This is a genomic window from Streptomyces sp. CRN 30, assembly GCF_034105845.1.
Window position 1 is genome coordinate 1 of record NZ_JAVRHI010000003.1, and the last position, 57,174, is coordinate 57,174.

Genomic DNA, 57,174 nt, shown 5'->3' on the forward strand with positions numbered 1-57,174 from the left:
CGCGTGGACCTGCGGGACGACGTTCTCGCCGTCGACCTCGATCACCGCGTCGGCCGGGGCGCGCAGCGCGGTGTGCAGCACCGCGCGGTCCTCGGTCACGTTGATCCGCTCGCCCCGGAACATGGCGTCCCGCAGCCCGAACACGTCGGTCGCGGCGGCCAGGTCGCGCAGCAGGCGGAGGGTCTCGTCGGTGACGAGGTGCTTGGAGTAGTCGACGTACAGATCGCCCACGCGGAGGGTGTAGCCGGTGCCGCGCCCCGGGTCGGTGGCGAACAGCTCGCGCATGTGCGTCTCGCCCAGCTCCTCGCGGTGCTTGGCCAGCGCGGTCCATTCGGGCGTCTGGTTGAGCCTGGTACGGCCGTCAGCGTTCATACCGCCCAACCTAATGGAGCGGATGCGGACGCGGCCGGTGGGCCGGCCGGTCGCGAACGGCCCCGGCCGGGCACCTTGTGGGTACCCGGCCGGTTCCAACTCCTAGATCTCGCCCCGCAGTTTGGCGAGCGCCTCGGCGAGGATCGCCTCGCCGTCGGCGTCACTGCGGCGCTCGCGCACATACGCCAGATGCGTCTTGTAGGGCTCGGTGCGCGGAGGGTCCGGCGGGTTGTCCCGGTCCTGTCCGGCCGGGAAGCCGCAGCGCGGACAGTCCCAGGTGTCCGGCACCTGCGCGTCGCTGGCGAAGCTCGGCTGTGTCTCGTGCCCGTTGGAACACCAGAAGGAGATGCGCAGGCGCGGGGCGGACTCGCCGCGCTCGGCCTCGCCCATCGGCCCCGCTCCGACCCGGCTTCCCCGGATCGCGTTGCCACTTGCCACGGTCGTAACTCCCTGCGTGATGGTGCCGCAAAGCGAGTCGGCGTTTCGCTTCGCTGCGAGCGCCTCAGTCTACGTAAGGCCCAACGCGCGTCCAGTGATGGGAGTTACCCGCCCCCCAACAAGACGCAAGCCCCATGATAGGCCGCACACAGAGGCGCGTACCGAACATGGGGCGTTACGTGAAGAACTGCGAAGTGCGTGGCGCGGTCCGGTCCGTATCAGCTGCTCGTCATCAGCTGTCCGTCTCCGTCAGCTGTTCGTCTCCGTCAGCTGTTCGTCTTCATGAGAAGGGCGAGCACGATGATGCACGCGAACCACAGCACACCGATCACCACGGTGATCCGGTCGAGGTTGCGCTCGGCGACCGAGGAGCCGCCGACGGACGACTGCATGCCGCCACCGAACATGTCGGACAGACCGCCGCCCTTGCCCTTGTGCATCAGCACCAGCAGCATCAGCAGCAGGCTGAAGACGATCAGGGCGATCGAGAACCCCAAAACCACGGCTGGACCAACTTCCTCGGAAACGGATGAACGACGCGGGGCCCGGCCTGGTGCCGGACCCCGCCAGGGTACGACGGATCGCCGCTAGCGCCTACTCACTGCCCGGCGCCCGGCGTCCGCTCACTGGTCGCGAAAACGGACGATCTTGACGAACTCGTCCGCGTCCAGCGAGGCACCGCCGACCAGGGCGCCGTCGATGTCGGCCTGCGCCATGATCTCGGCGACGTTGCCCGACTTCACGGAGCCGCCGTACTGGATGCGGACCTTGTCGGCCAGCTCCTGGGAGTACAGCTCGGCGATCTTGCCACGGATGGCCGCGCAGACCTCCTGCGCGTCCTCGGCGCCGCAGACCTTGCCGGTGCCGATGGCCCACACGGGCTCGTAGGCGATCACGACGGTCTCGGCCTGCTCGGCCGGGAGGTCCTTCAGACCGCCCTCGACCTGGGCGAGGGTGTGGGAGACGTGGTTGCCCGCGTCGCGGACCTCCAGCTCCTCGCCGACGCACAGAATCGGGGTGAGGCCGTTCTTGTACGCGGCCTTGACCTTGGCGTTGACCAGCTCGTCGGTCTCGGCGTGGTACTGCCGGCGCTCCGAGTGGCCGACCGCCACGTAGGCGCACTTCAGCTTGGCCAGCATCGGGCCGGAGATCTCGCCGGTGTAGGCACCGCCGTCGTGGGCGGAGATGTCCTGGGCGCCGTACTTGATCTTCAGCTTGTCGCCGTCGACCAGGGTCTGCACCGAGCGCAGGTCGGTGAAGGGCGGCAGGACCGCGACCTCGACGGCGTCGTAGTCCTTGTCGGCCAGGGCGAAGGCGAGCTTCTGGACGTGGGCGATGGCCTCCAGGTGGTTGAGGTTCATCTTCCAGTTGCCCGCCATCAGCGGCGTGCGGGTACTGCTCATCGAGGGTCAGTCCTCCAGTGCGGCGAGACCGGGAAGCGTCTTGCCCTCAAGGTATTCGAGGGAGGCGCCGCCACCGGTCGAGATGTGGCCGAATGCCTTTTCGTCGAAGCCGAGCGTACGGACGGCCGCGGCGGAGTCGCCGCCGCCGACCACGGTGAAGCCCGGGGCGTCGACGAGCGCCTGGGCGACCGCTTTGGTGCCCTCGGCGTAGTCGGGGTGCTCGAAGACGCCCATGGGGCCGTTCCAGAAGACGGTTCCGGCGTCGGCGAGCTTCGAGGCGTACAGCTTGCGGGTCTCCGGACCGATGTCCAGGCCCTCCTGGTCGGCGGGGATCGCGTCCGCGGCGACGGTCGAGGGGTTGGCCGGGGCCTTGGTCTTGAGGTCCGGGAACTCTCCGGCCACCAGCACGTCGACGGGGAGCACCAGCTCCACGCCGTTCTTCTCGGCGCGCTCGATGTACTCCTTGACCGCCGGGATCTGGTCCTCCTGGAGGAGGGAGATGCCGACCTCGTGGCCCTGGGCCTTGAGGAAGGTGTAGGCCATGCCGCCGCCGATGAGGAGGCGGTCGGCCTTGCCGAGGAGCTGGTCGATGACGGCGAGTTTGTCGGAGACCTTGGCGCCGCCGAGCGCGACGACGTAGGGGCGCTTGACGTCGTCGGTGAGCTTCTTCAGGACGCCGACCTCGGTGGCGATGAGGTAGCCGGCGTAGTGCGGCAGCCGCTTCGGCAGGTCGAAGACGGAGGCGTGCTTGCGGTGCACCGCGCCGAAGCCGTCACCCACGTAGACGTCGGCGAGGCCGGCCAGCCTGTCGGCGAAGGCGGCGCGCTCGGCGTCGTCCTTGGAGGTCTCGCCGGCGTTGAAGCGCAGGTTCTCGATGACCGCGACCTGACCGTCCGCGAGGCCGCTCACGGTGGTCTCGGCGGCGGTGCCGACCGTGTCCTCGGCGAAGGCGACGTCGGTGCCGAGCAGCTCACCGAGGCGGGCGGCGGCGGGCGCCAGGGAGAAGGCCGGGTCCGGCGCGCCCTTGGGGCGGCCCAGGTGCGAGGCGACGACGACGCGCGCGCCCGCCTCGGCCAGGGCCTTGACGGTGGGCAGCACCGCGCGGATGCGGCCGTCGTCGGTGATGGTGGTGCCGTCCAGCGGGACGTTCAGGTCGGCGCGGACGAAGACGCGCTTGCCCGCGACGCCTTCGGAGAGCAGTTCGTCGATCGTCTTCATGCAGCAACTCCTGGGGCTGTTGATCGCTCGTGATCCTACGAGGGCCGGTCGTACCCGCGAGAGCCGGTCGTACCGGACGCGCCGCAGGGCTCGGACGGCGTGCGCGCCGTCCGAGCCCTGCTAGCGCACCGAGATGCCTGCTTCGGCGATCAGAGCTGGTTGCCGACGAAGACCGTGAGGTCGACGAGGCGGTTGGAGTAGCCCCACTCGTTGTCGTACCAGCCGAGGATCTTCACCGTGTTGCCCTCCTGGACCATGGTCAGGGAGGCGTCGAAGGTGCAGGACGACGGGTCGCTGACGATGTCCGAGGAGACGATCTCGTCCTCGGTGTAGGTCAGGTAGCCCTTGAGGTCGCCGTCGTCGGCGGCCTTCTTGAACGCGGCGTTGACCTCGTCCTTGGTGACCTCGCGCTGGAGAGTGACGACCAGGTCGGTGGCGGAGCCGGTCGGGACCGGGACGCGCATGGCGATGCCGTCCAGCTTGCCCTTGAGCTGCGGGAGGACCAGCGCGGTGGCCTTGGCGGCACCGGTGGTGGTCGGGATGATGTTCTCGGCGGCGGCACGGGCGCGGCGCAGGTCCTTGTGCGGGAAGTCAAGGATGCGCTGGTCGTTCGTGTACGCGTGCACCGTCGTCATCAGACCCTTGACGATGCCGAAGTTCTCGTCGAGGACCTTGGCCATCGGCGCCACACAGTTGGTGGTGCAGGAGGCGTTGGAGATGACGTGGTGGTTCGCCGGGTCGTACTTGTCCTGGTTGACGCCCATCACGATGGTGATGTCCTCGTCCTTGGCCGGAGCCGAGATGAGGACCTTCTTGGCGCCGCCGGCGATGTGCTTCTCGGCGTCGGCCTTCTTGGTGAAGATGCCGGTGGACTCGACGACGACGTCGACGCCCAGCTCGCCCCACGGGATGTCGGCGGGGTTGCGCTCGGAGAGCACCTTGATGGTGTGGCCGTCGACGGTGATGGTGTCGGCGGTGTGCGACACCTCGGCCTTGAGGCGGCCGAGGATGGTGTCGTACTTGAGCAGGTGCGCGGTGGTCGCGGTGTCACCCAGGTCGTTGACAGCCACGATCTCGATGTCAGCACCCTGCTCCAGCAGCGCGCGGAAGTAGTTACGACCGATGCGGCCAAAGCCGTTGATGCCTACGCGGATCGTCACGAACCGATCTCCTCGTTGGTACGTCGGCGGCTCGACGCCGACGAGCTGTATGGGATGTCCCCGACCGCCTCCGACCCTACCTCTCCGACGCCTCCGGGGTGACATCGAGAGGGCCGTACACGGGACGGCGTCCCGTACCCACCGGTAGGGGTACGGGACGCCATCTGAGCGGGGGACCGATCACCTGATTTCGTTACAGAGCCACGGCCCGCGTCTCAACCTGCTTTGTTCTGGTTCGTCACCCCTCCGGGGCGTCTTCCGTGTCACCCCTCCAGGGCGCTCAGTGCCTTGCCGAGGAGTTCCGCGCGGTCGGCCGCCTCGGTCAGGTGCTCCAGTCCGAAGCCCAGCAGCACGGTGTCGTCGGTGGTGACGGCGCCGTAGGTCTGGAAGAGCGTGCCGGTGCGCGTCCAGTCCCGCAGGACGGCCGGGCTGCCCGGGGGCGGTCCGGGGACCGACCAGGCGCCCAGCGACGTCTCGAAGCCCTCGGTCTCGGTCGCCGTGCCGCCGACGACGAGGGAGGCCTCGTCGGCCAGGACGCCGCGGCCGCCGGAGCCCGGGTCGGTGACGTAGCTGATGGACACCTCGACGTTCTTCCCGGCGTAGGCACTCAGGTCGAAGGAGACCTGCCGCCAGCCGCCGGAGGAGCCGGTGAGGCTGTTCCACGCCCCGGAGGTGCCGGTCGCGGCGCAGCCGTCGTCGGTGAGGGTGAGGTAGTGCTCCAGCCAGGGGTGCTCGGCGATGTAGTAGCCGGCGCCGCACTCCGCCGGTACCGCGGTGCCGCTGGCGCCGCCGGCCTCGGGGAGCGTGGTCCAGTCGTCGCCGCCCGCTGTGCGGGCCTCGACGATCACGTTGTCGTACCCCTCCTCGGTGTCCCACAGCAGCTGGGTGCGGAGTGCGGGCGCCTGCGCGGCGGTGGTGCCGGTGAGGTCGACGGTTCGGGTGAGGCGCTTCCAGCCGTCGTCGGTGTGGACGGCCGCGACCATCCACTCGCCCGCGTACGGCCCGTACGGGTTGACCGTCCCGGCGAACTGTCCCGCGCCCTCGCTCGCGAACTGCGGGTACGTCTCGACCGGCAGCTCGTCCGAGGTGACGCTGTAGGTGCCGGCCCGGTCCAGCGGGTTGCCGGGCGCGGCGCCGAGCGGGCCGCCGGTGCCGTCGAGGTCGCCGGAGCCGGTGAAGGCGGTGGCGCCGGAGGTGGCGGTGCGGGTGTAGGCACCCAGGTAGTACTGGCTGAAGTCGTTCGACAGGTTGCCGCCGCCGAGGTCGACGCTGCCGCCGGCCTGTTCGCCGGCCTCGACCAGCTTGCCGCCCTCGTTGAGGTGGGCGCGGAGCTGGAGCTGGGTGGCGTTGCCGGGGGTGGCGGCGCCGGTGTAGTGGACGACCGTGCCGAAGTGGGAGAGGACGCCGAGCGCGTCGGGCGCGCCCTGTGCGGCGACGTCCCAGACGACGGCCCGTTCGCCGTTGGCCTTGAGCGCGTCTACGTACGTCTGGGCCTGGGTGGCGGTCGCGCCCTCCTCGGCGACGACGAGGACGTCCGCCTTGGGCCGTTCGGCGATCGTGTAGGTGAAGTGCTCGCTGGAGACGGCCTCGCCCTGCTTGGTCTCGCCGGTGAACCAGACCTCGACGGTGTCGCCGGGCCCGCCGTCCTTCACCTTCGCCCGGTACTCGTCGAAGTAGAGGTTGTCCTCACCGCCGTAGGTCTCGCCGCCCTTCCAGGGCTTGAGCGCCATGTCGAGGGTGCGGCCGCCGTTGACGCGGTACTTCAGTTCCTTGTCGCGCACCGACTTGCGGGCGACGACCGCGACTTCCTGGTCGGCGCCGCGGGAGTACGACGTGGTGAACGTCTTCGGGGTGAAGTCCGCGGCCTCCAGACCGACCGAGGAGACGGGCCGGTCGGGCTTGGGGGCGCTCTCGGCGACGGAGAGCGCGAAGGGGACGTTCTTCTCGAACTCCTGCTGGATCAGCCTCTCGTCGTCGGGGAAGTTGAAGACCGACTGGCAGTCGCTCGCGTTCCACTCGTCGGCGGGGTCGATGTTCGACGCGGTCTGGCAGGTCGACATCTCGGGGGTGAACATCGCCATGCCGTTGACGTTCGCGGCGTGGCCGTCCGCCTCGCCGTTGGTGGTGTACAGCTCCGAGGAGACCTGCGGGCGGTAGCCGGGGATCGCGGAGTTGTCCGGCGTCCCGGCGAGCGCCCGGTAGAGGACGTCGTCGGGGGTGTCGGTGGCCACCTGCCAGCCGACGCCGTAGAGCAGCAGTTCGGCGGCGGAGTGGTAGTTGATGCCGTACGTGAAGCCGATCCGCTTCTCGAAGGCGTCAAGGGCCTGGGTCTCGGGCTCGGAGCCGGGGCTCGCGCCGCGGTAGGTCTGGCTGGTGGGGTTGGGGGACGAACCCTCGTCGTCGTAGCCCCACTTGTAGGAGAAGTTGCGGTTGAGGTCGACGCCGTCGCCGGTGGAGATGGCGCCGTCGCCGTTGACGTCGCGGAGGTTCTTGCGCCACAGGCGGTTGTCGGCGGACTCGAAGGTGTAGTCGTAGCCGTCGGGGTTGGCCGACAGCAGGAACCACAGCTCGGTGGAGTCGACGATCTTCTTGACGCGCTGGTCGGTCTTGTAGCTGTCCAGGTAGTGGTGCATCAGCCGCCGGGTCATCTCCGGGGTGATCCATTCACGGGCGTGCTGGTTGGACGCGTACAGCACCGACGGCTTGGACCCGTCCTTCGACGTCTTCGCGCCCTTGGTGAGCTTCAGCGCGAGGATGTCCTGGCCCTTGACGGTCTTGCCGATGGAGACGACCTTCGTGAGGCCGGGGTTCTCCTGGGCGGTCCGCAGGATCTCCTCCTGCAGCCCGCCGCTGCCGCTGTACGGGCGGAACACCCCGTCGGCGGCGGCCTCGACGCGCTTCTCGGCACGGTCGGAGAGGGTGTGCTCGGTGAGGTCGACGCCCTGGTCCTCCAGGTCTTCGGCCTGTCGTTCGGTGAGGTACACCTCGACGGAGCCGGTGCCCTTGTCGGGGATCTGCTCGCCGAGTTCGTGACCGTCCTGGCCGGCCGCCAGCAGCAGGGGGACCTGCTGCTGGGTGATCTCGGCGCGGAAGACCTTCACTTCCTGCGGGTCCGGGGCAGTGGCGCCGGGTTGCGCCTGGGCGATGGGTGCGAAGCTGGCTCCGCCGATCAGGAGCGTGCCGACAGCGAGGATCGATCTCGCTCTGTGTCGTCCGGTTCCTCCGGGTCTTCCGGGTCCTTCGGATCGTCCGGATCGTCCGTGTCTCATGAACCCCCCTAGCGGTGGTCCGCCACAGCGGCGAACAGGTTGCCAGGCTCATGACAGACCATGATCGAGTCAAGAGCGGCATCACGACACGTATCGCCCCTCCTGTACGGAGGGGGGTTGTGTGTGGCGGGTGGGGTGGGGTGGGGGGGGCGGATGGAGGGTGTCGGGTGGGGGGTGTCGGGTGGGGGCTTGGGTGGAGGTTGTCCGTGGCTGAGCGCGCCGTTCCCCGCGCCCCTTTCGGGGCGGTCACCGTGCCGCCGGTGAGGGGCGCGGGGAACTGCGCGACCGGCCACGACGAACCCGCAGCCGAGGAGATCACCCCACGGAGAAGGTCAACCCATTAGAAGGTCACCCCACGAAAAGGTCACCCCACGAAATGGTCGGCCAGATCCTGGTCATGCTCGTGGTCGTGCTCGTCCGACAGATTCGCCTCCGTGCCCGGAATACCGAGATCCGACGCCCGCTTGTCGGCCATGGCCAGCAACCGCCGGATACGGCCGGCCACCGCGTCCTTGGTCAGCGGCGGATCGGCCAGAGCGCCCAGCTCCTCCAGCGAGGCCTGCTTGTGCTCCATCCGCAGCCGCCCGGCGGCGGCGAGGTGCTCGGGAACGTCGTCGGCGAGGATCTCCAGCGCACGCTGGACCCGCGCCCCGGCGGCGACCGCGGCCCGCGCGGAGCGCCGCAGGTTCGCGTCGTCGAAGTTGGCCAGCCGGTTGGCCGTGGCACGGACCTCCCGCCGCATCCGCCGCTCCTCCCACGCCAGCACCGAGTCGTGCGCGCCGAGCCGCGTCAGCAGCGCCCCGATCGCGTCGCCGTCGCGGACCACGACCCGGTCCACGCCGCGCACCTCGCGGGCCTTGGCGGCGATCGACAGCCGGCGGGCGGCGCCGACGAGGGCGAGCGCGGCCTCCGGGCCGGGGCAGGTCACCTCCAGGGAGGACGAACGGCCGGGCTCGGTCAGTGAACCGTGCGCCAGGAACGCCCCGCGCCAGGCGGCCTCCGCGTCGCAGGTGGCCCCCGAGACCACCTGCGGGGGGAGCCCCCGGATCGGACGGCCGCGGCCGTCGACCAGACCCGTCTGACGGGCCAGCTGGTCACCGCCCGCGACCACCCGCACGACGTACCGAGAGCCCCGGCGCAGCCCGCCCGGAGCCATCACGATCAGTTCCGAACTGTGGCCGAAGATCTCCAGAATGTCCCGCTTGAGCCGTCGCGCCGCCATCGCGGTGTCCAGCTCCGCCTCGATCACAATGCGCCCGCTCACCAGGTGGAGGCCGCCGGCGAACCGCAGGACGGCGGAGACCTCCGCCTTCCTGCAGCAGGTACGGGTGACGGGAAGATGGGAGATCTCATTCTTCACCGCTGCCGTCATCGCCATGGGCCGATCCTTCCATGCATCCGAAAAATACGGTCGTACGCGGCGGCCAGCAGCTCCGGGTCGTGCCTCGGGGTCCCGTCGGTCCGGGCGACCGGAGCCAGTTCGACCGCGGCGCCGAACCGTTTCGCGGCTTCGGTGAGCGAGTCACGGTCGGGCACGGCGGCCTCGTCGGCCAGCACCACGTCCAGGGCGAGTTTAGGGGCGTGTCGTCCCAAAACCTCCAAATGACGCTGCGGGGAGAAGCCCTCTGTTTCTCCGGGCTGCGGAGCGAGGTTCAGCGAGAGCACCCGGCGGGCCTTCGTCTGCGTGAGCGCGTCCAGCAGATCCGGCACGAGCAGGTGCGGGATGACCGACGAGAACCAGGAGCCGGGGCCGAGCACCACCCAGTCGGCGTCGAGCACCGCCTCGACCGCCTCGGGAACGGCCGGCGGGTCGGCCGGCACCAGGTGCACCGACTGCACCTCGCCGGGCGTCAGCGCCACCGTCGCCTGTCCGCGGACGGTGTCCACGTCCTCGGGCCGGTCCGGGTCGTGCCCCCTGACCAGGGCCTGGAGCTCCAGCGGCACCGCGGACATCGGCAGCACCCGCCCGTGCGCGCCGAGCAGCTTGCCGACCAGGTCGAGGGCCTGGACGTGATCACCGAGCTGCTCCCACAGGGCGACGATCAGCAGATTGCCGACCGCGTGTTCGTGCAGCTCACCCTTGGACTGGAAACGGTGCTGGATGACGCGGGCCCAGGTCTGCCCCCAGTCGTCGTCGCCGCAGAGCGCGGCCAGTGCCTTGCGCAGGTCGCCGGGCGGCAGCACGCCCAGCTCGTCACGGAGCCTGCCGCTGGACCCGCCGTCGTCGGCCACCGTCACGACGGCTGTGAGGGCACCGGTGATCCGGCGCAGCGCGGCGAGCGACGCGGAGAGGCCCATGCCCCCGCCGAGCGCGACGACCCTGGGCTGGGCGCCTCGACGGCGCGGCTTGCCGCCGCGGGCCTCGACCGGACGACCGGCACGGCCCTCTACGGGGCGGCTGCCGCGTCCCTCGGGCACCGCCCGGCCGAGTCTGCCGAGCCGGCTCAGCCGCGGAGTACGTCCTGTCATTCCCGTCCCATGTCCCTGTGCACGACCACCGTCTCCACACCCTCGGCGGCGAGCCGGGCGGCGAGCTTCTCCGACATGGCGACGGAGCGGTGCTTGCCGCCGGTGCAGCCGACGGCGATGGTCACATAGCGCTTGCCCTCACGACGGTAGCCCGCGGCGACGAGCTGGAGCAGCTCGGCGTAGCGGTCGAGGAACTCCTTGGCCCCCGGCTGGTTCAGTACGTACGCCGACACCTCCTCGTTGAGGCCGGTGAACGGACGCAGCTCCGGGACCCAGTGCGGGTTGGGCAGGAACCGCATGTCCGCCACCAGGTCGGCGTCGACCGGCAGCCCGTACTTGAAGCCGAACGACATGACGGTGGCGCGCAGTTCCGGCTCCTCGTCGCCGGCGAACTGGGCGTCCATCTTGGCGCGCAGCTCGTGCACGTTGAGGCTGGAGGTGTCGATCACCAGGTCGGCGTCGCCGCGCAGTTCGCGCAGCAGTTCGCGCTCGGCGGCGATGCCGTCGACGATGCGTCCGTCGCCCTGGAGGGGGTGCGGGCGGCGCACCGACTCGAAGCGCCGCACCAGGGCCTCGTCCGAGGACTCCAGGAAGACGATGCGCCGGGTGACGCCGCGGGCGTCGAGGTCGGCCAGCGACTCGCGCAGGTTGTCGAAGAAGCGGCGTCCGCGGACGTCGACCACGACCGCGATCCGGGCGACGTTGCCCTGCGAGCGGGCGCCCAGCTCGACCATGGTGGGGATCAGCGCGGGCGGGAGGTTGTCCACGACGAACCAGCCGAGGTCCTCCAGACACTTGGCCGCCGTCGACCGCCCCGCTCCGGACATACCGGAGATGATCACCAGCTCGGGGATGGCCGCTTCGGGGACCCCGGTCGGCTCGCTGCCCGTACTCACCTGTGCTCCGTCTTCCTGGCGTGTGTCCCGCCGGTCATCCTCGCCGGTGTTCTTGTGCGCGAGCTGGCTCTGCGCTGGGTGTTCTTCCTGGCTCGGGTCCTGCTCGGTCATGTCTCCTGCCCCCGTCGTTCGTTCGGGGAACCCGCGGACACGGGCTCCCCCGGGACGTCCGCCCTCGCCTCGGCCGCCCCGGCCGCCTCGGCCGCCCCGGACGTCTGAGCTGTCTCCGCCGCCCCGGACGTTTCTGTCGTTCCGGCCGTCTCTGTCGTCCCGGCTGTGTCCGGGGGCTCGGCTGTGTCCGGGGTCCCGGCTGTCTCTGCCGTCCCGGCTGTGTCCGGGGTCTCGGCTGTGTCCGGGATCTCGGCCGTCTTCGCCGTCCCGGCTGTCTCTGTCGTCCCGGCCGTCCCCGGAGCCTCGGCTGTCTCAGGGGTCCCGGCCGTCTCCGGGGTCTCGGGCGCCACGTCCTCGTCATCCATGATCTCTCCGGTCGCCGTGTTCACGGCCGGTGCGCCCGGGGCCGCGCCGGCGAGTACCGCGGCGACGGTCTCGGCCGTCTTGCGGCCTATGCCGGGCACCTCGCAGATCTGTTCGATGGTGGCGGACCGCAGCTTCTTCACGGAACCGAAGTGTTTGACCAGGGCCTGCTTGCGGGTCTCGCCGAGACCGGGCACGTCGTCCAGGGGGCCGGCACGGAAGCGCTTGGCACGCTTGGCGCGCTGGTAGGTGATCGCGAAGCGGTGGGCCTCGTCGCGGACCCGCTGGAGCAGGTAGAGGCCCTCGCTGGTGCGCGGCAGCACGACCGGGTCGTCGTCGCCGGGCAGCCAGACCTCCTCCAGCCGCTTGGCCAGGCCGCACACGGCGATGTCGTCGATGCCCAACTCGTCGAGGGCCCGCTGGGCGGCCGCGACCTGGGGCTGCCCGCCGTCGACGACGACGAGCTGCGGCGGATAGGCGAAGCGCTTGGGACGGCCGTCGTCGTCCTTGAGTCCCGGCCCGGCGGCGTCCACCGGAGTGCCGTCGGCGAAGATCTCACCGCCGGGAGCGGGCGCGGTCCCGGACGGACCGCCGGGCACCGGTCCGCCGGCGACAGCCTGCCCGTCGCCGGATGCCTCCGCCCACTCCCCCGTCCTCTCCTTCTCGGAGAGGTAGCGCCGGAAGCGGCGGGTGATCACCTCATGCATGGAACGGACGTCGTCCTGTCCACGGAAACCCTTGATCTGGAAGCGGCGGTATTCGCTCTTACGGGCGAGTCCGTCCTCGAAGACGACCATGGAGGCCACGACGTCGTCGCCCTGGAGGTGGGAGATGTCGTAGCACTCGACGCGCAGCGGCGCGCTGTCCAGCCCGAGAGCGTCGGCGATCTCCTCCAGGGCCCGTGAGCGCGTGGTCAGGTCGGAGGCCCGCTTCGTCTTGTGCAGGACGAGTGCCTGCTGGGCGTTGCGCTGCACCGTCTCCATCAGGGCCCGCTTGTCGCCGCGCTGCGGGATGCGCAGGGAGACCCCGGAGCCGCGCCGGTCGGTCAGCCACTGCTGCACCGGGTCCAGCGGATCGGGCAGCGCCGGGACCAGCACCTCCTTGGGGACGGCGTCGCCGGTCTCCTCGCCGTACAGCTGCTGCAGGGCGTGCTCGACGAGGGCGCCGGTGGTGATCTCCTCGACCTTGTCCGTCACCCAGCCACGCTGGCCGCGCACGCGTCCGCCGCGTACGTGGAAGATCTGGACGGCCGCCTCCAGCTCGTCCTCGGCGACGGCGATCAGGTCGGCGTCGGTCGCGTCGGCGAGCACGACCGCGTTCTTCTCCATGGCCTTCTTCAGGGCGCCGATGTCGTCGCGCAGCCGGGCCGCCCGCTCGTACTCCATCTCGTCGGCCGCCTCGGCCATCTGCCGCTCCAGGCGCCGCAGATAGGTGCCCGTGCGGCCGGCCATGAAGTCGCAGAACTCGTCAGCCAGGTCCCAGTGGTCGTCGGGGGTGATCCGGCCGACGCAGGGCGCGGAGCACTTGCCGATGTAGCCGAGGAGGCAGGGACGGCCGGTGCGGGCGGCGTTCTTGAAGACGCCCGCCGAACAGGTGCGGACCGGGAAGACGCGCAGCATGAGGTCGACCGTGTCGCGGATCGCCCACGCGTGCGCGTAGGGGCCGAAGTAGCGCACGCCCTTCTTCTTGTGGCCACGCATCACCTGCACGCGCGGGAACTCCTCGTTCATCGTCACGGCGAGGTAGGGGTAGCTCTTGTCGTCGCGGTACTTGACGTTGAACCGGGGGTCGTACTCCTTGATCCAGGAGTACTCCAGCTGGAGCGCCTCGACCTCCGTGGACACCACCGTCCACTCCACGGACGCGGCCGTGGTGACCATGGAGCGGGTGCGCGGGTGCAGGTTCGCCAGATCCTGGAAGTAGTTCGCCAGGCGCTGGCGCAGGCTTTTCGCCTTTCCGACGTAGATCACCCGGCGGTGCTCGTCTCGGAACCTGTACACCCCGGGAGAGTCCGGGATCTGTCCCGGACTGGGGCGGTAGCTGGAGGGGTCGGCCATGACTCACACCCTACTGGCGGGGACCGACAGACCGTCGGGCCTGTGGACAACGGTCGCGGGGCCTGTGGACGACGCCGGCGTGCGCCACGAAACGGCGGCTGCCGGGCCACCGGCGGCGGGAGCCGGGCCACGGGCGGCGAGGGAGGGGCCACGGGCAGCGGGGACCAGGCCCACGGGCGGCGAGGGCCGGAGTTCGGCCGTCGTCCGGCCGAAGGTGTTGTCGGAGCTGGGCCGAGACGCTTCAATGCGGGGGAACTCCGGACCCCGCCGCGCGGCGCACGAATGCGCGGGGCCCGCGCCGCACCGGGGGCACCCCCTGGCCGATGCGTGCCGGAACGGCCCCGGCGGCCGTGGTGAACCGTCACAGAGAGGCTTCTGCATGCCGCACGCCACACAGCACGCGGACGTCGCCGCGGAGCTCGACTCCGTCCTGCGCGGTGGGCCCTTCCACGTCGCGCTGCGTGCCGCGATCGCCGCCCGCGGACTGCCGCTGCAACGGGTGCAGCACCACCTCTCGCGGCACGGCGTGCGGGTGGGCGTCACCAGCCTGAGCTACTGGCAGCAGGGCGCCCGGCGTCCGCAGCGCCCGGAGTCGCTGCGCGCGGTCCGGGCCCTGGAGGAGATACTCCAGCTGCCCGCGGAGTCGCTGCTGAGGCTCCTCGCCGGGGACGACGGACCGGCGTCGGCGCAGCGCGCGGCGGCCCGCGCGTACCACGCGTGTGCGGTGGCCTCCGGTGTGGTGGACCGGTTCCTGGCCGAGCTGGGCCATCCGCCGGGCGGCGGGCTGGACACCGTCGGGCACCACGAACGGGTCCGGATCGGCCCGCGCCGCGAGCTGTCGGGCCGCGAGGAGCACCTCATCGTGCGGGCCCGCCGCGACGGCGTCGACCGCTTCGTCGCCGTCCACCACGGCGACCCGGGGTGCGCTCCGGAACGTATGGCCGTGCACGCGCTGGAGAACTGCCGCACCGGCCGGGTCCGCCGGCACCACGACACGGGAGTGCTGGTGGCGGAGCTGCTGTTCGACGTGCGGCTGCGGGCCGGTGACACCTGCCTCTTCCGCTACGCCGTCGAGGACGGCACGGCGCAGGGGTCCGGCGAGTACGTACGGACGTTCGACTCGACGGGCGGGCAGTACGCGCTCCAGGTGCGGTTCGATCCGGCGGCGCTCCCCGCGCGGTGCCACCGTTTCACCCAGCCGTCGGCGACGGGCCCCCGCGGCGGACGCCGTGAACTGGCCCTCAGCGGTCGCCACCACTCCGTGCACCTGGTGGAGCCCCGGGTGCGGCCCGGAGTGGTGGGGATCGGATGGGAGTGGGGCTGAGCGCCCCCCTCGACGGGGCCGGCGTCGGCCGCGTATGCCGTTCGCCGTGTCGGCCGCGCACCCCGTACGCCCCGCCAGTCGCGCACCCCGTACGCCCCACCGGCCGGGTGCCCTGCCCGCTCCGGCTACGCCCCAGGGCCCGCCACGAGCCGCCCGCCGCTGGCCTTCACCCGCAGTTCCTCCAGCGGCACGGTGGCCGGGGCGTGCAGCACCTCGCCGGTCCGGGGATCGAACTCGCTGCCGTGGCACGGGCAGACCAGCCGGTCCTCCTCCAGCCGGTCGATGGCGCACCCCGCGTGCGTGCAGACCGTGCTGTACGCCTTCAGCGCGCCGTCCTCGTCCCGGCCGACCACCACGTTGTGGTCCCGGTACAGCTTGACGCTCCCCGGGGCCACCTCCTTCTCGGCGCCGAGGTCGACAGGCGCGGTCGGGGCCGCCGCGACGCCGCTCTCCCCGCCGGGCCCGCAGGCGGCCGCGCCGAGTCCGGTGACGGACACGGCGGCCGCCGAGTACAGGACGGTGCGACGGCTCGGGACGGGGCGGCCGGACATGGCTGTCTCCACTGTTCGGATGCGGGGTTCCGGTCCGGGTGAGGACCGGGCACGTCGACGATAGCGAGCGCGACGGCGCGCCCCGTGACCGGGTCCAAGCGTGCAGCGACCGCTGCCCTCAAGGGACGTAAGCGTTTACGTGCCCCGCCGGATGGGATACGGTCCGGCCAGCAGCCGCTGGGGAGGAAACACGCCATGACGACGATGGCCGACGTCGCGCGGAGCGCGGGCGTGTCCGTGGCGACCGTCTCGCACGTCCTCAACGACACCCGGCCGGTCCTGCCGCGCACCCGCCAGGCCGTCCTGAACGCCATCGAGGAACTGGGATACGCCCCCAACGCCCTCGCGCGGTCCCTGGTGACCGCGCGCACCCGCACGCTCGGGCTCGCCGTCTCGGCGATCAGCAACCCGTACTTCACCGAGATCCTCCAGGGCGTCGAGGCCGCCGCCGTCGAACAGGGGTACGGCCTGCTCATCTCCGACCCCCGCGACGACCCGGGCCACGAACGGCAGGTCGTCCAGCTCCTGCACGAACGCCGCGTGGACGGGGTGATCGTCGCCCCCTCCGCCGACCCGCACGCCCTCGTCGCCCATCTGCGGCGCCACCGCGTACCGACCGTGTTCCTGGACCGGACCGTCGACGTCCCGGCCGACGCCGCACCCCACTTCGACCAGGTCTGCGCCGACGGCACGGAACCGACGGCGGAGCTGGTCCGGCACCTCGCCGGGCTCGGCCACCGGCGGATCGGACTGGTGGCCGGCCGCCCCGGGTTCAGCACCACCCGGGAGCGGATCACCGGATACCGGAACGGCCTCCTGGCCGCCGGACTGCCGTACGACGAACGGCTCGTGGCGCACGGCGACTCCGAGTCGGCCGGCGCCGAACGGGCCACCGCGGACCTGCTCGCCCTCGCCGCTCCCCCGACCGCGCTGGTCACCGCCAACAACGCGATGACGATCGGCACGCTGCGCGCCCTGCGCGACCGCCGCCTGTCCGTGCCCGGCGACGTCGCGCTGTGCTGCTTCGACGACTTCGCCTGGGCTGACCTGTTCGAGCCGCGGCTCACCGCCGTCGCCCAGCCCGCCCGGGAACTCGGCGTCCGGTCCGTCCGGCTGCTCCTGGAGCGCCTGGCGGACCCGGAGCGGCCCGCGAGGACCGTACGGCTGCCGTGCACGCTCGCGCACCGCACCTCCTGCGGCTGCCCCGACCCGACCGAGGACGCCCCGCCCGGGGCAACGGAAAGGACCACCACGTGATCGTCGTCGCAGGCGAGGCACTGATCGACCTGGTACCGCAGGGCACCGGCGCACTGGCCGCCCTGACACCGGCGCTCGGCGGCGGCCCGTACAACACCGCCGTGGCCCTCGGCCGCCTCGGCTCCCCCACCGCCTTCTGCTCCCGGGTCTCCCGTGACGCGTTCGGCGAGGCGCTCCTGGACCGGCTGCGCGGGACGGGCGTGGACGTGTCCGCGGTGCAGCGCGGCCCGGAGCCGACGACTCTCGCCGTCGCCACGCTCGACGCCCACGGGTCGGCCGCCTACACCTTCTATGTGGAGGGCACGGCGGACCGCCTCTTCGCCGCGCCCGCCGCGCTGCCCCCGGACACCCGGGCCGTGTCCTTCGGAACCTGCTCGCTGGTGCTGGAGCCGGGGGCGAGCGCCTACGAGGAACTGATGCGGGACGCGGCGTCACGGGGCCTGTTCACGGCCCTGGACCCGAACATCCGGGCGGGCCTCATCCCCGACCCGGACGCCTACCGGGCACGGTTCAAGAGCTGGCTGCCCTCGGTGTCGCTGCTCAAGCTGTCCGAGGAGGACGCCCGGTGGCTGGGCGGCACGCCCCGGGAGTGGCTGGCGGCGGGTCCCGTGGCGGTCGTGGTCACCCGGGGCGGCGACGGACTGACCGTGTTCACACGCGACGGGGGCGAGTACGCGGTGCCGGGCGAACGGGTCGACGTCGTCGACACCATCGGCGCGGGCGACACCGTGAACGCGGCGCTGCTGCACGGGCTCGCGGCCCGCGACGCGCTCGCTCCGGAGGCGTCGGCCGCGCTGGGTCCGGACGACTGGACGGAACTGCTCCGGTTCGCGGCCCGCGCCGCGGCGGTCACCTGCTCGCGAGCGGGCGCGGAGCCGCCGTACGCGCGCGAGCTGGCGGACTGACGGCGGCCCGGCCCTGGTCACACGGCCGACGGGGCACGGGCCGCAACTCGGCCCGTGCCCCGTCGGCTCGGCTGTTCAGCTATTCAGCTGCTCGGCTGCCTGCGGATGTGCTCCGCGCTCAGGCCTTCTTCGTCGCCGCCTTCTTCGTCGCCGCCTTCTTCGTGGCTGACGCCTTCTTGGCGGCGGTCTTCGTCGCCTTGGCCGCCGTGGACTTGGCTGGGGCCGCCTTGGCGGTCCCGGCGGTCCTGGCCGTCGCGGTCTTCTTGGCCGCCGTACCCGCCGCGACCGTCTTGGCCGCCGCCTTGCGCGGCGTCCTGGCCTTGGCCTTGGCCGGAGTGTCGGCGTCGCTGATCCGGTCCGCGCCGAGGATGTCCCGCAGGAACTTGCCGGTGTGGCTGGTCGGCACGCTCGCGACCTGCTCCGGCGTGCCCTCGGCGACCACGATGCCGCCGCCCGCGCCGCCCTCGGGGCCCATGTCGACGACCCAGTCGGCGGTCTTGATCACGTCGAGGTTGTGCTCGATGACGATGACCGTGTTGCCCTTGTCGACCAGGCCGGACAGGACGGTCAGCAACTTGCTGATGTCCTCGAAGTGCAGACCGGTGGTCGGCTCGTCCAGTACGTAGACCGTGCGGCCGGTGGAGCGGCGCTGCAGCTCGCTGGCGAGCTTGACCCGCTGGGCCTCACCGCCGGAGAGCGTGGTCGCGGACTGGCCGAGCCGGACGTAGCCGAGGCCGACGTCCTTCAGGGTCCTCATGTGCCGGGCGATCGCGGGGACCGCCTCGAAGAAGTCGGTGGCCTCCTCGATCGGCATGTTCAGCACGTCGGCGATGGACTTGCCCTTGTAGTGGACCTCCAGGGTCTCCCGGTTGTACCGGGCACCGTGGCAGACCTCGCACGGGACGTAGACGTCGGGGAGGAAGTTCATCTCGATCTTGATCGTGCCGTCGCCCGCGCAGTTCTCGCAGCGGCCGCCCTTGACGTTGAAGGAGAAGCGGCCGGGCATGTAGCCCCGGACCTTCGCCTCGGTGGTCTCGGCGAACAGCTTGCGGATGTGGTCGAAGACACCGGTGTACGTGGCCGGGTTCGACCGCGGGGTGCGGCCGATGGGCGACTGGTCGACGTGGACGACCTTGTCGACGAGGTCGTCGCCGTCCACGCGCGTGTGGCGCCCGGGAACGTTCCGCGCACCGTTCAGCTCGCGGGCCAGGTGGGTGTACAGGATGTCGTTGACCAGGGTCGACTTGCCGGAGCCGGAGACACCGGTGACGGCCGTGAAGACGCCCAGCGGGAAGGAGACGTCGATGTCCCGCAGGTTGTTCTCGCGGGCACCGTGCACGGTGAGCTGCCGTGAGGTGTCGCGCGGACGCCTGGTGTCGGGCAGCGGGATGGCCTTCTTGCCGGAGAGGTAGAGGCCGGTCTGCGACTCGGCGTTGTCCAGCAGCTCCTTCACCGAGCCGCTGTGCACCACCTTGCCGCCGTGCTCACCGGCGCCGGGGCCGATGTCGACGATCCAGTCGGCGACCTTGATGGTGTCCTCGTCGTGCTCGACGACGATGAGCGTGTTGCCCATGTCGCGGAGGCGGACCAGGGTCTCGATCAACCGGTGGTTGTCCCGCTGGTGCAGGCCGATGGACGGCTCGTCGAGCACGTACAGCACGCCGACGAGGCCGGAGCCGATCTGGGTGGCCAGACGGATGCGCTGGGCCTCGCCGCCGGAGAGGGTGCCCGCCGCGCGGTTCAGCGAGAGGTAGTCGAGGCCGACGTCGACCAGGAAGCGCAGCCGCTCGTTGACCTCCTTGAGGACGCGCTCGGCGATCTTCTTGTCGCGGTCGTTGAGGGTCAGCTCGCCCAGGAAGTCCGCGCAGTCGCTGATGGACATCGCGGAGACCTCGGCGATGGACCTGCCCATGACCGTGACGGCGAGGATCAGCGGCTTGAGGCGCGTGCCCTCACAGGTCGGGCAGGGCACCTCGCGCATGTAGCCCTCGAAGCGCTCGCGGCTGGAGTCGCTCTCGGCCTCGCTGTGCCGGCGCTTCACGAAGGGGATGGCGCCCTCGAACGCCGTGGTGTAGCGGCGCTCGCGGCCGTACCGGTTGCGGTAGCGGACCTCGACCTGGGTCTTGTGGCCGTACAGCAGGGCCTTCTTCGCGCGCTGCGGCAGCCCGGCGAAGGGAATGTCCGTACGGAAGCCCAGCGCGTCGGCGAGGGCACCGATCAGGCGGGCGAAGTAGTCCTTGGTGTGCCCGTGCGACCAGGGGTTGATGGCCCCTTCGTCCAGGGACTTGTCAGGGTCCGGGACGATCAGCTCCGGGTCGACCTCCATGCGCGTGCCGATGCCGGTGCAGTCGGGGCAGGCGCCGAAGGGCGAGTTGAAGGAGAAGGAGCGGGGCTCCAGCTCCTCGAAGGACAGGTCGTCGTGCGCGCAGTACAGGTGCTCCGAGTACATGCGCTCGCGCTCGGGGTCGTCCTCGGGGAGGTCGACGAAGTCGAGCACGACCATGCCGCCGGAGAGGCCGAGCGCGGTCTCCACGGAGTCGGTCAGCCGCCGCTTGGCGGACTCCTTGACCGTGAGGCGGTCGATGACCACCTCGATGGTGTGCTTCTCCTGCTTCTTCAGCGTGGGCGGGCTGGAGAGCTGGACGGTCTCGCCGTCCACACGCGCGCGGGAGTAGCCCTTGGTCTGGAGGTCGGCGAAGAGGTCGACGAACTCTCCCTTGCGCTCGCGCACCAGCGGCGACAGCACCTGGAAGCGGCTGCCCTCGGGCAGTTCGAGCACCCGGTCGACGATGGCCTGGGGCGACTGGCGCGAGATCGGCCGGCCGCACTCGGGACAGTGCGGCTTGCCGATGCGCGCGAAGAGCAGGCGCAGGTAGTCGTAGACCTCGGTGATGGTGCCGACCGTGGAGCGCGGGTTGCGGGAGGTCGACTTCTGGTCGATGGAGACCGCCGGGGAGAGGCCCTCGATGAAGTCGACATCCGGCTTGTCCATCTGGCCGAGGAACTGCCGGGCGTACGACGAGAGCGACTCCACGTAGCGCCGCTGGCCCTCGGCGAAGATCGTGTCGAAGGCCAGGGAGGACTTGCCCGACCCGGACAGGCCCGTGAAGACGATGAGCGAGTCACGCGGCAGGTCGAGCGAGACGTTCTTCAGGTTGTGCTCGCGCGCGCCACGGACGATGAGACGGTCGGCCACGCCGGTCCGCACCTTTCTTGAGAGAAGTGACAGGGGCGAGGCCCCCGTCTTTCTCAGACTAGGGGGAGCCACTGACAACGCCGGTCGGATTCACGGGTTGTCAACAAACCCCGACTGTCCAGCATGCCCGACGCCATGCACGACCTTATAGCACGCACATTCGATTTGCGGGTTTCGCTCGCCACCTTCACCCGAAGGTGTGACGCGGACTAAGGTCAGCAGCATGATGGATCACGCTCATGACCTGGCGTCTGTACGTGACGCTACCGATCGGCTGCTCACCGCTGTCGGGAAACTGGACAACGCGAGCGTGACGGAGCAGTCACGACTGCCCGGCTGGACGCGGGGCCACATCCTCGCCCACCTCGCCCGCAACGCGGACGCCCTCGTGAACGTTTTCGAGGGTCGCCCCATGTACGCCAGTGCCGAGGCGCGCGAGGCAGACATCGAGCGGGACGCGCCCCGCCCCCTCGACGTGCAGCTCGCCGACGTACGCGAGAGCTCGGCCGGCTTCCAGCGGGCGGCAGCCGTGCCGGCCGACTGGTCCCGCACCGTCGCGCTGCGCGGCGGGGTGACCGACCTCGCCTCCTCCGTGCCCTTCCGGCGCTGGATCGAGGTGGAGCTGCACCACGTCGACCTGGGGATCGGGTACGAGCTGGAGGATCTGCCCGCCGAATTCGCCGATCGGGAGATCGCCTTCCTCGCCGCGCGGTTCGCGGGCCACGGCGACGTGGCGCCGACACACCTCACGGACGGTACGCGCGCGTGGAGCACGGGACGGGAGGCACAGAGCCCCGAGATCACCGTCACGGGCGACCGGGCCGGACTGCTCGGCTGGCTCGCGGGCCGCCGCGACGGCTCGCACCTCGGGGTGGAGGGCGGTCCGCTGCCGGCCCTCCCGCCGCTGTAGCGACACCGGCGCCGGGAGCCCGGCCGTGCCCTCCAGTCCACACCGGTCCACGCCGGTCCCGGTCACGGAGGGGCCTGGGTCCTCGCCGGTCCTCGTCGTGGTGGGGCCGGGGTCCTCGCCGGTCCTGGTCGTGTAGGGGCCGGGGTCCTCGCCGTACCGCCCCCGCGGGTCCCGGGCGCACGGGGCCGCCACTAGGCTGGCGGCCATGACGTACAGCGGAGAGGTGAGGGTCGGCGGCCCCGCCGACGTGCACGAGCTCAAGGACCTGATGATCACCAAGATCGCGGTCGGCCCGATGGACAACAACGCCTATCTGCTGCGCTGCCGGGCGACCGACGAGCAGTTGCTGATCGACGCCGCCGCCGAGGCGGAGACGCTGCTCGGCACGATCGGCGACGACGGCATCGCGTCCGTCGTCACCACCCACCGCCACCCCGACCACTGGCAGGCCCTGGCCGAGGTGGTCGCCGCGACGGCCGCCCGCACCTACGCGGGCCGGGACGACGCCGAGGGCATCCCCGTCCCCACCCGTGTCCCCGTCGACGACGGCGACACGATCAGGGTGGGACAGGTACAGCTCACGGCACGCCACCTCGTCGGCCACACGCCGGGCTCGATCGCCCTCGTCTACGACGATCCGCACGGGCACCCGCACGTGTTCACCGGGGACTGCCTCTTCCCGGGCGGCGTCGGCAACACCCGCAAGGACCCGGACGCCTTCGCGAGCCTGATCCACGACGTCGAGACGAAGATCTTCGACGCCCTGCCGGACGAGACGTGGGTCTACCCCGGTCACGGCAACGACACCACGCTGGGCGCGGAACGCCCCCACCTGCCGGAGTGGCACGCACGGGGCTGGTGAGCTCCGGGGGGCCCAGTCGGTGAGCCAAGAGGTGGCGGCGTCGCGCCGGTCAGCGCGGGGCGGGCGTAGGCCGTGAGCCACGCGCGCGTGCCCCGTGTGAACCCTTCGCACACACCGCTCCCGTACGTACTCTCCCGGTACACGCCGTCTCGCGGTCGACTGGTGACCGTCCCGCACGGGGGGACGCGTCCCACGTGGGGCCCGGGTCGCCGGTCCGCTCTTCCCCTTCCCTCTCCCGCCCGGCCGGCGGCCCGGTGGGACCAGGGCGCCCGGCGGAACCTCCGCCGGGCGCCCGGTTCATGCCTGGGCCCGTCCCGTCCCGGCCAGCACGGCGATCCGCTCCACGCCGAACACGTATCCCTGCACGCCGCAGCCCGCGATGACCCCGTCGGCGCGCTGCGAGACGTAGGAGTGGTGCCGGAACGCCTCCCGCCGATGGATGTTGGAGATGTGGACCTCCACCACCGGAAGCCCGTCACAGGTGTTGAGCGCGTCCAGCACGGCGACTGACGTGTGCGAGTAGGCGGCGGGGTTGATGACGATGCCGCAGTGGCCGAGCCGCGCCTCGTGGATCCAGTCGACCAGTTCGCCCTCGTGGTTGGACTGGCGGAAGTCCACCGTGCCGCCGTGCGCGCCCGCGGCCTTGACGCACAGGGCCTCGATGTCGGCCAGGGTGTCGGACCCGTAGATCTCCGGCTGCCGCTGCCCGAGCAGGTTCAGGTTGGGCCCGTTGAGGATCATGATCGGTGCGTTGGCCAGGGTGCGGGGCACGGTTCCTCCGGTCCGTCGGTGGTGCGGTCCGCGGGACCGCCGTCCGCCCCGGTCTATCACGGTGCCGGCCCGCCCGGTCAGGCCGTCCCGCCCGGCCCTCACCACGGCCGTCGGGGCCCCTCGGGCCTCACCCGGCGCCACCGCCCTCGCACACTGCCCCTCGCGCCTCCTGAGCGCCCCGTAACCGTGCGTCGTTGCGGCTGGTTGTCGCGACATGCACGCCGCACGCGCCGCGAAGGCGCCCTCCATGCCACGCCTGGCCGCCGCCGCGCTGGCCGGCACCGCCATCGAGTTCTACGACTTCTTCGTCTACGGGACCGCGGCGGCCCTGGTGCTGGGCCCGCTGTTCTTCCCGACGATCTCCCCCCTGGCGGGCACCCTGGCCGCCTTCGGCACCTTCGGCGTCGGCTTCGTGGCCCGGCCGCTGGGATCGGTGCTGTTCGGGCACATCGGGGACCGGCACGGGCGACGACCGGTACTCGTCCTCTCGCTGCTGCTGACCGGGGCGTCCACGGTCGCGGTCGGCTGCCTCCCGGACTACGGCACGATCGGGGCGGCCGCACCGCTGCTCCTCGTTGTCCTGCGCTTCCTGCAAGGGCTGGGGCTGGGCGGGGAGTGGGGCGGTGCCGTGCTCCTGACCGCGGAGCACGCGCCGGCCGAGCGGCGGGCGCTGTGGGCGAGCCTGCCGCAGGTCGGTCCCGCGCTGGGCTTCTTGCTCGCCAACGGGGTGATGCTGGTGCTCTCCACGTCGCTCACCGAGGCGCAGTTCGCCCAGTGGGGCTGGCGGGTCCCGTTCTGGGCGGCGGGCGTACTGGCTCTGGTCGGGCTGTGGCTGCGGTCGTCGCTCGCCGAGAGCCCCAGCTTCCTGAAGATGGACGACCGCGCGCGCGTACCGCTCGCCGAAGTGATGCGGGACCACTGGCGGCTGGTCCTGCTGACGGCCGGCGCGCTGGCCATCGGCTACGCCATCTTCTACTCCGTCTCGACCTGGTCCCTCTCCTACGCGACGGAACGGCTCGGCGTGGACCGGGGCGTGATGCTGGCCTGCATCATGGCCGCGGTGGTGGTGAAGGGCGCGCTCACGCCGGTGTTCGGGCTGCTCGGCGACCGCTACGGGCGCCGGCCGCTCTGCCTGGCCGGATGCGCGGCAGCGACGCTGTGGATGTTCCCGATGGTGGCGCTTCTCGCGACCGGCGCACCGCTGCTGATGTTCCTGGGTTTCCTGGGGGCGATGCTCGCCTTCATCGCGATGTTCGCCGTCATCGCCGCGTACCTGCCCGAGCTGTACGAGCCACGGGTGCGGTGCACGGGAGCCGCCGTCGGTTACAACCTCGGCGGCGTGGTCGGCGGCGCCCTCACCCCGATCGTGGCGACGGCCCTGGCGGAGCAGAGCGGCCGCACCCCGTGGGCCGTGGGCGCGTACCTCACGGCGATCGCCCTGCTCAGCCTCGGGTGCTTCGCGCTGCTGCCGGAGACCCGCCCGGTGCCGGTGACGGCGGCGGAGCCGGTCTCGGGGTGACCACCGCGACGGGGGCGGGCGGCCACCACAGGCGGGGCCCCCACAGGCGGAGCCACCGCAGGCGGGGGCGGCACCGACCGGGACGGAGGCCGACCGGGGCGGAAGCCGACCAGGGCAAGGGACACCCGGACCGGGGCTGCCCGGACCACGGCTGCCCCGGGGTGGCCGCCCGCCGTCCCGGACATGCACCGGGAGCGGTGCCCGGCGCGTCGTGCCGTGGCGGTCCGCTCCCGGTGTCGGTCTGGTTCCGGTACCGGTGTTCCGCTACCGGTGCCAGGTCCGCTTCCGTGTCCTGAGACCAGGCGTCAGACGTCGATGCTGTTCTTCCGGGCGTCGTCGTCCCGCGCCGCCGCCTCGGCCGCCGCCTGCTTCCGGGTGGCCGCGAGGCTCGTGATCGTGGTGATGATCAGAACTCCGCAGATCACGCCGAGGGAGACCGGGATACTGATCTCGGGGACGTGAACGCCGGACTCGTGGAGCGCGTGCAGCACCAGCTTGACGCCGATGAAGCCGAGGATGACCGACAGGCCGTAGGAGAGGTGGACCAGCTTCTTCAGCAGGCCGCCGATGAGGAAGTACAGCTGCCTCAGACCCATGAGGGCGAAGGCGTTGGCCGTGAACACGATGTACGGATCCTGGGTGAGACCGAAGATCGCGGGGATCGAGTCCAGGGCGAAGAGCACGTCCGTGGTACCGATCGCGAGCATCACGACCAGCATCGGGGTCATGACCCGCTTGCCGTTCTGCTGGATCCACAGCTTGGTGCCGTGGTAGCGGTCGGCCACGCCGAAGCGTCGCTCGGCGGCCTTGAGGAGCTTGTTCTCCTCGTACTCCTCGTCCTCCTCGTCGGCCCTGGCCTCCTGGATGAGCTTCCAGGCGGTGTAGATCAGGAACGCGCCGAAGATGTAGAAGACCCAGGCGAAGCTGGCGATGATCGCGGCACCGGCGGCGATGAACACGGCCCTGAGCACCAGGGCTATGAGGACACCGACCAGGAGTACTCGCTGCTGGTACTGCGACGGCACGGCGAATTTCGCCATGATCAGAACGAAGACGAAGAGATTGTCGACGCTCAGGGACTTCTCGGTGATGAAGCCCGCGAAGAACTCGCCGGCGGGCTGGCCGCCGCCGAAGAGAAGCAGCCCGAGTCCGAACAGGGCGGCCAGGGCGATCCAGACACCCGTCCAGATACCGGCTTCCTTGATCGAGACATCGTGCGGTTTGCGGCCGATGAAGAAATCGACCGCGATCAGGGCGGCTAGGCCCAGGATGGTCAGGACCCACAAGGTCGTCGAAACTTCCACTGCGCCTCCGGCAGTACGTAACGGCAGATGTCAGCGTCGTCGCTGCCGGAGGTCTCTTCCACCCAGGGAACCCGTGCGCGTGAAGCGCGGGGAACCCACGGGCCGACGCCCCGGGATCTGGCCTGATCCGTATTGACGGGCACGCCGCAGCAGACAGGGAGTACTCCCCTCCGTGAGAAAAACAGTACCTCAATCACCAAGGATTGGTAAAGGGTTCTGCAAATTAAGCTCAAAGTGCCAGCTCAAGTCCCTTTACCAGCCCTTGGCCAGTGATCGTTCAGGGCAGCCGACGGGCCGCCGCGACCCGGCTGAGCAGTTGCGGAAGCACCTCACTGCCGGGCGGCACGAGCGCGGGCTCGTACGTCCAGGCGTGACCGACCCACGGGTCGGCGAGATGGTCGTCCGCCACCGGGGTGAGCCGCAGCAGCGAGCGCCACAACGGATCGAGCAGAGGGCCGTATGCCGTGCAGTCCTCCCGGTCGGCGACCATCATCAGGTGGACACCGACGGGCGGGCCCTCGTCCGCGAGGTAACGCAGCTGGGTGACGGCACGGTCGTCGAAACCGTGCGGGAAGTCGTTGACCAGCAGCAGGTGCTGGGAGGTGTCGAGGCCGGGCGGCAGTGAATCGGCGGCGCCGCCGCGCACCGCCATCTGCACGAGGTCGACGCGCCGGGTTATTCGGCCGAGCACATCCGCCACACCCGCCGCGCCGACGGCCGGCGGCGCCGCGAGCACCCCGGACCGCGTGAGCGGCGCCAGGGCCCGTGCCCCCGCTCCCGCCGCGTCGATGACGTGCACGGTGAACTCGCCCGCCGGATGAACGGCCAGCAGCCGGGCCGCGTGCGCCACTGCCGACTCCAGGGCCAGGCCGCGCAGCTCGTGGGAGTCGGCCAAGGAACCGTCGAGCGACGGGACGCGTCCGCTGTCGATCCACAGCCCTCGCTCCAACGGCAGCCTGACCAGCATCGGGATGCGCAGCCGGGCGGCCTCGGGCAGCCGGAGGTCCCCCAGGCGCAGAGCCATGGGGAACTCCATCGGCACGCGGTGGCCGTGCCAGACGGGGTTGTCCCAGCGGGCGTAAGCCGCCGGCAGCGCCGGTTCGACGACCTCGGCCTCCGCGGCCAGCTGGGCGAGGTCGCGGTCCAGGACCTCCCTGGCCCGCGCGACGAGCTGCTCGTACCGGGTACGGGCGGCCTCCCGGGCCGCGTCGCTCCGTCCGCCGACACGGCCGCGCGGGTCGGACAGAGCCTGGTCGAGCTCCTTCTCCCGGCGGGAGTCCGCGAAGTCGACGGCGCTCCGGTAGGCGGCCACGCTGCGGGCCAGATCCTCGAACATGCCCCACACCTGGTTGTAGAGCCGCTCGTCCAAGGACCAGCCGGTCGCGTCGCCCGCGACGGGCGTCGGAGGCCGTTCCGGTTCCGGGACCGGCCCTGGTCCCGGTCTTGATCCTGGTCCTGGTCCTGGTCCCGGTTCCGGTTCCGGCGCGGAAGACGGGCGTCGATGCGGGTGCCTGTAGTCGATCGGCCCGGCCGAGGTGGGCGGTGACTGCGGGTCGCGCGCGGGGCTCGGTGTGCCGGGGGCGGCAGGCGCGTCGGGCGCGTCGGGTGCGTCTTGGTACGGATGCGATCGGTCCCGCTGACCTGGACCGGAGGCGGCGGCCTGCGGTGCCCCCGAGGTGTGCTGGTACGGCGGCTGCTGGCCGGCTCCCGCCCCGGCCGGTGGTCCGGCCAGGGGCGGGGTGGAACCGTTGTCCTGTGGTGCGGCACCTCCGTGGTCCGTACCACGTGCCGGAGTCGCTACCTGTCGGGACCGGCCGTCGTCGGTCACCGAGGCTGCCGTCTGAGACGGATGGGACGGATGGGATGGATGGGACGGATGAGCGTCGTCGGTCGGGGACGAGGGTGTGGCCGGTGGGCGGCGGCCCTGCTCCGGGGCCGCCGCCGCTTGGATGCCGCGGGCGGCAGCCCTGGCCTCGGGCAGTCCCCGGTCGGCGAGGAGTTCGGCGAGCCCGCCGGCGTAGCCCTGGCCGACGGCGCGTACTTTCCAGGTGCTCTGCCTGCGGTACAGCTCCAGGGCGATGACGGCGGTCTCGGCGTCCAGGCCGGTGAGGGTGTAGCTGGCGATCTCGGCACCGTCGGGGGCGGCCACGGCGACGAAGGGCGCGGCGACGGCCCCGAAGCCGGCCGGTCCGCCTGTGCCGAGGCCGGGCAGGGCGAGCAGTACGTCGACGCGGTGGACGGCCTCCGGTACGGCGTCCAGATCCACGGCCAGCCGATGGCCGGCGGCGGCCCGGCGGGGAACCTGAACTCCGGGCCGGGCGGGCGCGCCCGCGTGGGCCACCCACTCGGCACCCGGGATCCTGCCGTCGGCGTCCCCGAGGGCGACCGCGGCGACGACCGGCACACCGGCCGAGATCCGGATCTCCAGACGGGTCCGGGACAGCGGATGGTTCTGCCCCCGCACCAGCTCGGCGGTCATCGCCTGTCCCCCCGTGTCGCTGTTCTGCCCTGTACGGCCGCGCCCCGCCCGTGACCGGCTACAGGACCGGCAGGATCGTCGGCATCAGGTCCTGGAAGGTGCGGCCGTTGGCCGGCGTGCCGAGGGCCGTCATCGACCAGCCCTCGCCCGACCGGTGCACCTTGGCCATGATCTGGGCGGTGTACGCGCCGCCGCCGGCGAGGGTGTAGCGGGCGAGTTCCTGTCCGTTGGTCTCGTCGACCAGGCGGCAGAACGCGTTCTGGACCTCCTGGAAGGTCTGGCCCGTGAAGGAGTTCACGGTGAAGACGATCTGGTCGATGTGGACCGGGACGCGCGCGAGGTCGACGAGGATGGACTCGTCGTCCCCGCCCTGGCCGGCGCCGCCCACGAGGTTGTCCCCGGTGTGCCGCACCGAGCCGTCGTCGCTCACCAGGTGGCGGAAGAAGACGACGTCGACCGGCTGCTTGTCCGCGAACAGGACGGCGGACGCGTCGAGGTCGACCTCCCGGGTGCGCGACCCGAAGAGACCGCGCCGGGGAGCCGCCTGCCAGCCGAGACCCATGCGCACCGACGTGAGGCTGCCGCCGTCGTCCTTCTGCAGACTGATGGCCTGACCCTTGGTCATGTTGACGGTCACGCGCTGATCCCCTTTCGAGCGGTCCCTGCCGCCGCGGTGCCCGCGGTCGGTCCAAAAGGCTACGCAGGAGCAGGGACGCCGCTGTACTCCGGTTCGCGCTTTGTGTCGGTCTTGCAACACAGCGCGTGTCCGGGCACGCCGTCAGGCCAGACCGGCCTCCCTCATCTGGCGCAGTTCCTTCTTCATCTCGGAGACCTCGTCGCGGAGCCGGGCGGCGATCTCGAACTGCAGCTCCGCGGCGGCCGTCCGCATCCGGGTGGTCAGCTCCTCGATCTGCTCCGCCAGCTCGGCCGCTGGACGATCGGTCGGCGCCGTCTCCGCGGACTTCTTCTTCCTGGCGGACCCGGAGCCGCCCGCGGCCTTCCCGCCGAGGGCGGGGACCGGGGCCTTGGCGCCCTTCCCGTCCTTGGACTGGCTGCGGTAGCCCGATCCGAGCAGCTGCTCGGTGTCGACGTCCTCGCGGGCGATCTGCGCGACGATGTCGTTGATCTTCTTGCGCAGCGGCTGCGGATCGATGCCCTTGGCCTTGTTGTAGGCGATCTGCTTCTCGCGGCGCCGGTTGGTCTCCTCGATGGCCCGCTCCATCGCCGGAGTGATCTTGTCCGCGTACATGTGGACCTGGCCGGAGACGTTGCGCGCCGCGCGGCCGATGGTCTGGATCAAGGAGGTGCCGGAGCGCAGGAAGCCCTCCTTGTCGGCGTCGAGGATCGCCACCAGGGACACTTCGGGCAGGTCGAGTCCCTCGCGCAGGAGGTTGATGCCGACCAGTACGTCGTACTCACCGGCGCGCAGTTCGCGGAGCAGCTCTACGCGGCGCAGGGTGTCGACGTCGCTGTGCAGGTAGCGCACCTGGATGCCGAGCTCGATGAAGTAGTCGGTGAGGTCCTCGGCCATCTTCTTGGTGAGCGTGGTCACCAGGACGCGCTCGTCCTTCTCGGTCCGCTTGCGGATCTCGTGCACCAGGTCGTCGATCTGTCCCTCGGTGGACTTGACGACGACTTCCGGGTCGATGAGACCCGTGGGACGGATGATCTGCTCGACCACGCCGTCGGACCTGGACAGCTCGTACTGTCCGGGGGTGGCCGACAGGTAGACCGCCTGGCCGATCCGCTCCTGGAACTCCTCCCACTTCAGCGGGCGGTTGTCGAGCGCCGAGGGCAGCCGGAAGCCATGGTCGACCAGGGTGCGCTTGCGGGAGGCGTCACCCTCGTACATGGCGCCGATCTGCGGCACGGTGACGTGGGACTCGTCGATGACGAGCAGGAAGTCGTCCGGGAAGTAGTCCAGCAGGGTGTTGGGCGGGGAGCCGGGAGAGCGGCCGTCGAAGTGCATCGAGTAGTTCTCGACGCCGGAGCAGCTCCCGATCTGGCGGAGCATCTCCAGGTCGTAGGTGGTCCGCATGCGCAGGCGCTGGGCCTCCAGGAGCTTGCCCTGCTGCTCCAGCTCGGTCAGGCGCCCTCCGAGCTCCTTCTCGATGTCGTTGACGGCCCGCTCCAGACGCTCGGGGCCCGCGACGTAGTGGGACGCCGGGAAGACGTAGAGGTGCTGGTCGTCGCTGATGATCTCGCCGGTGACCGGGTGGAGTGTGGAGAGCGCCTCGATCTCGTCGCCGAACATCTCGATCCGGACGGCCAGCTCCTCGTAGACCGGGAAGATCTCGATGGTGTCGCCGCGGACCCGGAAGGTGCCCCGGGTGAAGGCCATGTCGTTGCGCGTGTACTGGATGTCGACGAAGCGGCGCAGCAGCTCGTCGCGGTCGAGCTCGTCGCCGACCCGGAGGGGGACCATCCGGTCCACGTACTCCTGGGGTGTGCCGAGACCGTAGATACAGGAGACCGAGGCGACCACGATGACGTCGCGGCGGGTGAGCAGCGAGTTGGTCGCGGAGTGGCGCAGCCGCTCCACCTCCTCGTTGACCGAGGAGTCCTTCTCGATGTAGGTGTCCGACTGTGGGACGTAGGCCTCGGGCTGGTAGTAGTCGTAGTACGAGACGAAGTACTCGACGGCGTTGTTCGGCAGCAGTTCGCGGAACTCGTTGGCCAGCTGGGCGGCGAGCGTCTTGTTCGGCGCCATCACCAGGGTGGGGCGCTGGAGCTTCTCGATCATCCACGCGGTGGTGGCGGACTTGCCGGTGCCGGTGGCGCCGAGCAGGACGACGTCCTTCTCGCCTGCTTGGACGCGCCGGGCGAGGTCGGCGATGGCGGCCGGCTGGTCGCCGCTGGGCTGGTAGGGGCTGACGACCTCGAAGGGCGCCACCGTGCGTTCGATGTGAGAGACGGGCCGCATGTCATCCACCGTACGACCCCCCACTGACAATGGGTCCCGATCAGCGGTTCTGCGGGGCTCGGGAGTGGCGGCGGGTCAGCGGTCGGCGGGGGCGGAGCGCCAGGCGGCGCGGTGCCGGGCGGCGGGCCGGACCGGCGACGGGGTGGGCGGGGATGCCCGGCTTGTCCTCGACGGGGCGCTCCGGGGGCTGCCCCGTGATCATGAGCGGGTCGAACATCACGACGACTCCCGCGAGGACGAGGAAGGCGAGCGGGCCGATCAGCATGGGAGCGAGGAGGGAGGCGGGCGAGTCGCCCGTGACCGGCTCGGCCGTGCCGTGCATATGGACGTCGAGCGCGGCCATGCCCGTGTAGTGCATGCCTGAGACCGCCAGTCCCATCACGAGGCTGGCGCCCACGCTCCACAGGAAGCCGCGGACCTGCACGGCCGCCCAGAGGGCGGCGGTGGCGGCGGCCATCGCTATGACGACGGACGCGCTGACGGTGAGCGTGTTGTACTCCAGGCTGCCGTCGAGACTCATGCTGGCCATGCCGAGGTAGTGCATCGAGGCGATGCCCAGTCCCGTGATCGTGCCGCCGGTGAACAGGGCCGCTCCCCCGGCTCCCCGGTAGCCGACGATGAAGATCCCGATGCCCACCATCACGATGGCGACGGCCAGGCTCGCGAAGGTCATCGCCCTGTCGTAGCGGATCGGTGTGTCCGCGACGCGGAAGCCCATCATCGCCACGAAGTGCATGGTCCAGATGCCGGAGCCTATCGCCGCCGAGCCCAGGGCCAGCCAGCCGGGCCGCCACGACTGGGCGACCAGCATGGCTCTGGTGGTGCAGCGCAGGCCGAGGGCGCCGCCGAGGCAGGCCATGAGGTAGGCCACCAGCGGTGTGACGAGTCCGTAGCTGAATCCGTCGACGGTGCCTTGCATGCGCGGCTACCCTTCCGCCCTCGTAGGTCCGGCCATCCTCTGATATGCGTCCCCCTCCCGAGACCGCACGAGCGGTCAGGGCCCAGAGCAGTATGACTCCCACCGGAATGGTCGAACGATTCTCCGGCAAAGAATCACGGGCCTGCCCCAGTTGTGCCGCCCCCGTGAGCGGAGTTGAGCAACTCCATTCAGCCTGTGGCCATTCTGCACCCGTCTGTAGTTGACCCTCTGCTGTCACAGTTGAGCTGTCCGTGATCTCACGTCGCGAGGAGTACGCATGCACGCGCGCGCTGTTGCCGTCACGACCACCGCGCTCCTGGGGGCGGCCCTGCTGGCGCCCGCCTCCCGGGCCCAGGCCTCCCACGAGGGGGCAGGGCCGGTGGTCATCGCCCACCGGGGCGCTTCGGCGTACGCGCCGGAGAACACTCTGGCCGCGGTGGACAAGGCGGCCGAGCTGGGCATCGACTGGGTGGAGAACGACGTCCAGCGCACGAGGGACGGTGAGCTCGTCGTCATCCACGACGAGAGCCTGCGGCGCACGACGGACGTCGAGGAGGTGTATCCGGACCGGGCTCCCTGGCAGGTGAAGGACTTCACAGCCGCCGAGATCGCGCGGCTGGACGCGGGCAGCTGGTTCGGTGCCGCCTACGCGGGCGCGCGCGTGCCGACGCTGGAGCAGTTCGTCGCGCGTCTGGAGCGGCACCACCAGAAGCTCCTGCTGGAGATCAAGAGCCCGGAGCTGTATCCCGGCATCGAGCACGAGACCCTGAAGGTCCTCGGCAACGAGGGCTGGCTGGACCGGCGGCACGTCTCCGGGCGGCTGATCGTGCAGAGCTTCAGCGCGGACAGCGTACGGACCGTCCACGAGCTGAAGCCGGCCGTCAAGACCGGTTTCCTGGGTACGCCTCCCGTGTCGGACCTGCCCGCGTACGCCGAGTTCACCGACCAGATCAACCCGTCGCACGACTCGCTCTCCCTGGGCTACGTGTCCGCCGTGCAGGCGTTCACCGGGCCGCGCGGCAGGCCGATGGAGGTCTTCGCCTGGACGGTCGACGACGCGGCCGACGCCCGGGTCACCGCCGGTTACGGCGTCGACGGCATCATCACCAACCGGCCGGACGTGGTCCGCGCGGCGACACACGGGGAGGCGTCCGACAACGAGTGACCGTCGCGCGCGGGGCGCCGGTGGCCGGAGCCGACCGCGTTGTCAGTGGCGGGCCGTACGGTGGGCGCATGGACAGCCTCGGGCAGTACGAGCAGCGGGTCGTGTGGACCGTCGTGGATTCCGGGATCGGTCCGCTGCTGCTGGCGGCCACCGGTGAGGGCCTGGTGAACGTCGTCTTCCACGCCACCGGGCCGGTCCGCGACCGGGCGCTGGAGCGGCTCGCGACCCGGCTCGGCAGCGAACCCGTGGAGGTGCCCGGCTCCCCGCTGCTGGCCGAGGCCGCACGGCAGTTAGACGCGTATTTCGCCGGCGAGCGGCACGCCTTCGACCTGCCTCTGGACTGGTCCCTGACCGCGGGCTTCAACCGCGAAGTGCTGCGGGAGCTGGCGTCCGGTGTGCCGTACGGGTCGGTCGTCGGCTACGGCGACCTCGCCGGGCGGGTGGGCCAGCCGGGCGGGGCCCAGGCGGTGGGGGCGGCGATGGGCTCCAACCCCCTGCCGGTCGTCGTGCCCTGCCACCGGGTCGTGGAGAGCGACGGCGGCATAGGCGGCTTCGGCGGCGGCCTCGACACGAAGAGGAAGCTGCTCGCGCTGGAGGGCGTGCTGCCCGAGCCGCTGTTCTGACGCAGGCCGCTGTTCCGACGCAGGGCCGCTCGGCGACACGGCGGCACTGCGGCACGGCGATACGGTCACTCGTAGTGCCGCGCCTCGAAGATGTTGCCGTCGGGATCGGTGAAGTAGAAGCTGCGCCTGGCCATGCCCCGGGCCCCGAAGGAGTCGTGGGAGAACTCCGAGACGGGGACACCCTGGTCCTCCAGCCGCCCGTGCAGCGCCTCGAAAGCGGCTTCCGGGAGCGACACGCACACGTGGTTCACCGGGTGCCCGGCGCTGCCGGCGGCGTCGGGCAGCATCCGCATCCGTTCGGCCATGGCCAGCGGCATGAGGTCGAAGATCGTCTCCTCGTTGAGGCGTACGGAGGGAAACGGGACCGTGCCCGCCGCGAACTCGGTGGCCCGCAAGGGCTCCGTGCCCAGCGTCTTCTCGTAGAAGCCGACCGCGGCGAGCGGGTCGCGCACCCAGAGGACCACGTGGTCGAGACGTGCCGTGTTGTCCGTCATGGTCACCAGCCTCGTGCGACGCCCCATGGGAAGCAAGTGGTTTGGTCCGGGCCCTCGCCCGCCAGGGATGAGGGGAGGCCGACGGACAGGAGGCGCACCTGTGGTGCTGATGGTGTCGGAAGAGGTACGGGAGGCGGTCGACTCCGGTCGGCCCGTGGTCGCCCTGGAGTCCACGATCATCGCGCACGGACTGCCGCGCCCGCGCAATCTCCAGGTGGCGCGTGATCTGGAGGAGACGGTCCGGCAGGAGGGAGCCGTACCGGCCACGATCGCTGTCCTGGACGGACGACCCCAGGTGGGGGTCGGCAAGGAGCAGTTGGAACGGATCGCCAACGAGGACGGCATGCGCAAGCTCGGCCACCGTGACCTGCCGCTCGCGGTGGCGTCCGGGGCGAGCGGGGCGACCACGGTCTCGGCGACCGCGGCGTTGGCCGCCCGGGCGGGCATCCGGGTGTTCGCCACCGGCGGGCTGGGCGGGGTGCACCGGGAATGGACCGTCACCCAGGACGAGTCGGCCGACCTGGGTCTGCTGGCACGCACCCGGGTCACCGTGGTCTGCGCCGGGGTCAAGTCGATCCTGGACGTGCCGGCGACGCTCCAGCGGCTGGAGACGCTGGGCATCACTGTGGCCGGGTACGGCACGGACCGGTTTCCCGGCTTCTACCTGTCCGACTCGGGACATCCGGTGGACTGGACGCTGCGCACTCCGTGGGAGGTCGCGGCGGTGATGCGGGCGCAGGACGCGCTCGGGACGTCCGAATCGGCGCTCGTCCTCGCCAACCCGGTGCCCGAGGAGGAGCAGCTAGATCCCGAGACGCACGCGCGCGTACTCGCCGACGCGCTGCGCGCGTGCGAACGGGAGGGCGTCACCGGCCAGGCGGTCACCCCGTTCCTCCTCGACCACCTGGTGCGGCACACCGACGGCGCCTCGCTGAACGCCAACCTGGCGGCCGTCCGCGGCAACGTGCGGCTGGCGGCTCGGGTGGCGGCCGCCTGGACCGGGGCGTGACGGCCCCACGGAGCGCGCTGCTGGTCGTCGGGGACGTCGTCACGGACATCGTCGCCCGTCCCCGCGGACCACTGGCCGTCGGTACGGACACGGCCGCCACGATCCGCCGGCTGCCGGGCGGAGCGGGCGCGAACGTCGCGTGCTGGGCCGCTCACCAGGGGTGCGGGGACGTCAGGCTGTTCGGCCGGGTCGGCGCGGACACGGGGGCGTGGCACGAGCACGCGCTGGTGGCCGCCGGGGTGCGGCCTCGTCTGGTGGTGGACGAGGAAGCTCCGACGGGCACGGTCATCTGTCTGGTCGACGCGGACGCAGCGGCGGAGCGTACGTTGCTGACGGACAGCGGTACGTCGCTGCGGCTGTCCCCCGAGGACTGGTCGGACACGCTGCTGGACGGCGTCGCGCGACTGCATCTGTCGGGTTACCTCCTGTTCTCCGCGCCGAGCCGCGCGCTGGTGGGAACCGCTCTGGAAGCGGCACGCGCGCGTGGAGTGCCGGTGAGTCTGGATCCCGCGTCGGCCGGTTTCCTCGCGGAACTGGGCACCGGCCGCTTCCTCGATCTGGTGAAGGGGGTGGATGTGCTGCTGCCGAGCCACGACGAGGCGTGTCTGCTCACGGGGCTGTCCCGGACGGCCGACGCGGCGGCCGAGCTGAGCCGGCACGTGCCGCTGGTGGTGGCCAAGCTGGGAGCGGACGGCGCGCTGGTGGCTCGCGGCGGCAGTGTGCGCGCCAGGGTTCCCGCCCTGCCCGTGACGCCGCTGGACACCACGGGGGCCGGGGACGCGTTCACCGGGGCGTTCCTCGCTGCCTCGATGGCGGGCGCGGGAGCGGAGGAGGCGGCGGCGCGGGGGTGCCGGGCGGGTGCTGAGGCGGTGGTGCGAGTGGGCGGCCGACCGCCGGTGGCGGATGGCGCTCGTCGCACGGGACGCGCGTCGCTGTGACCGGCGCCGTCCCGGACGACACCGCTCGCCGTCCGGTCCCTCCACCGCTGCGCTCCGCCCGGTCGCGCCCCGCTTCCTTACCGCGGCCTGCTTCCTTACCGCGGTCCTCTTCCTTACCGCGGCCTGTTCCCCCGCCCCCCGGCGTCGCCGTGGTGCCCTACGCCTTGCGTCCCCAGGCCGAGATCAGTGGGGCCGTCGCCAGGTCCATGGCGCCCGAGGCGACGTTCGCGAGGTGCCGGTCGATGTCCTGGTCCGTGGCCAGTCCGGCCGTGACGAGTTGGTCGCGTACCTGGCGGACCGTGGCGGACTCCAGCGCGGCGCAGGCGGGCGAGGCCACCGGGAAGTAGGCGTCCGCCTCGACCCGGCGCAGACCGGCCTCACGCAGCAGCCGCGGGAGTTGACGGCCGTAGGACAGGTCGGCTCCGCGACGGGCCAGCAACTGGCGGAAGGCGTGCCGCAGCCGGTTCGCCAGTTGCTGCTCGGGGCCGTGCTCGTCGGGGCACACCAGCGGCTGGAGGGCGGGGTCGGCATCCTCGACCAGCAGGCGTCCGCCGGGCCGCAGCGCCTTCACCATGGTCCGCAACGCCTTCTCCCGCTCCGGTACATGGACGAGTACGAGCCGGGCGTGCACCAGGTCGAAGCCCTCGCCCGGCGGTTCCTCGGCGCCCACGTCGTGCACCCGTACCTCGACCGGCGGCCGTGCGGCCGGGGCGAGCCGCGAGACGTCGATGTCGGTCGCGAACACCTTCCCCGTGGGTCCCACTTTCTTGGCCAGCCACGAGGCCACGGAGCTGCCGCCGGCCCCGACCTCCCAGCAGCGCCAGCCCGGTCCGATGCCCATCGCTGTGAAGTGCCGGAACGTCGTGGGGTCGAAGAGGGTCGCGAAGGCGTCGAAGCGCTCCGCCGCCTCGTTCTGCCGGTTGTCGAGGAGGTATCCGTCGGTTCGCGTCATAGGCGAATCATCCCAGTTGCCCGGCTTGCCGGAAGTGGACGACGCTCCGGCACGGTCATCCGCGCGTCCGGACGGGTCCGCCGGAATGCTTGCCGGTGCGGTGCACGCAGCCGCCCTTCACCCACCCTCCGGCCCGCCCGACAACCCGCTCACCTGCTCGTTCGCTCACGGGCATGCACTCGGTACCCGCCGCCCAACTCGGTTGTCCACAGCCGGGAACCAAGCGGAACGACGCGTTCCCACAGGCTCGCACACGGTCCACGCCGGACTGGCAGACTGGCGCGGCAGGCGCGGGCAGCACGGCGCGAGGGGCACCACGCTAGGAGATCCGGATGTCCATGGCAGGCAATCTGCGGAAGGTCACGAGCCTCGGCCGGGGCGGTCCGCTGCGCCGGGTGGCGAGGCTCGCCCGGCGGCGTCCGCGGGTCGACCTCAGCCATCCCGCACGCTCCCCGTTGGGCTCCTCGGTGGTCAACTGCGTGACCTACCAGGACGGCGTCCGCACCCCGGAGAGCGTGGATCTGGTGGACGCCGTGAAGCGGGTACGCAGCCGCCGGGACGGTTTCGTCTGGCTCGGGCTGCACGAACCGACGGACGAGGAGTTCGCGGGCATCGCGGAGCTGTTCGATCTTCACCCGCTGGCAGTGGAAGACGCTGTCGAGGCCCACCAGCGCCCGAAGGTGGAGAGGTACGGGGAGACGCTCTTCGCCGTCTTCAAGACGGTCTGCTACGTGGAGCACGAGGAGCTGACGGCCACGAGCGAAGTGGTGAGCACCGGCGAGCTCATGGTCTTCACCGGCCGGGACTTCGTGGTGACCGTACGGCACGGTTCGCACGGCTCGCTGGGTCCGTTGCGCGAGGAGCTGGAGGCCGACCCCCGCCAGCTCGCCAAGGGACCGTCGGCGGTGCTGCACGCGGTGGCCGACCACGTCGTCGACGACTTCCTCACCGCCATCGACGCCGTGCAGGCGGACGTCGACCACGTCGAGACGGCCGTGTTCGCGGAGGACGGCGCGCGACTCGACCCGGGGCGCATATACCAGCTCAAACGTGAACTGCTGGAGCTGAAACGGGCGGTGGTACCCCTCGGCCGACCCCTGGAGGAGTTGGCCACCCGGCCGATGCGGGTGATCGACCCGGAGATACAGGCCTACTTCCGCGACGTCTCCGACCACCTGTCCCGCGCCGCGGAACAGCTCGCGGCCTTCGACGAACTGCTCAACAGCATCCTTCAGGCACACCTCGCACAGGTCACGGTCGCGCAGAACGCGGACATGCGGAAGATCACGGCCTGGGCGGCGATCGTCGCCGTGCCGACCATGGTCTGCGGCGTCTACGGCATGAACTTCGACCACATGCCGGAGCTGCGCTGGCGGTACGGCTACGGACTGGTGCTGGGCGTGATAGCCCTCGCCTGTCTGGCGCTGCACCGCGGGTTCAGGCGGAACGACTGGCTCTGACCGGGACGGCACATCCGCCGGCCACCGGCCGGCGGGGAAGCGCCGGCTAACGCGAGAGGCAGGGAGAGCGTCAGCCGTTCCAGGCGGGGCGGCGCGGATCGTCGGCGCGCACCAGGACGTCCGCGGCCGCGGCGGGGTCGCTCTCGTCCGCGTAGCGTTCGAAGGCGGGCAGCGTCCACTGCTCCGTCTCGGGGGTACGACGGCGCAGCGCGCCGGGGGTGAGCAGAAGGTGGACGCTGAGGTCCAGGGGGAACCAGTGGCGCAGGAGGAACGGCCCGTGCAGCAGCAGGATGCCGCCGGGCGGAAGGTCGACGTAAGGCGTGCGGGTGGCACGGTCGGTGTCCGGGTCCCACAGGTCGGGCAGGACGCGTCCGTCGCCACCCGGTTCCAGAGGACCGAAGACCTCGCGCCACAGGGCACCGGTGTCGTACCAGCTGTCGTAGTAGGAGTCGGAGTCCCGGTGCCCGTGCTCGAACCGCAGGGAAGCGGGGCGCAGGAAACCGCCCGTCCCGACGGTCAGCGAGGGCCGCCCGAGGACACGGAGGGCGTCCGAGACCCGTTTCGCGAGGTCACCGGGGCGGGCGGCGGGGGCTCCGTCGAAGGCGACACGGCACCAGGCGCCGCCGTCGGCCGGCTTCAGATCGAGCAGACGCTCGGCGAGCAGGTCGCCGAGCCGGTCCCAGGTGATCGCTTCCCATCCCACAGGGCCCATGATGCGTCAGCCTCGGACGGGTGGACGAACACACACGGGCAGGAACGGCCACTCCGGGGTATGGCCCGGGGTGACGGCGCCAAGTGAACATGTCACGGGGGAGACAGAGATGACAGACGGCGGACGGCGTGCGGGCCGGAACCGCCGGTCCGGGACCTGGACCGGCGGGCGCGAACCGGAGCGGAAGCCGGAGATGGAACGGAAGCCGGAGCGGGAGCCGGAGCTGGGGCTGGAGCTGGAGCTGGAGCTGGAGCTGAGGCGAGCATGATCGACGGACCGTACTTCGTTCTGACCGTGCTGGGTGTGCTGGGGACGGGGCTGGTGGCCGGTGTCTTCTGCGGGTTCTCGACCTTCGTCATGAAAGGACTCGCCGCGCTGCCACCGGCGCAGGGCGTGGCGGCGATGCAGGCGATCAACGTCTCCGCGGTGACCCCGGCGTTCATGCTCGTCTTCGCCGGCTCGGCGGTGCTGTGCGCGGTCATAGCCGTGGTGACCTTCGTGCTGTGGCCGGACGAGGGCACGGTGGAGCTGCTGGTGGGCAGCGCGCTGTATCTCATCGGCTCGTTCGTGCTCACCATGGTCGCCAACGTGCCACGCAACGACGCGCTGGCCCGGTTGGAGCCCGGAACGGCGGAGGCGGCGGCGTACTGGCCCAGGTACGTGCGCGAGTGGACGGCGTGGAACCACGTCCGGACGGTCGCGTCGGCCGGCGCGGCGGTGTCGTACATATCGGCCCTCACCTGAGCGGCACCCCCGAGGGCAGGGCACCCACCCCGCCTGCCCTGCGACCCCATCACCCCGCTGCCCTGCGGAGGGCACCAGGCGGACGTATCGTGACAAGGAGACTGCGGCCGCCCACGCACGGCCTGACCCTGCGCACGCAAGGAAGACGGCCATGGCCGACCCCAAGGGATTCATCACCACGCCCCGCCAGGAGTGGCCCCGCAGGCCGGTGGAGGACAGGGTCCACGACTGGGACGAGGTCTACGTCCCGGGGGCCCTGCTGCCGATCATCGGGAAACAGGCGGACCGCTGTATGGACTGCGGCATCCCCTTCTGCCACGAGGCATGTCCGCTCGGCAACCTGATCCCCGAGTGGAACGATCTGGTCGCCCGGGAGGACTGGCGGGCGGCGAGCGACCGGCTGCACGCCACGAACAACTTCCCGGAGTTCACGGGACGGTTGTGCCCGGCGCCCTGCGAGGCGGGCTGTGTGCTGGCGATCAACCAGCCGGCCGTCACCATCAAGAACGTCGAGTGCGCGATCGCCGACCGGGCGTGGGAGGAGGGGCTGGCGCCTCCGCGTCCGCCGGACCGATTTTCCGGCCGGACGGTGGCGGTGATCGGGTCGGGGCCCACGGGGCTCGCCGCGGCGCAGCAGTTGACGCGGGCGGGGCACACGGTCGCCGTGTACGAGAGGGACGACCGGATCGGGGGGCTGATGCGGTACGGGATTCCCGAGTTCAAAATGGAGAAACACCATCTGGAGCGGCGGATCGATCAGATGCGGTCGGAGGGGACGAGGTTCCGTACGTCCATGACGATCGGGCAGGACATCGGGGCCGGCGAACTGCGGGCCCGGTACGACGCGGTCGTGGTCGCGACGGGTGCCACGGCGTGGCGGGACCTGGCGGTGCCGGGGCGGGAGTTGTCCGGGGTTCACCAGGCGATGGAGTACCTGCCGTTGGCCAACCGGGTGTGCGCGGGCGATCTGGCTGCCTCGCCGCTGTCCGCGGCCGGGAAGCACGTGGTCATCGTCGGCGGCGGCGACACGGGGGCGGACTGTCTGGGCACGGCGGTGCGGGAGGGTGCGGCTTCCGTGACCCAGTTGGACATCTACGCGCAGCCGGGCGCGGAACGCGACGAGGAGGTGGAGCCCTGGCCGACGTACCCGCGGCTGTACCGGCTGTCGGCGGCGCACGAGGAAGCGCGTGATCTGCGTTCCGCGCCGGTGGCACACGCGGATGCGCGGTTGTTCGCGGCGTCCACGCTGCGGCTCGCCGGTGACGCGGACGGGCGGGTCCGGGAGCTGCACCTGACCGGTGTGGACGCCGGGCGGCGGCCGTTGCCCGGCGCCGAGCGGGTACTCCCGGCCGACCTGGTGCTGCTCGCCCTCGGGTTCTCCGGACCGGACCGTGCGGACGGGCTGATCGGGCAGCTGGGGCTGCGGATGGAGGAGCGCGGCACGATCACGCGGGACGGGCGGTTCGAGACGAACGTGCCCGGGGTGTTCGTCGCGGGGGACGCCGCGCGGGGGCAGTCGCTCATCGTGTGGGCGATCGCGGAGGGCAGGGCGGTGGCGGCGGCCGTCGACGGGCATCTGACGGGCCGCCCGTCACGCCTGCCGGCGCCGATCGGCCCGTACGACCGGCCGATGACGGCCTGAGCGACGCCCACGGTCAAGCATCCCGTCAACCACGACCACCGGTCACCGACCACCCGCGACCCGCGACCCGCGACCCACTATCCGCCACCGACCACCGACCACCGGCCACCGGCCACCGGCCAAGGACCAGCGGTCACCGGACGCGTCGGCCCTGGCTCTCTTCCGGGCTCCCCGGCCGGTGCACGGCCCCCCTCACCGCTTGCGTGCCACCGCCCCGTAACCCGGGATGACGCCGTCGTCCTGGCCGGGGACCGGTTGGCCCAGGTCGGGGTGCCAGAGGTGGGGCACCTGGACGCCGGGGTCGACGAGGTCGAGACCGTCGAAGAAGCGGGTGAACTCCTCGCGGGTGCGCAGGGCCAGCGTGACCCCCGCGGCCTTGAGCTTCTCGGTGGCCGCGCGGGACTCCTCGGGCGTGAAGTCAGGGGTCGCGTGGGTCACCACCAGGTAGCTGCCGGACGGCAGTTCGGCCATCAGGCGGCGGACCAGCTCGTGCGCGCCGTCCTCGTCGGAGACGAAGTGCAGCAGCGCGATGAGCGACAGGGCGACGGGCCGGCCGAGGTCGAGTATCTTCCGTGCGCCGTCCAGGACGGCGTCCGGGTCGCGGACATCGGCCTGGAGGTACTCGGTCGCGCCCTCGGGGGTGCCACGCAGCAGCGCCGCGGCGTGGGCGAGCACGATGGGGTCGTTGTCGCAGTAGACGACGCGGGTGTCGGGTGCGATCCGCTGGGCGACCTGGTGCAGATTGGGCTCGGTCGGTATGCCCGTGCCCACGTCCAGGAACTGCCGTACGCCCTGGCCCGCCAGCCAGCGCGTGGCCCGCTGCATGAAGGCGCGGTTGACCCGCGCCATCACCGGCACCCTCGGGTCGAGGGTGAGCATCTGGCGGCCCATCTCCTCGTCGACGGGGTAGTTGTCCTTGCCGCCGAGGTACCAGTCGTACATGCGGGCGGGATGGGGTCTGCTCGTGTCGATCTCTACGGGCTGCTGTCCGGTCACGACGGACTCCAGAGGGGTAAGTCGGCGGGGTGTCGGAAGTGGACGATCATGTTCAGGTGCTGGCAATCACAGAGGAAGAGGCTTAGCAACAAGGGGTGTGCGGGTCAGGAGAGCAGGAAGTCCGCCTCTCCGGCCTTGGCGCCTTCGATGAAGGCCGTCATCTCGTCGGACGTGTAGATCAGCGCGGGTCCGTCGGGGTCGGTGGACTGGCGGACGGCGATGCGGCCGTCGGCGAGCTTCATCGCCTCCAGGCAGTTGCCGCCGTTGCCGCCGCTCCAGGGCTTGTGCCAGCCCTCGCTGCCCAGCTCGCGCGCGGGCATGCCGTTGTAGATCCGCTGGGCGCGGAACCGGGTGCCGGGCTGGGACGTGATGCGATCCATTACAGCTCCTTGCGGAGATCCCGGAGGATCTCTTTTGTGCGATGTGCCGTAGCGGCCTGCGCCGCCATGCGGTCCATGACCTCGAGGTAGGTGGCCACCTCGGCGCGCGCGTCCAGGTAGACGGCGCCGGTCAGGTACTCGCTGTAGACCATGTCCGGAAGTTCGGGCACGGCGAATCGGAACAGCACGAAGGGCCCGTACGTTCCCGGGTGCGGCCCGTTCGCGAACGGGACGACCTGGAGCGTGACGTGGGGCAGCTCCGTGGCCTCGAGCAACTTGTCGATCTGCTCTCGCATCACCTCCGGGCCGCCGACCGGGCGGCGCAGCACCGTCTCGTCCATGACGACCCACAGGCGGGGCGCGTCCTCTCGGGTGAGCAGTTCCTGGCGTTGCATCCGCAGATCGACGTGACGCTCTATGTCGTCGGGGCGGGTCTGGCCGATGGCGCCCGACTTCAGCACGCCGCGTGCGTAGTCCTCGGTCTGCAGGACTCCGGGGACGAAGTGCGGCTCGTAGGAGCGGATGAGCGCCGCGGCGCCCTCCAGGCTGACGTACATCGAGAACCAGCCCGGCAGGATGTCGTGGAAGCGCTGCCACCACCCGGGCTTGTTGGCGTCCTCGGCCAGCAGGACGAAGGCGTCGGCCTCCTCGTCGGAGATGCCGTACGCCTTCAGGAGCAGCTGGAGGTACGGGATCTTCAGCGCGACCTCGGCCATCTCCATACGGCGGACCGTGGCGGGGGCGACGCGGAGGATGCGGGCCGCTTCCTCGCGCTTCATCCCGGCGCTCTCCCGCAGGTCCAGCAGGCGTCGGCCGAGTACGACCTGGCCGACGGTCGGCGCGGACCGCGGTTCGCTCACCGCTCCACCTCCACGAAGAGTCCCGATATCGCGTGCGTGCTGAGCCGCCGGGCGGGCCGGTCTCCGTCCGCGAGCGCGCGCGGACAGCCCGGCGGCGCCCTCCGCAGATCCCGCAGAAGCTCTGCCTCGAGGTTCTGCTTCGAAGATCCGTCCCGTAGCTCCGGGCAGACCTTCGGCCGATCTGAAGTGGCGCCGCTCGACGTGCTGTTGCGAGCAGTGTGCCACGCCCGTCCAGAACGTCACACAGCACTCTGCAATTTTCAGAGTGACTCTTGCCAAGTGTTCTTGGCGGGGAGATAGTGGCAAGCGTGATTCCGTCCGCGCCTTTAGGAACAGAGGCCGCCGCGGGCCGCCCCCACGGCCCCGGCGCCGCCACGGGAGCCGTCCCCGCCGGGGCGACTGCCGAGCGCCGGTTCCGCTTCGAGCTGGCCGCCCACCCGGGTTCTCCCGCCCAGGCCAGACGCCTGACGCGGGCCCGGCTGACGGGCTGGTCGGTGTGTGAGGACACCTGCGACACGGCGGCGCTGGTCGTCTCCGAGCTGGTCACCAACGCGATCGTGCACACGGCGAGCAGACACATAGTGTGCGAGCTGCACGACCGCAGCGACACGGTGCGGATAGCCGTGCGTGACGAGGGGTGCGCGCCGGGTCAGCCCCAGCCGTCGTCCGGGCAGCAGCCCGAGGACGAGCACGGCAGAGGACTGTTCCTCGTCGACGCCCTCTGTCACTCCTGGGGCGCGCAGGAGCACGGTCCCGGGCTGCTGGTCTGGGCCGAGCTGCTCCGCGCGGCCGACGGGGCCGCGTCGGACGCCCCGGAGCCCCGTGACGACCTGGGCTGGGGCGCCCGCCCCAAGCCCGGCCCGCAGGACGACGGTCCGGGCGAACGGCCCGGCGACGGTTCGGACACAGCCGACGGTCCCGGCCCTGGCCACGGCAACGGCAACGGCAACGGCAACGGCAACGGCAACGGCAACGGCAGACTCGCGCGCACCGGCGAACCCGCGCGCACCGGCGAGATCGAGACCCACGCGCGCGTGGAGGACATCGTCCCCGCGCGGTCACGCCGGAGGACGGAGGAGGAAGGTCTGTGAGCGCAGCATCCGGAGGCCGGGTACTCGGCCTGGACACGCTGGTCCGCCTCCAGCGCCGGCTGAACGCGCCGCGGACGCCGCACCGCCTCTCCGTGCCCGACGGCATGAACGCTCCGCTGGGGTGCGACGCGGTGGCGGTCCCTCCGATCCTGGGCCAGCAGGTGCTGCCACGGCTGCCTCGCGTGGGGTGCGTCTACGCCGACGAGGCGCACTGGTGGTGGCTGGTTCCCTCGGACTCGGACTACGCCATGGAGTGGCCGGCTCCCGCGCGGTACGCCTCCGGAGCGGTCGTGTGCGACTCCCCCGACATGCCCGGCCTCATCTACCGGCCGGACGGCGAGGTGCCCTACACCCCGCCCATCCCCCTCTATCTCGCGGTGTGCCGGCTCACGGGCACCACACCGACCTGGTCGAGGCCGGTCTCCGCGTGAGCCCGGCCGGCGGCGCGCCTCAGGCGGCGGCGTCACCGGCTGCGTCGCCACCCCGCACGATCACCAGGAACATGTCCGTCGCGAGGTCCATGACGACCTCGGCGGGCAGTCCCTCCTGACGCCGGGCGTGTGCGAATTCCTCGGCCGGCCAGGACCCCCGCGGTCCGCCGGCGGGAAAGCGCTCGATCACCGTTCGACCGTTCACCCTGCCACCTCCATCTGACGCTACGCTCGTAGAGTTAAACGCCAACGATGGGGTGAACGCCTCGCGAAGTGACGCTATCGAGACGTAGCTGACACTGGTTCACCGCAAAGAGTGAGCGGATTCTCGTTCCTCCGGCCGTTTCGGCCACTCTCCGTGGCGGGGACGTTCAGTCCTCGTACTCATCGTGGTATCGGACGCGCTCACTTCCCGCAGGGGCCCCGAGAGCCGACGCGCGTCCCACCGGTTCCTCCCATTCCTCCTGACGCCCCAGTGCCGTGAGGTCCAGCAGGCTGGTGGTGGAGCCGAGGCAGTCGAGGCCGCGCTCGTACGTCGAGTACGTGTGGAAGACGCGGTCCCGGTCGCGCAGGAAGCAACTGAGGCCCGGCCGTTCGACCAGTTCCCCCTCGTGTTCCAGGGTGACCTCGAAATCCTCGTTGAAGTCGCTGACGAACGACGAGTACCAGGGCACCGTCCAGCCCATCCGCGCCTTGAACGGCAGGATCCGCGGATATGGCGCCCGGGACACCACCGCGAACGACGTGTCGCGGGCCCGCAGATGCGCTAGGTGCCCGACCTGGTCGAGGAAGGCCGAGCAACTGCGGCAGCCGGCGTCCCAGTCGGGAGCGAACATGAAGTGGTCGACAACGAGTTGCCGCCGTCCCTCGAACAGGTCGAGCAGCGTCGCCTTCCCGTCGCCGCCCTCGAACACGTACTCCTTGGTGATCTCCACCATCGGCAGCCCGCGCCGTTCGGCGTTCAGAGCGTCACGCGCGCGTGTGGCCGCCTTCTCTCTGACCAGCAGGGTCTCGCGCGCCGCGCGCCACTCCTGGCGGGAGACGATCTCGGGAAGCGACATGGGCTCCTCCTGTGCAACGGTCCGTCAGGAGGTCGACCCGCGGGGACGGCGAAACTCATCGCGCGGCGCGCGGAATTCTTTCCGCCGCGTGCCCGGCGCTCCCGTTCCCGGTGCTCCCGTTCCCGGGAACACCGGGCCGGGGGCCGGGTCAGGTGTCGTACGTCTGCACGCGCCTGCCGTGACCGCGGTCCAGCAGCGCGGGGAGCCGGCGTTCCAGCTCCCGCACCACGCCGGGGACGTCGAGGGTGAGCAGCTCACGGTCCCGCATCAGCACCTTGCCGTCGACGATGGTCGTACGCACGTCCGACGAGCGGGCGCTGTGCACGAGGGTCGCGGCGAGGTCGTGCACAGGCTGGGTGTGCGGCCCGGTGAGGTCGACCAGAACGATGTCGGCGCGCCGGCCCGGCGCGATGCTGCCGACCGTGCCGCCCAGGCCGACCGCGCGGGCGCTCTGCAGCGTGGCGTGGTGCAGCGCCTGCCGTGCGGTCAGCCAGCGGGGATCGCCCTCGCTCTGCTTCTGGATCAGGGCGGTGAGCGCCATCGACTCCCACACGTCGAGGGAGTTGTTGGAGGCGGCGCCGTCCGTGGCGAGGCCCACGTCCACGCCGATGTCCCGCAGCGCGCGGACGGGTGTGGTGGTGGGCCAGGCGAACTTGAGGTAGCCGCGGGGCGCGGTCGCCACCGCCGTACGGCCGTCCGCGCGCGCCAGGGCCGGCAGGTCGCGTCCGAGGATGCCGGTGCCGTGGGCGATCAGTACGTCGGTGTCGAGGACGCCGGTGCGTTCCAGCACGCCGATCGGGGTGACGCCGTGCCGGGCGAGGCTGGCCTCGGTCTGGTCGCGGTTCTCGGCGGCGTGCAGATGCACGGGCAGGCCGTGTTCCCGGGCGAGCGCGGCGGTGATGGTGAGATCGGCGTCGGTGACGGTGTAGGGGGCGTGCGGGGCGAGGGCAGTGGTGATCCGGCCGCCCGCGTCACCACGGCGCCGCAGCGCGAAGTCCAGGGACTGTTCGCGCCCCTCGCGCCCCTGCGTGGAGAAGTACGCCTGGCCGAGCAGCGCCCGCAGACCGCACTCGGCGACGACGTCGGCCACCGTGTCCATGGCGAAGTAGTGGTCCGCGAAGCAGGTCACGCCGGCCCGGATCATCTCGGCGCAGGCGAGCCGGGCTCCCAGTTCGACGTCCCGGGCGGCGAGGTTCGACTCCACCGGCCAGACGACGTCGTTGAACCACTCCTCCGTGGGCAGGTCCTCGGCCAGGCCGCGCAGGGCGGCCATCGGGGCGTGCGTGTGGCAGTTGATCAGACCGGGGAGCGCGACCTGGCCGCGGGCGTCGATGCGTTCGGCCGCGGGCAGGGCGGCACCGGCGGCGGCGCTCGTCACGGCCTTGACGACGCCGTCCCGCACGACGACGGCCGCGTCGTGCGCGAAGGCGACGCACTCCAGATCGGCCGGCCCACCCGGACCATTTGTACCGCCCGTACCGCCCGTACCGGCCGGCCCGCCCGGACCATCCCTATCGGCCGGATCGCCCCTCCCGGCCGGATCACCCCTCCCGGCCGTACTGGCCGTACCGGCCGGGGGCGCCCCGTGTACGAGGACGGTGCATCCGGTGATGACGAGATCGGCGGGAGTCGCGGGATCGGCGGGATCTGCGGACTGCGTCATGTGGCCAACGTACGGCGCGGACGCCGACGCCCGGGACGGTGCGCGCCGAACGGCGCGTGCGCCCGCGTACGCCCCGGCTCAGCCCGCGAGCGGCAGACCGGGCGAGCCCTTCGAGCCGGGCGAGCCCTTCGAACCGGTCGAGCGGCGCAGGCCGACCCGGCCGCGGCGTTCCGCCAGTTCGTCGCGGAGCTCGGCGAGGCGCTCGACGTGCCGGGACGTGAGCCGTCCGGCGTCGTCCAGGTGCACGGCGCAGGAGGTGGTCGTGTCGACGAGCCGTTCGAGAACGGCCGCGACCTCGTCCGCGCCCGCTGAGTGCCGGGCGAGGGCGGGCAGCTCGGCCGTGGCGAGCGCGATCGCGGACCGGGCCTCGGCGAGCGTCCGGTACGCCTCGCGGCGGAGCGTCCAGCGCCGTGCGCGGTCGTCCGAGGCGCTCAGGACGTGCCGGAGGTAGGCATCGGCCGCGTCCGCGGCCCGTTCCAGCCGGTCCCGTACCCCTCCGCCGTGCTGTCCGGGCATCGGCAGATGCCCGACGATCAGCACGATCGCGCAGGCCAGGAAGGTTTCGACGATCCGGCTCCAGGACGCCTGGTCGTCACCGCCGAGCATCGCCAGGGCGAGGACGAGCAGCGTGGCGACTGCGGTCAGCGCGGCGAAGTGCCGGTTGGCGACCGGGATCAGCGCGCCGCTGACGGCGACGACGGCGACCAGTCCGGCCGGCTGCGGCAGCACCGCGGCGAGCCCGGCGAAGAGGACCGCGCCCAGCACGGTGCCCGCGGCGCGGCACAGCGTCCGGGAGAGCAGCGGCCCGAGGTCGGGCTTGACCAGGAAGGTCGCCGTGACCGGCAGCCAGTACCAGTGTGTGTGGTGCAGGACCTGGGCGACGGCCACACTGCTGCCGTAGCAGAGCGCGACCCGCATGCCGTACTCGCGTCCGGCGGGGCCGACGGCGACGCCCAGCAGATCCTTGACGCCGCGGCGACGGCGGTGCAGCGTGTCGGGGCGCCGGTCGCCGCTTCCGTCGCCGCGGCCGTCACCGCGCCCGTCCTCGGTCCCGCCTTCGCTCCGGTCTCCGCGCCGGTCGAACATCTCGGCGGCGTGCAGCAGCGCGTCGTCCAGGGCACGCAGCTCGGGCCGGTGCCGCGCCGGTGCGGGCAGCGGCCCGGTGTGGTCGCCGGTCCGTACGGCGGTGGCCAGCCGCCGGGAGCCCTCCGCTGCCCGTGCGGGCAGCGGGTCCCCGGCCCAGGCGAGCGCGGTCGCCGCCTCGGCGAGCGGGAGCGCGGCGGCGTACTGGGCGTGCAGTCGCCGCTCGGCCGCGGACCGGGTGTACCGCCGCAGCCGGGGCCCGGCCAGCGCATCCTGCGCGTGGTCGAGGGCGGCGGTCAGCGCGGCCCGCCTGGCGGTGGCCTGCGGGGTGCCGGCGGCGACGAGGAGCGCGGCGACGGCGTCGTACACGGCGGCGACGGCGTCCCGCTCCCCGTCGAAGCGGTGGTAGTCGGCGGCGCGGAACGCGGAACGCGGCGTTCCGGCGACGGCGCCCGGGGCGGGCATCACCAGGCAGAGCAGGAGCAGCAGGCCCGCTCCCGCGAGGTAGGCCAGCGCCCGCTCCCACGGGGCGTCGGAGGACTGCATGCCGGATCCGACGGCGGCGGCGACGAGCACCTGCGACCCGGCGGCGGAACCGACCCGGCCCACGGCGCTGAAGCCGCCGGCGACCAGCCCGAGCAGGGTGAGCAGCACGGTGAGCACGACGGGGCCGGTGTGGTGGCCGGCGTATGTACCGGCGCACACGCCGGCGGCTCCGGCGAGCGCCGGTACGCCGAGCCGCTGCACGGAGGAGCGCCGGCTCCCGGGCCGGTCGCTGAGCCCGGCGAGCATGGCGCCGATCGCGGCGACGACCCCGAGGGAGGTGACGCCGAGCGCGACGGCCGCCCCCACCAGCGGCCCGGCGACCAGCGCGCCCCGCACGACGGCACGCCACGGCACCGGACCGCGCTGGGCGCGGAGGGCATGGGCGAGCCAGGGCGGAAGCGCGAGGGCTGGGCTGCGGCGGGACACGGCACGGCCTCCTGTCGTCTCGGCGAGGGCGGAATGAGCCTTCGGGCGACGGTGGCCGGGGCTGGCACACGCTCACCGGGAGCGTGTGCGCTTACCAGGGTAAAACGTGTTTGTACAGAGAAGCGAACGGCTGCGTTTCCGCGACATGACGCGCGAGACGGCAGGGGCGCGCGAGGGGTCTTCGGCAGCCCTCAGCCGCGTGCGGCGGCGGGCACGGCGCGTTCCAGCAGTGTCCGTACGTCGCCGACGGCCGCGGTGAGGTTCTTCGGATCGGCGTCCAGCCCTGTCACCAGGGTGTCGACGGCACCGAGTCCGGCCCGCTCCACCAGGCCCTTCTCGTTGCTCACCCACTCGCCCCGCGCCGCCAGAGGGTGGCCTCGGCCGTGCCCCACCAGCGGCCGGGTGCGGACCGGCGCAGTGGCTCCGGACAGGCGGGGTGGGGCAGATCACCTCGCAGGGTGCGGTTGACCGCCCGTTCGGCGACGACCAGGTAGGTCGGGATGCCCGCGAGATGGAACATCAACGGCTCGACGCGGAAGCGGCCCGCCGCCGCCCCAGGCGCCCAGGTCGCCGACCTCGCCCTCCCAGCCGACGGCGCGCAGGTCGGCCGGGTCGAAGGGACCCCGGTAGTAGACGGACAGGTCCCAGTCGCTGTCGGGGCGATGGGTTCGCTGGGCGCGGGACCCGCCGAGGGCGACCGCGCGGACGGCGGGCAGCGCGGCGAGCCGGTCGGCGGTGGAGTCGAGGAACTCCTGATAAGAGTGATCGGGCTGATCGGGTCGACTGAAGTGTGCATGACTCTCTCAGCAGTCGGCGACGCGCGCGTACCCGTCCGTGGCCGCCACCAGCAGTTCCGTCATGTCGGGTGCTCCGGCGTCGTGCCCGACGTCGTCCGCGAGGCGCAGCTCGCTCGTGGGCCAGGCGTGGTGCAGGCGCCAGACGACGCCGAGCAGGTTGCCGGGGTCGAGAACGCCCTGGACCAGGGTGCCGGGGATGCCCGCGAGCAGGTGCGCGTCGCGCAGCACCACGCCCTCGTCGTTGGCCGAGCCGTCCTCACCGGCCTTGCCTTCCTCGCCCTCGCCCAGGAAGTGGTCGTTGCCCCAGTAGTGCGTCACCGTCCGCGCGAAGGAGTACCGGAACACCGGATCCTCGTAGCGCGGTACCGAGCGCGGCGGGAGGGACGCGATCGCCGTCTCCCAGTCGGTCCAGGCGCGCGCGGCCCGCTCGCGCGTGCTCGGGTCGGGCGACTCCAGCAGCCGGTTGTACGCGGCGGCCGGATTGCCGTCCCGCTCGTTCTCGGGAACGAGCGCGAGAAAGTCCTGAAAAGCCGCCGGGAAGAGTTTGCCGAGCCCTCGCGTCATAAGCGAGACCTCTTGGTTCGAGCCGGTCGCGACAGCCGTAAGCACCAGTTCCGTCACGGCCCCGGGGTGCGTCTGCGCGTACCGCAGTCCGAGGACGGAGCCCCACGACACACCCCACACCAGCCACCGTTCGATGCCCAGGTGACGGCGCAGCTTCTCCAGGTCGCCGATGAGGTGAGCGGTCGTGTTGACGCTCATGTCGGTCTCGTACGCGCTCGCGTGCGGTGTCGAACGTCCGCAGCCCCGCTGGTCGAGCAGCACGATCCGGTACGCGTCCGGGTCGAAGTAGCGGCGGAAGGACGGGTTCGCCCCGGACCCGGGACCTCCGTGCAGCACCACGGCGGGCTTGCCCCGCGGGTTGCCGCAGGTCTCCCAGTGGACGCTGTTGCCGTCACCGACATCGAGCATGCCGTGGTCGTACGGTTCGATCTCCGGATACAGGCCCATCCGCGCACGCTAACCCGGCTGCGACGGCCCCGTCGTCCCTTTTACGGTGGGCCACCGGCCGCTCTGCTCCGAGCCGCCCGCCGGTCTACTCGGAGCAGAGCGGCCGCTTCACCCCGGGCAGCCCCGCCGTCCGAGCCGCCGTGGCGAGGACGTCGCGCAGCATCTCGGGGGTGAGGCGGCCGGTGAAGGTGTTGCGCTGGCTCACGTGGAAGCAGCCGAAGAGATCGAGGGCGTCGCCCCCGTCGTCGGCGTCCAGGGTGACGCGCGCGCCGTGCGCGAACGCGGGGCGCGGCCGGGGCACCGTCCAGCCCGCCTCGGTGAACGCGGGCAGCGCGGCCTGCCAGCCGAACGCGCCGAGCACGACCACGGCCCGCACGGTCGGCCGCAGGAGCCGCAGTTCCCGCACGAGCCAGGGCCGGCAGGTGTTCCGTTCCTCCGGTGTGGGTTTGTTGGCGGGCGGGGCGCAGTGCACCGGCGAGGTGACGCGCACGCCGAGCAGTTCGAGGCCGTCGTCGGCGGAGACGGCGGTGGGCTGCGAGGCGAGGCCCACGTCGTACAGCGCCCGGTACAGCACGTCACCGGAGCGGTCACCGGTGAACATCCGCCCCGTACGGTTCCCGCCGTGGGCCGCCGGGGCCAGCCCGACGATCAGCAGCCGGGCGTCGGCCGGTCCGAAGCCGGGCACCGGGCGGCCCCAGTACGTCCAGTCGGCGAAGGCGGCGCGCTTGGTGGCGGCGACCTCCTCGCGCCAGGCGACCAGGCGCGGACAGGCCCGGCACCCCGCGATCCGCCGGTCGAGTTCGATGAGGCCGCTGGTGTCCATCCCTCCACCGTAGGGCCCGTACGGATCGCCCGGCCCGGCCACGCTCCCGGGCCGGGCGGCTAAGGTCGGGGCATGGCTTCCGAGCGCGACGAGCACAGGGACGGCACGGGGACCCGCGTACGGGGTCCCGAGGACGCCGAGAGCGGCCCCCGCGGCGGGGCCGCCGAAGGCACCTTGGATCCCAAGGTCGCCGCAGCCGTCGCGGCCGCCGAGGCGGCCGGGCCGTCCGCCGGCGGTACCGTCCGCGTCGACAGCTGGATCTGGGCCGTCCGCCTGGTCAAGACGCGCTCCGTCGGCGCGACCGCCTGCCGGGGCGGGCACGTGAAGGTGAACGGTGAGCGGGTCAAGCCCGCGTACTCGCTGCGCGTCGGCGACGAGGTCCGCGTGCGCCACGAGGGCCGGGAACGCGTCGTCGTCGTGAAGCGGCTGATCCGCAAGCGGGTGGGCCCGCCGGTCGCCACGCAGTGCTACGTCGACAACTCCCCGCCGCCCCCGCCGCGGGAGGCCGTCGCCCCCGTCGCCCTCCGCGACCGCGGCACGGGCCGGCCGACCAAGCGCGACCGCCGCGAACTGGAGCGCCTGCGCGCGCTGAACAGCCTCAAGGACCGCCCCGGCGGTCACTGACCCACCACGTTCCGCACCCCGCCGGCCGGCCCTGCCGGCCCTCCCGCTCCTCTCGGTGCCCGTGACACCTCGTCACGGGCACCGCCGCGTTCCCGTCCCACCCCGGGCAGAGGCGGTTCCCGCCCCGGGTGGAGGCGGGCGACGCGACGACGCCCCATCGACGCGGCACCACTCCCGCTGCTAGACCTGCACTCGCACAGAAATCCGCACCACCCGAACCACCACTCACCGCACCACCCGCACCACCCGCACCACTTGCACTACCTGCACCACCTCCACCCACCCTTCCAGGAGGAGCATGTGAGAGCACGTCGCGCGGCCGTCCGGGCTGCCTCGGCACTCGTCGTCACCTTCGCGCTGACCGGCGCCCTCGCGGGTCCCGTCGCCGCGGCACCCGGCGAGGACGCACGGACCACGACCGGGACGGTCGCCACCGCGACCACCCCGGTCACGCACGAGGAGAACGACCGTGTCCCCGAGGGCTCGGTCTGGACCCAGCACTACTTCCCGTCCGCGGACGACTCCGGCACCGAACTCCACGCCGACGTCCTGCTGCCGGAGAACCTGCCCAAGAAGAAGAAGGTCCCGGTCATCCTGTCGATCGGTCCCTACTTCGCGCACGCGGGCCAGACCGGTCCGGAGGGCTGGACGCACACCGGCCCCTCCGCCCGCTTCAACGACTTCATCGAGGGCGCCGACCTGTTCGACAACGGCTACGCCTTCGTCATGGTCGACCTGCGCGGCTTCGGCGGCTCCACCGGCTGCCTCGACTGGGCCGGGCCCGGCGAGCAGGCCGACGTCGAGGCCGCCGTCGACTGGGCCTCGAAGCAGCCCTGGTCCACCGGCGCGGTCGGCATGTACGGCAAGTCGTACGACGCCGTGACGGGTCTGATCGGCAACAACCTGGACCAGCGCGCGCTGAAGGCCGTCGTGGCCCAGGAGCCCGTGTGGGACATGTACCAGTACATCTACTCAAACGGCGTCCCCCGTCCGAACGTGACCGGCACCGCCGGCGCCTACAACTCCATCGCCACGATGGCCCCGATGACGGACGACGACGCTCGCTACCAGGCCAACGCCCGCTACGAGGGCACCCACCCGGAGTGCCTCACGGAGAACTCGGCCGGGTACCGAATAGCCGACCAGTGGGACGCCCACTGGACCTCCCGTGACCTGGCCGCACTGGCCAAGGGCAGCGACACCCCGCTCTTCGTCACCCAGGGCTTCATCGAGAACAACACCAAGCCCGAGGAGATGGAGGAGTACCTCGACAACCACACGGGCGTCGAGCGCGGCTGGCTCGGCCAGTGGGACCACGTCCGCGGCGGCGACCGCGTCGAGGACGGCCGTCTGGCCATGGGCCGTGAGGGCTGGTACGAGGAGACGCTCTCCTTCTACGACCAGTACCTCAAGGGCATCAAGCCGACGGTCCGCTACCCGGCGTACTCCGTCGAGGACTCCACCGGCGCCTGGCGTGCCCAGCGCACCTGGCCGGTCGTCGAACGCGACGTCAAGCTCTCGCTGGGCGGCGGCTCCTACGTGGACGACGGCGGGGTCTCGGCACAGGCCGAGCTGACCGCCGCCGGGACCCCGGTCCCGAAGCGGTCGCAGCCGTCGGGCAAGTGGGACATGGAGAACGCGCCGGCGACGGAGCAGACCGCCCCGAAGGGACTGGCCGAGGCCCAGGCCGAGAGCCAGCGGGCCGGTGAGGTCACCTCCAGCTTCTTCGTGTGGTCGGAGCCGGTGAAGCGCGACGTGCGCGTCACCGGTACCCCGCGGATCACGCTGAACGCCAAGGGCGAGGGCAACATCATGCTCAAGCTCTACGACGTCGCTCCGGACGGCAGCGCCGTCATGTTCGACGAGCAGGTCTCCCTGGTGGACTCCGGACGGCTGGCCGTCGACCTGAAGTCGACCGACTGGACCCTGGCCTCCGGACACGTGCTCGCCGTGGAAATCGGTTCCATCCAGACCGGCTCGTGGCGTGACACGCCGTCCGGCGAGACCATCAAGGTCAGTGACGCGCGCCTGCGGCTGGCCCTGGACGACCCGGCCGACGACGCCCCCACGCAGGGCGACCGCTCACCGTTCCTGGACACCTATCTGAGCCAGTACACGGTGCCGCTCCCGGCCGGTACGCCGTCGTTCACGGTGCTCCCGGGCGGACGCCTCTGACGTCCGGGCCGTGTCCGTGATCAGGTCACGGGCACGGCCCGCACCCATGTCCGGTCCTCCGTCAGATACCGGTCCACCGCGAGCCCCGACTCCGCCAGCGCCTCCTCGAACTGCTCCCGTGTCGGCGGTGTGCACGAGGAACGACGCGAGCAGCACCACGTCGAACGTCTCGTCCAGGTCGAGGTCCTCGATGGGGGCGCATATCGTCCGTGCCCCGCGGACTCGCTCCAGCATCTCGGGGAACTCGTCCACGGCGGTGACCGTGAATCCCCGCTCCCGCAACGGGTGGGTCATGCGCCCGACTCCGCTGCCCAGCTCCAGGATGTGGGCGCCCGCCGGCACGGCCGACGCGATGATGTCCGGTCCGTCCCCGAGGGACAGCCGTGAGTAGAGCTCGACCGCACAGCCGTCGGGGGTGAGGGCCCCGGGGCCCGTCCCCTGGTGTCCCGCTCGCATTCTCAGCTCCATACCCGCCCAACGGCCCGTGCCGCCGCGGCCGTTCCCACCTGCGGGTTAGTCACCCGAACGAGTGAGCGAAGCGTCAGCCGTCGAACCGGGCGCGTCGCAGATACTGCGGATTGGGGTCCAGCGCGGCGGCCAGCCGGAAGTGGCGGCGCGCCGGGTCCGGCCGGTTCTGCCGCTCGTAGGTCCGGGCGAGGGCGAAGTGGGCGAAGGCGTTGTCCGGCTCACGCTCCAGGACGACGGTGAACTCCAGCTCGGCGGGGCGCAACTGCGCGGCGGCGAAGAACGCACGGGCGCGCAGCAGCCGCGCGGCGGTGTTCTCCGGGTGCG

General features: G+C 71.6%; 48 protein-coding genes and 4 pseudogenes (1 of these 52 only partly in view). 18 read left to right on the plus strand and 34 right to left on the minus strand.

Annotated features, from left to right (window positions below; all coding sequences use genetic code 11):
• The 11 genes and pseudogenes from UW392_RS00185 to uvrC all read right to left on the minus strand — a co-directional run.
• Window positions 1-372 (minus strand): annotated as a pseudogene (locus UW392_RS00185) (glucose-6-phosphate isomerase); the annotation flags it as partial.
• Between the two features lie 102 nt (window positions 373-474).
• The gene (locus UW392_RS00190) at window positions 475-810 is read right to left on the minus strand and encodes an RNA polymerase-binding protein RbpA (RefSeq protein ID WP_003957010.1); all 336 of its coding nucleotides are present in this window, start codon (window positions 808-810) and stop codon (window positions 475-477) included.
• A 266-nt stretch (window positions 811-1,076) separates the two neighbouring features.
• Window positions 1,077-1,307 (minus strand): preprotein translocase subunit SecG, encoded by a 231-nt coding sequence (gene secG, locus UW392_RS00195; RefSeq protein WP_320772784.1) that lies wholly within the window; start codon window positions 1,305-1,307, stop codon window positions 1,077-1,079.
• A gap of 126 nt (window positions 1,308-1,433) precedes the next feature.
• Window positions 1,434-2,213: a triose-phosphate isomerase gene (gene tpiA / locus UW392_RS00200; protein ID WP_320772736.1), complete on the minus strand. Its 780-nt coding sequence runs from the start codon at window positions 2,211-2,213 to the stop codon at window positions 1,434-1,436.
• 6 nt (window positions 2,214-2,219) lie between these two features.
• Window positions 2,220-3,431 carry a phosphoglycerate kinase gene (locus UW392_RS00205; protein WP_320772737.1) on the minus strand — a complete coding sequence of 404 codons (1,212 nt, stop codon included), beginning with the start codon at window positions 3,429-3,431 and terminating at the stop codon, window positions 2,220-2,222.
• A 149-nt stretch (window positions 3,432-3,580) separates the two neighbouring features.
• Window positions 3,581-4,591, minus strand: coding sequence for a type I glyceraldehyde-3-phosphate dehydrogenase (gene gap / locus UW392_RS00210; RefSeq protein ID WP_320772738.1), 1,011 nt, complete (start codon window positions 4,589-4,591; stop codon window positions 3,581-3,583).
• Window positions 4,592-4,854: 263 nt separating this feature from the next.
• Entirely contained in the window at window positions 4,855-7,860 is a 3,006-nt protein-coding gene (locus tag UW392_RS00215) for a M14 family metallopeptidase (RefSeq protein ID WP_320772739.1), read from the minus strand.
• 364 nt (window positions 7,861-8,224) lie between these two features.
• Window positions 8,225-9,238: a DNA-binding protein WhiA gene (whiA, locus tag UW392_RS00220; RefSeq protein ID WP_320772740.1), complete on the minus strand. Its 1,014-nt coding sequence runs from the start codon at window positions 9,236-9,238 to the stop codon at window positions 8,225-8,227.
• Entirely contained in the window at window positions 9,229-10,329 is a 1,101-nt protein-coding gene (locus tag UW392_RS00225; RefSeq protein ID WP_320772741.1) for a uridine diphosphate-N-acetylglucosamine-binding protein YvcK, read from the minus strand. Before UW392_RS00225 ends, whiA begins: the two co-directional genes overlap by 10 nt.
• Window positions 10,326-11,336, minus strand: coding sequence for an RNase adapter RapZ (rapZ, locus tag UW392_RS00230; protein ID WP_320772742.1), 1,011 nt, complete (start codon window positions 11,334-11,336; stop codon window positions 10,326-10,328). The genes UW392_RS00225 and rapZ overlap by 4 nt, the downstream gene beginning before the upstream one ends.
• On the minus strand, window positions 11,333-13,756 hold the full coding sequence (gene uvrC, locus UW392_RS00235; protein WP_320772743.1) for an excinuclease ABC subunit UvrC: 2,424 nt from the start codon (window positions 13,754-13,756) through the stop codon (window positions 11,333-11,335). Before uvrC ends, rapZ begins: the two co-directional genes overlap by 4 nt.
• Before the next feature lie 379 nt (window positions 13,757-14,135).
• Here uvrC and UW392_RS00240 point away from each other — a divergent pair, with 379 nt between their 5' ends.
• Entirely contained in the window at window positions 14,136-15,080 is a 945-nt protein-coding gene (locus UW392_RS00240; protein WP_320772744.1) for a hypothetical protein, read from the plus strand.
• Window positions 15,081-15,205: 125 nt separating this feature from the next.
• Here UW392_RS00240 and UW392_RS00245 read toward each other — a convergent pair whose 3' ends face one another.
• The gene (locus UW392_RS00245) at window positions 15,206-15,631 is read right to left on the minus strand and encodes a ubiquinol-cytochrome c reductase iron-sulfur subunit (RefSeq protein WP_320772745.1); all 426 of its coding nucleotides are present in this window, start codon (window positions 15,629-15,631) and stop codon (window positions 15,206-15,208) included.
• Window positions 15,632-15,826: 195 nt separating this feature from the next.
• On the opposite strand from UW392_RS00245, the gene UW392_RS00250 reads away from it, so the two are divergent.
• Together UW392_RS00250 and UW392_RS00255 are read left to right on the plus strand one after the other, a co-directional pair.
• Window positions 15,827-16,888: a LacI family DNA-binding transcriptional regulator gene (locus tag UW392_RS00250; RefSeq protein ID WP_320772746.1), complete on the plus strand. Its 1,062-nt coding sequence runs from the start codon at window positions 15,827-15,829 to the stop codon at window positions 16,886-16,888.
• Entirely contained in the window at window positions 16,885-17,793 is a 909-nt protein-coding gene (locus tag UW392_RS00255; protein WP_320772747.1) for a carbohydrate kinase, read from the plus strand. The genes UW392_RS00250 and UW392_RS00255 overlap by 4 nt, the downstream gene beginning before the upstream one ends.
• Before the next feature lie 118 nt (window positions 17,794-17,911).
• Here UW392_RS00255 and uvrA read toward each other — a convergent pair whose 3' ends face one another.
• Window positions 17,912-20,989, minus strand: coding sequence for an excinuclease ABC subunit UvrA (gene uvrA / locus UW392_RS00260; RefSeq protein WP_320772748.1), 3,078 nt, complete (start codon window positions 20,987-20,989; stop codon window positions 17,912-17,914).
• 223 nt (window positions 20,990-21,212) lie between these two features.
• Here uvrA and UW392_RS00265 point away from each other — a divergent pair, with 223 nt between their 5' ends.
• Together UW392_RS00265 and UW392_RS00270 are read left to right on the plus strand one after the other, a co-directional pair.
• Window positions 21,213-21,899, plus strand: coding sequence for a maleylpyruvate isomerase family mycothiol-dependent enzyme (locus UW392_RS00265; protein ID WP_320772749.1), 687 nt, complete (start codon window positions 21,213-21,215; stop codon window positions 21,897-21,899).
• A 205-nt stretch (window positions 21,900-22,104) separates the two neighbouring features.
• On the plus strand, window positions 22,105-22,761 hold the full coding sequence (locus UW392_RS00270; RefSeq protein WP_320772750.1) for an MBL fold metallo-hydrolase: 657 nt from the start codon (window positions 22,105-22,107) through the stop codon (window positions 22,759-22,761).
• A 297-nt stretch (window positions 22,762-23,058) separates the two neighbouring features.
• Here UW392_RS00270 and aroQ read toward each other — a convergent pair whose 3' ends face one another.
• Window positions 23,059-23,532, minus strand: coding sequence for a type II 3-dehydroquinate dehydratase (gene aroQ, locus UW392_RS00275; RefSeq protein ID WP_320772751.1), 474 nt, complete (start codon window positions 23,530-23,532; stop codon window positions 23,059-23,061).
• A 247-nt stretch (window positions 23,533-23,779) separates the two neighbouring features.
• On the opposite strand from aroQ, the gene UW392_RS00280 reads away from it, so the two are divergent.
• Window positions 23,780-25,051, plus strand: coding sequence for an MFS transporter (locus UW392_RS00280; protein ID WP_320772752.1), 1,272 nt, complete (start codon window positions 23,780-23,782; stop codon window positions 25,049-25,051).
• 305 nt (window positions 25,052-25,356) lie between these two features.
• Here the strand turns inward: UW392_RS00280 and UW392_RS00285 are convergent, their stop codons facing one another.
• The 5 genes from UW392_RS00285 to UW392_RS00305 form a co-directional block, all read right to left on the minus strand.
• The gene (locus tag UW392_RS00285; RefSeq protein ID WP_320772753.1) at window positions 25,357-26,355 is read right to left on the minus strand and encodes a TerC/Alx family metal homeostasis membrane protein; all 999 of its coding nucleotides are present in this window, start codon (window positions 26,353-26,355) and stop codon (window positions 25,357-25,359) included.
• Between the two features lie 277 nt (window positions 26,356-26,632).
• A complete protein-coding gene (locus UW392_RS00290) occupies window positions 26,633-28,834 on the minus strand; it encodes a TerD family protein (protein WP_320772754.1) in 2,202 nt (733 codons plus the stop codon).
• Between the two features lie 58 nt (window positions 28,835-28,892).
• Complete coding sequence (locus UW392_RS00295) at window positions 28,893-29,471, minus strand: TerD family protein (RefSeq protein ID WP_320772755.1); 579 nt, start codon at window positions 29,469-29,471, stop codon at window positions 28,893-28,895.
• A gap of 141 nt (window positions 29,472-29,612) precedes the next feature.
• Entirely contained in the window at window positions 29,613-31,757 is a 2,145-nt protein-coding gene (uvrB, locus tag UW392_RS00300) for an excinuclease ABC subunit UvrB (RefSeq protein WP_320772756.1), read from the minus strand.
• A 40-nt stretch (window positions 31,758-31,797) separates the two neighbouring features.
• Entirely contained in the window at window positions 31,798-32,676 is an 879-nt protein-coding gene (locus tag UW392_RS00305; RefSeq protein ID WP_320772757.1) for an MHYT domain-containing protein, read from the minus strand.
• A gap of 277 nt (window positions 32,677-32,953) precedes the next feature.
• Here UW392_RS00305 and UW392_RS00310 point away from each other — a divergent pair, with 277 nt between their 5' ends.
• Both UW392_RS00310 and UW392_RS00315 read left to right on the plus strand, forming a co-directional pair.
• On the plus strand, window positions 32,954-33,841 hold the full coding sequence (locus UW392_RS00310) for a glycerophosphodiester phosphodiesterase family protein (RefSeq protein WP_320772758.1): 888 nt from the start codon (window positions 32,954-32,956) through the stop codon (window positions 33,839-33,841).
• 68 nt (window positions 33,842-33,909) lie between these two features.
• Complete coding sequence (locus UW392_RS00315; RefSeq protein ID WP_320772759.1) at window positions 33,910-34,464, plus strand: methylated-DNA--[protein]-cysteine S-methyltransferase; 555 nt, start codon at window positions 33,910-33,912, stop codon at window positions 34,462-34,464.
• A 65-nt stretch (window positions 34,465-34,529) separates the two neighbouring features.
• Here UW392_RS00315 and UW392_RS00320 read toward each other — a convergent pair whose 3' ends face one another.
• The gene (locus tag UW392_RS00320) at window positions 34,530-34,958 is read right to left on the minus strand and encodes a VOC family protein (RefSeq protein WP_320772760.1); all 429 of its coding nucleotides are present in this window, start codon (window positions 34,956-34,958) and stop codon (window positions 34,530-34,532) included.
• 103 nt (window positions 34,959-35,061) lie between these two features.
• Between UW392_RS00320 and UW392_RS00325 the strand changes: the two genes are divergently transcribed.
• The gene (locus UW392_RS00325; RefSeq protein WP_320772785.1) at window positions 35,062-35,967 is read left to right on the plus strand and encodes a pseudouridine-5'-phosphate glycosidase; all 906 of its coding nucleotides are present in this window, start codon (window positions 35,062-35,064) and stop codon (window positions 35,965-35,967) included.
• Window positions 35,964-36,905, plus strand: a complete 942-nt coding sequence (locus UW392_RS00330; protein WP_320772761.1) for a sugar kinase — start codon at window positions 35,964-35,966, stop codon at window positions 36,903-36,905. Before UW392_RS00325 ends, UW392_RS00330 begins: the two co-directional genes overlap by 4 nt.
• A gap of 157 nt (window positions 36,906-37,062) precedes the next feature.
• On the opposite strand, the gene UW392_RS00335 is transcribed toward UW392_RS00330, so the two are convergent.
• Window positions 37,063-37,857: a methyltransferase gene (locus UW392_RS00335; protein ID WP_320772762.1), complete on the minus strand. Its 795-nt coding sequence runs from the start codon at window positions 37,855-37,857 to the stop codon at window positions 37,063-37,065.
• 332 nt (window positions 37,858-38,189) lie between these two features.
• Here UW392_RS00335 and UW392_RS00340 point away from each other — a divergent pair, with 332 nt between their 5' ends.
• Complete coding sequence (locus UW392_RS00340) at window positions 38,190-39,317, plus strand: magnesium and cobalt transport protein CorA (protein ID WP_320772763.1); 1,128 nt, start codon at window positions 38,190-38,192, stop codon at window positions 39,315-39,317.
• A gap of 70 nt (window positions 39,318-39,387) precedes the next feature.
• Here UW392_RS00340 and UW392_RS00345 read toward each other — a convergent pair whose 3' ends face one another.
• Entirely contained in the window at window positions 39,388-40,020 is a 633-nt protein-coding gene (locus UW392_RS00345) for a uridine kinase (protein WP_320772764.1), read from the minus strand.
• Window positions 40,021-40,138: 118 nt separating this feature from the next.
• Between UW392_RS00345 and UW392_RS00350 the strand changes: the two genes are divergently transcribed.
• From UW392_RS00350 to UW392_RS00360, 3 genes are all read left to right on the plus strand, one after another.
• The gene (locus UW392_RS00350; RefSeq protein ID WP_320772765.1) at window positions 40,139-40,297 is read left to right on the plus strand and encodes a hypothetical protein; all 159 of its coding nucleotides are present in this window, start codon (window positions 40,139-40,141) and stop codon (window positions 40,295-40,297) included.
• Complete coding sequence (locus UW392_RS00355; protein ID WP_320772766.1) at window positions 40,294-40,773, plus strand: DUF1772 domain-containing protein; 480 nt, start codon at window positions 40,294-40,296, stop codon at window positions 40,771-40,773. The genes UW392_RS00350 and UW392_RS00355 overlap by 4 nt, the downstream gene beginning before the upstream one ends.
• A gap of 151 nt (window positions 40,774-40,924) precedes the next feature.
• Window positions 40,925-42,415: a glutamate synthase subunit beta gene (locus UW392_RS00360; RefSeq protein WP_320772767.1), complete on the plus strand. Its 1,491-nt coding sequence runs from the start codon at window positions 40,925-40,927 to the stop codon at window positions 42,413-42,415.
• 192 nt (window positions 42,416-42,607) lie between these two features.
• Here UW392_RS00360 and UW392_RS00365 read toward each other — a convergent pair whose 3' ends face one another.
• The 3 genes from UW392_RS00365 to UW392_RS00375 form a co-directional block, all read right to left on the minus strand.
• Complete coding sequence (locus tag UW392_RS00365; RefSeq protein ID WP_320772768.1) at window positions 42,608-43,411, minus strand: SAM-dependent methyltransferase; 804 nt, start codon at window positions 43,409-43,411, stop codon at window positions 42,608-42,610.
• Between the two features lie 104 nt (window positions 43,412-43,515).
• On the minus strand, window positions 43,516-43,791 hold the full coding sequence (locus UW392_RS00370; RefSeq protein WP_320772769.1) for a DUF397 domain-containing protein: 276 nt from the start codon (window positions 43,789-43,791) through the stop codon (window positions 43,516-43,518).
• Complete coding sequence (locus UW392_RS00375; protein ID WP_320772770.1) at window positions 43,791-44,651, minus strand: helix-turn-helix transcriptional regulator; 861 nt, start codon at window positions 44,649-44,651, stop codon at window positions 43,791-43,793. Before UW392_RS00375 ends, UW392_RS00370 begins: the two co-directional genes overlap by 1 nt.
• 299 nt (window positions 44,652-44,950) lie before the next feature.
• Between UW392_RS00375 and UW392_RS00380 the strand changes: the two are divergent.
• Both UW392_RS00380 and UW392_RS00385 read left to right on the plus strand, forming a co-directional pair.
• Window positions 44,951-45,556: pseudogene (locus tag UW392_RS00380) on the plus strand (ATP-binding protein); the annotation flags it as partial.
• A gap of 182 nt (window positions 45,557-45,738) precedes the next feature.
• On the plus strand, window positions 45,739-46,173 hold the full coding sequence (locus UW392_RS00385; protein WP_320772771.1) for a hypothetical protein: 435 nt from the start codon (window positions 45,739-45,741) through the stop codon (window positions 46,171-46,173).
• A gap of 19 nt (window positions 46,174-46,192) precedes the next feature.
• Here the strand turns inward: UW392_RS00385 and UW392_RS00390 are convergent, their stop codons facing one another.
• The 7 genes and pseudogenes from UW392_RS00390 to UW392_RS00420 all read right to left on the minus strand — a co-directional run bounded on the left by UW392_RS00390 (window position 46,193) and on the right by UW392_RS00420 (window position 53,583).
• Window positions 46,193-46,378, minus strand: a complete 186-nt coding sequence (locus UW392_RS00390) for a hypothetical protein (RefSeq protein WP_320772772.1) — start codon at window positions 46,376-46,378, stop codon at window positions 46,193-46,195.
• A 166-nt stretch (window positions 46,379-46,544) separates the two neighbouring features.
• The gene (locus tag UW392_RS00395; RefSeq protein ID WP_320772773.1) at window positions 46,545-47,234 is read right to left on the minus strand and encodes a DUF899 domain-containing protein; all 690 of its coding nucleotides are present in this window, start codon (window positions 47,232-47,234) and stop codon (window positions 46,545-46,547) included.
• Between the two features lie 148 nt (window positions 47,235-47,382).
• Window positions 47,383-48,897, minus strand: coding sequence for an amidohydrolase (locus tag UW392_RS00400; RefSeq protein WP_320772774.1), 1,515 nt, complete (start codon window positions 48,895-48,897; stop codon window positions 47,383-47,385).
• Between the two features lie 78 nt (window positions 48,898-48,975).
• Entirely contained in the window at window positions 48,976-50,952 is a 1,977-nt protein-coding gene (locus UW392_RS00405; RefSeq protein ID WP_320772775.1) for an FUSC family protein, read from the minus strand.
• Window positions 50,953-51,143: 191 nt separating this feature from the next.
• Window positions 51,144-51,668: pseudogene (locus tag UW392_RS00410) on the minus strand (hypothetical protein).
• Between the two features lie 87 nt (window positions 51,669-51,755).
• Entirely contained in the window at window positions 51,756-52,760 is a 1,005-nt protein-coding gene (gene pip / locus UW392_RS00415) for a prolyl aminopeptidase (protein WP_320772776.1), read from the minus strand.
• An 85-nt stretch (window positions 52,761-52,845) separates the two neighbouring features.
• Entirely contained in the window at window positions 52,846-53,583 is a 738-nt protein-coding gene (locus tag UW392_RS00420) for a uracil-DNA glycosylase (RefSeq protein WP_320772777.1), read from the minus strand.
• Between the two features lie 72 nt (window positions 53,584-53,655).
• Here UW392_RS00420 and UW392_RS00425 point away from each other — a divergent pair, with 72 nt between their 5' ends.
• On the plus strand, window positions 53,656-54,207 hold the full coding sequence (locus UW392_RS00425; protein WP_320772778.1) for an RNA-binding S4 domain-containing protein: 552 nt from the start codon (window positions 53,656-53,658) through the stop codon (window positions 54,205-54,207).
• Between the two features lie 300 nt (window positions 54,208-54,507).
• The gene (locus UW392_RS00430) at window positions 54,508-56,382 is read left to right on the plus strand and encodes a CocE/NonD family hydrolase (protein ID WP_320772779.1); all 1,875 of its coding nucleotides are present in this window, start codon (window positions 54,508-54,510) and stop codon (window positions 56,380-56,382) included.
• Between the two features lie 20 nt (window positions 56,383-56,402).
• Here the strand turns inward: UW392_RS00430 and UW392_RS00435 are convergent.
• A pseudogene (locus tag UW392_RS00435) lies at window positions 56,403-56,838 on the minus strand (class I SAM-dependent methyltransferase).
• Between the two features lie 85 nt (window positions 56,839-56,923).
• Window positions 56,924-57,174, minus strand: the 3' portion of a protein-coding gene (locus tag UW392_RS00440; protein ID WP_320772780.1) for a tetratricopeptide repeat protein. 130 nt of this gene lie beyond the right edge of the window; the window shows 251 of its 381 coding nt (coding positions 131-381); its start codon lies off the right edge, out of view; it ends in the stop codon at window positions 56,924-56,926.

What these genes read in the sequence shown, in the direction of transcription:
- UW392_RS00425 (WP_320772778.1), top strand. Translation starts at nt 53,656, where the DNA reads ATGGCTTCCGAGCGCGACGAGCACAGGGACGGCACGGGGACCCGCGTA.
- UW392_RS00270 (WP_320772750.1), top strand. Translation starts at nt 22,105, where the DNA reads ATGACGTACAGCGGAGAGGTGAGGGTCGGCGGCCCCGCCGACGTGCAC.
- UW392_RS00350 (WP_320772765.1), top strand. Translation starts at nt 40,139, where the DNA reads ATGACAGACGGCGGACGGCGTGCGGGCCGGAACCGCCGGTCCGGGACC.
- pip (WP_320772776.1), bottom strand. Translation starts at nt 52,760, where the DNA reads ATGGGCCTGTATCCGGAGATCGAACCGTACGACCACGGCATGCTCGAT.
- UW392_RS00205 (WP_320772737.1), bottom strand. Translation starts at nt 3,431, where the DNA reads ATGAAGACGATCGACGAACTGCTCTCCGAAGGCGTCGCGGGCAAGCGC.
- whiA (WP_320772740.1), bottom strand. Translation starts at nt 9,238, where the DNA reads ATGGCGATGACGGCAGCGGTGAAGAATGAGATCTCCCATCTTCCCGTC.
- UW392_RS00340 (WP_320772763.1), top strand. Translation starts at nt 38,190, where the DNA reads ATGTCCATGGCAGGCAATCTGCGGAAGGTCACGAGCCTCGGCCGGGGC.
- UW392_RS00305 (WP_320772757.1), bottom strand. Translation starts at nt 32,676, where the DNA reads ATGCAAGGCACCGTCGACGGATTCAGCTACGGACTCGTCACACCGCTG.
- UW392_RS00240 (WP_320772744.1), top strand. Translation starts at nt 14,136, where the DNA reads ATGCCGCACGCCACACAGCACGCGGACGTCGCCGCGGAGCTCGACTCC.
- UW392_RS00280 (WP_320772752.1), top strand. Translation starts at nt 23,780, where the DNA reads ATGCCACGCCTGGCCGCCGCCGCGCTGGCCGGCACCGCCATCGAGTTC.
- UW392_RS00420 (WP_320772777.1), bottom strand. Translation starts at nt 53,583, where the DNA reads ATGGACACCAGCGGCCTCATCGAACTCGACCGGCGGATCGCGGGGTGC.
- UW392_RS00370 (WP_320772769.1), bottom strand. Translation starts at nt 43,791, where the DNA reads ATGGATCGCATCACGTCCCAGCCCGGCACCCGGTTCCGCGCCCAGCGG.
- UW392_RS00245 (WP_320772745.1), bottom strand. Translation starts at nt 15,631, where the DNA reads ATGTCCGGCCGCCCCGTCCCGAGCCGTCGCACCGTCCTGTACTCGGCG.
- uvrC (WP_320772743.1), bottom strand. Translation starts at nt 13,756, where the DNA reads ATGGCCGACCCCTCCAGCTACCGCCCCAGTCCGGGACAGATCCCGGAC.
- UW392_RS00400 (WP_320772774.1), bottom strand. Translation starts at nt 48,897, where the DNA reads ATGACGCAGTCCGCAGATCCCGCCGATCCCGCGACTCCCGCCGATCTC.
- UW392_RS00225 (WP_320772741.1), bottom strand. Translation starts at nt 10,329, where the DNA reads ATGACAGGACGTACTCCGCGGCTGAGCCGGCTCGGCAGACTCGGCCGG.
- UW392_RS00250 (WP_320772746.1), top strand. Translation starts at nt 15,827, where the DNA reads ATGACGACGATGGCCGACGTCGCGCGGAGCGCGGGCGTGTCCGTGGCG.
- UW392_RS00265 (WP_320772749.1), top strand. Translation starts at nt 21,213, where the DNA reads ATGATGGATCACGCTCATGACCTGGCGTCTGTACGTGACGCTACCGAT.
- UW392_RS00215 (WP_320772739.1), bottom strand. Translation starts at nt 7,860, where the DNA reads ATGAGACACGGACGATCCGGACGATCCGAAGGACCCGGAAGACCCGGA.
- uvrB (WP_320772756.1), bottom strand. Translation starts at nt 31,757, where the DNA reads ATGCGGCCCGTCTCTCACATCGAACGCACGGTGGCGCCCTTCGAGGTC.
- UW392_RS00335 (WP_320772762.1), bottom strand. Translation starts at nt 37,857, where the DNA reads ATGACGCGAACCGACGGATACCTCCTCGACAACCGGCAGAACGAGGCG.
- UW392_RS00290 (WP_320772754.1), bottom strand. Translation starts at nt 28,834, where the DNA reads ATGACCGCCGAGCTGGTGCGGGGGCAGAACCATCCGCTGTCCCGGACC.
- UW392_RS00310 (WP_320772758.1), top strand. Translation starts at nt 32,954, where the DNA reads ATGCACGCGCGCGCTGTTGCCGTCACGACCACCGCGCTCCTGGGGGCG.
- UW392_RS00315 (WP_320772759.1), top strand. Translation starts at nt 33,910, where the DNA reads ATGGACAGCCTCGGGCAGTACGAGCAGCGGGTCGTGTGGACCGTCGTG.
- tpiA (WP_320772736.1), bottom strand. Translation starts at nt 2,213, where the DNA reads ATGAGCAGTACCCGCACGCCGCTGATGGCGGGCAACTGGAAGATGAAC.
- rapZ (WP_320772742.1), bottom strand. Translation starts at nt 11,336, where the DNA reads ATGACCGAGCAGGACCCGAGCCAGGAAGAACACCCAGCGCAGAGCCAG.
- UW392_RS00355 (WP_320772766.1), top strand. Translation starts at nt 40,294, where the DNA reads ATGATCGACGGACCGTACTTCGTTCTGACCGTGCTGGGTGTGCTGGGG.
- UW392_RS00395 (WP_320772773.1), bottom strand. Translation starts at nt 47,234, where the DNA reads ATGTCGCTTCCCGAGATCGTCTCCCGCCAGGAGTGGCGCGCGGCGCGC.
- UW392_RS00320 (WP_320772760.1), bottom strand. Translation starts at nt 34,958, where the DNA reads ATGACGGACAACACGGCACGTCTCGACCACGTGGTCCTCTGGGTGCGC.
- UW392_RS00360 (WP_320772767.1), top strand. Translation starts at nt 40,925, where the DNA reads ATGGCCGACCCCAAGGGATTCATCACCACGCCCCGCCAGGAGTGGCCC.